We start from the raw sequence: 57,258 nt of genomic DNA, 5'->3' as shown, positions 1-57,258 counted from the left end.
CCTACCAATTCCTGACAAACTCCGAATGCTATAAAATGTTGATCAGCAGTGAGGGCATGGGTGCTAAGGTCCATGTCCGAGAGGGAAAGAACCCAGACCATCAGCTAAGGTCCCCAAATGTATGTTAAGTTGAAATAACGCGGTTGAACTGCTTTGACAGCTAGGATGTTGGCTTGGAAGCAGCCATTCATTTAAAGAGTGCGTAACAGCTCACTAGTCGAGCGGTTCGGCATGGATAATAATCGGGCATAAACATACTACCGAAGCTATGGCATCGAAAGATGGGTAGGGGAGCATTGTAGTGTCGTCGAAGGTTTGCCGTGAGGCATTCTGGAGAAGCTACAAAAGAAAATGTAGGCATAAGTAACGATAATGCGGGCGAGAAACCCGCACTCCGAAAGACCAAGGTTTCCTCAGCTATGCTAATCAGCTGAGGGTTAGTCGGGACCTAACGCGAACCCGAAAGGGGTAGTGGATGGACAACAGGTTAATATTCCTGTACCTGCTCACGCTAAAAGTGACGGAGGCGTATATTTGGTGCGTGCTGACGGAATAGCACGTTGAAGCCAGTGGCAACACGGCGATAGTACACTGAGGCCTCGGCCAAGGTGATAATCCAGAGAAGCGACTTCCAAGAAAAGCGAGTGAAGCAGCCCGTACCCCAAACCGACACAGGTGGTTGGGATGAGAATTCTAAGGAGCTCGAGAGATTCATGGCTAAGGAACTAGGCAAAATAGACTCGTAACTTCGGGAGAAGAGTCGCCCCGCTTATGCGGGGCCGCAGTGAAAAGGTCCAGGCGACTGTTTATCAAAAACACAGGGCTATGCTAAATCGAAAGATGACGTATATGGCCTGACACCTGCCCGGTGCTGGAAGGTTAAGTGGAGGGTTTAGCTTCGGCGAAGATCTCAAATGAAGCCCCAGTAAACGGCGGCCGTAACTATAACGGTCCTAAGGTAGCGAAATTCCTTGTCGGGTAAGTTCCGACCTGCACGAATGGTGCAACGATCTGGACACTGTCTCAGCCATGAGCTCGGTGAAATTGTAGTATCGGTGAAGATGCCGATTACCCGCTGTGGGACGAAAAGACCCCGTGCACCTTTACTATAGCTTAGTATTGGTTTTGGACAAGTAATGTGTAGGATAGGTGGGAGACTTCGAAGCAGCGTCGCCAGGCGTTGTGGAGTCATTGTTGAAATACCACCCTTTGCTTGTCTAGAGTCTAACTTTCATCTGAAAGGACAGTGCTTGGTGGGTAGTTTGACTGGGGTGGTCGCCTCCAAAAGAGTAACGGAGGCTTCTAAAGGTACCCTCAGCACGCTTGGTAACCGTGCGCAGAGTGCAATGGCATAAGGGTGCTTGACTGAGAGACCTACAAGTCGATCAGGTTGGAAACAAGAGCATAGTGATCCGGTGGTTCCGCATGGAAGGGCCATCGCTCAAAGGATAAAAGGTACGCCGGGGATAACAGGCTGATCTCCCCCAAGAGCTCACATCGACGGGGGGGTTTGGCACCTCGATGTCGGCTCGTCACATCCTGGGGCTGGAGAAGGTCCCAAGGGTTGGGCTGTTCGCCCATTAAAGTGGCACGCGAGCTGGGTTCAGAACGTCGTGAGACAGTTCGGTCTCTATCTACAGTGGGCGTTAGAAATTTGAGTGGATCTGACTCTAGTACGAGAGGACCGAGTTGGACAAACCTCTGGTGTATCAGTTGTTCCGCCAGGAGCATTGCTGAGTAGCTACGTTTGGAAGGGATAAGCGCTGAAAGCATATAAGCGCGAAACCCACCACAAGATGAGATTTCTTTAAAGGGTCGTGGGAGATGACCACGTTGATAGGCTACAGGTGTAAAGGCAGTAATGTCACAGCCGAGTAGTACTAATAACCCATAGGCTTATTGTACGCCTGTTTTTTTACGCTTCGACTTCGCCCAGCGAACAAAAAGCGATATGAGTAATAATGTGAATCATGTGTGTTTTTTTCAGTATGTTAAGATATTAATCTTTCTTTTAAAGAAAGAGATCCTGAAACGAGTTCAGGATAAAGACTTAAGGTGGTTATAGCGATGGGGCTCACCTCTTACCATTCCGAACAGAGAAGTTAAGCCCATTAGCGCCGATGGTACTGCATTTGTGGGAGAGTAGGTCGTTGCCTTTTTTGGAGACCCTTCATAGAAATATGAAGGGTCTTTTGTTTTTATACATACCCATAATTAATAGATCCAATACCACTTAGAGGGCTTACTAGTGACGTGGCAATCTGTTTTTCAAATAGATTTGATTAGAAAGATTTATAACGTCTAAATTATTTAAGCGTTTTTAGTGTATAACTCGTAGTTGGTTTCTTATCTTTAGTTCGTTTTTATAATCAACACAATGACAGAGAATAGAGAGCTTGATTTAGCCTGGAATTTTGTTAATAATACCGATAGAAATGTATTCTTAACAGGGAAAGCTGGTACTGGGAAAACTACTTTTTTGCGCAAGCTAAAAATGAAATCTCTAAAACGTATGGTTGTCGTGGCTCCTACAGGAGTTGCTGCTATTAATGCAAAAGGCGTAACAATACATTCTTTTTTTCAAATGCCTTTTGGCCCACTTTTACCAGATGCCGACTCAAGCACTAATTCTGGTTTTAATCGCAAGTTTAGCAAGAATAAAATAAACATTATTAAATCTCTTGATTTATTAGTCATTGATGAGATTAGTATGGTTCGTGCCGATTTACTTGATGGTATCGACAGGGTTTTAAGACGCTTTAAGAATAGAAATAAGGTGTTTGGAGGGGTACAAGTATTAATGATAGGCGATCTGCAACAATTATCCCCTATTATAAAAGAAGATGAATGGGAATTGCTGAAGTCTTTTTATAAAAACGGATTCTTTTTTAGTAGTCAGGCCTATATGCAGTGTGATGCCATTACTATCGAGTTAAATCATATTTATAGACAGGATAACCCTAAGTTTATTAAAATTCTTAATGAAATACGCACTAATGCGCTAACGCAAGCTTCGGCAGAAGAATTAAACAAACGTTTTCAGCCAGATTTTGTGCCAGATGAAAAAGAAGGCTATATCTCTTTAACAACGCATAACAATAAGGCTGAACATACCAACAACGCAGAGCTAGACAAACTTAAAACAGAGGAGCGTACATATAATGCCGTTGTAGAAGGAAAGTTTCCAGAATATGCCTATCCCAATAAAGAAGAATTGACTTTAAAAGTTGGTGCGCAGGTCATGTTTATTAAAAACGATAGCTCAACCGAAAAGCGTTATTTTAATGGGAAGATTGGTAAGGTGATTCATTTGGATAAAAGTGAAGTAATTGTACACTGCCAGGAAGATGATTTTAATATTGTAACTACACCAGAAGTTTGGGAAAATATTAATTATACTGTAGATAAGGAAACAAAAGCCATTACCGAAAATAAAATAGGATCTTACACACAGATGCCCTTGCGATTGGCATGGTCTATAACGATACATAAAAGTCAAGGATTAACTTTTGAAAAAGCTATTATTGATGCGCAAGGCGCTTTTGCTCACGGACAAACCTATGTAGCATTAAGCAGATGTAAATCTTTAGAAGGTTTGGTTCTTAAGAGTAAAATAAGCTCTAATCACATCATCAGTGATAATCAGGTGTTATCTTTTAGTAAAACTGCTGAGGAAAATCAACCGGACGAAAACATTTTAAAAGCATCGCAATCGGAGTTTCAGCTGAATTTAATAGCAGAATTATTTGATTTTTATAAATTTCTGCATCCTATAGGACGTATACTTGATATTTATTATAAGAACAGAACTAGTATTGAAGGTCAGGTGGAAGCCCCTTTAAATACCATGAAATCTTGTGTTACGGAGTTACTAAAAGTAGCTAATGCGTTTAAGGCACAGCTTAAAACGCTATCTGAAACGTTAGAAGCTCCCGAGTCGAGCCCAGAGATTCAAGATCGTTTTATAAAAGCAGTTGGTTATTTTGTGGAGCAAACAAGATTACATTTAAGTTCTGCAGCCAAAACTTTTGGTTTTACTACAGATAATAAGACGATTGAAAAAGATATCATTAAACAGTTTGATACTATAGAAGAATTATTAGCGTCTAAACTATTATATTTTGAAGGCTTAACGACAGGTTTTAACGTAACAACCTTTTTAGAATTACGAGCGAAATCTGTTTTTCTTGCTAAAGAAAAACCTAAAAAACCTCGAAAAACGGTTATTGATGGTACGACAAATTTAGAGCTATTCGAATTGTTACGTGAGTTACGAAACGAGATAGCCAAGCAAGAAGATTTGGCACATTTTCAGGTGTTTACACAAAAGGCTTTGTACGATATGTGCGAAACTTTACCAACCAATAAACAAGAGCTAATACAGGTTAATGGTATGGGGAAGGTACGTGTTGAAAAATATGGAAATGCTATTTTGGAAGTTATTCGAGGGTATTGCGACGAGCATGATATTGAAACATCTGCAGCTAGTGAGATAGATTTTTTTGAAGATCCCAAACCTAAACCAAAACGACAGAAAGGGGATACTAAAAAGATATCTCTAGACTTATTTAAAGCAGGTAAGTCTCCAGATGCAATTGCTTTAGAAAGGGATTTGAACGTAAATACTGTTATAGGGCATCTGGCCAGCTTTATTTCCTTAGGAGATGTGAAAATTACGGATTTAATGCCTGAAGCACATTATAAGGAACTAAAATCCATTATTCCTAAAACAAAATTTGAAAATCTGTCTGATTTAAAACATCAAATAGATGATAAATATACTTATGGAGAACTACGTTTGGTGCTTGATAGTTTAAACAATCAAAAATGATTAAGTAGTCTGTAGTCTATTCGTTTTTTATGTAGCTCATTTTTAATGCATATTTGGTTAATCCAGCCAAGTTTCTAACATTGAGTTTGGCGATAAGGTTTTTTCTGTAACTTTCTATGGTATGCTTGCTCAAAAATAATTTGTCTGCTATTTCCTGTGTTGTGTACTCTTGTGCTATTAGCGTAATAACATCAATTTCTCTTTGGGTAAGTTTAATCTCCTCTTGTTTCTTTTTAGAAAATTTATTTTCTATATAGATGTCTTTTATTTCTTTAGAGAAATATTTTTCTCCCTTTAGTATTGTTTTTATAGCTACTAAGAATTCATTCTTTTCAGCATTCTTGGGAACATAACCATCTGCATCGTGTTCGATAAGATTATCGATCATTTCGGCATTGTTATGCATGCTAACAATAAGGGTTCTTATATTTTTCTTTTTCTCTTTTACAATTTTGTTAAGAGCAATACCGTCCAGTTCTGGCATAGAAATATCTGTTATAATAAGATCTACCCTTTCATCAGGATTAATCTCCAAATATTTAACAATTTGCTCTCCTTTGGTGGCAGTTAGTAAGATGTTATATTCACTTTCTAAATTTAAGATGCTAAGCATACCATCTAAAAACATCTTATGGTCATCTACAATAATTAAGTTATACTTCATTTTTATTTTTGGTTAGAGTTGGAGTTTCTATATTTATTATGGTACCTCTATTAATTCTGGAATCAACATGAAGGGTACCGTGAAACTTATTTAATCTATTTTTTATGTTCTTAAATCCAATACCTTCTTTATTGTTTTTTAGGTTAAACCCAATGCCATTGTCTTCGAACATAATATTCAATTCATTTTCTATTAAATTTATTTGTAACTCAATATAGTTGGCTTTGGCGTGTTTAATGGTGTTGGTTGTTAGTTCTTGAATAATTTTGAAAATTTCTATTTGAAGGTTTTCATCCAAGAGATCTACCTTTTTTCTGGGGTATACGGTAAAAGCACTGTTAGACCCCCAAATACTATTGATATACTCTTCTAGTACATCGCAAAATTTATTTTCAATAAACTTTTTAGGAATTAAATTATGGGAAAGGCTTCGAACGAGCTCGTAGGTATCATCTATTTGATTGTTGATTGTACTTAAATAACCCGTTTCGGTATTGTTATTTATTGAATTGTTGAGTTTTAGTTTTATAGCTGCCAGGTTTCCCCCAATGCTATCATGTAATTCTTGAGCAATACGCTTTCTTTCTTTATCCTGACCCTTTATGGATGCTTTAATTACTTTTAATTCTTGATCTTTGATTAATGATGAAATTTTTTGTTCACTTATTTCTTCTTGTTTTTTGTTTAATTCACTTTGCGTCTGAAGTTTTTGATAGTAAATAATAAGTAAACCAATAATTGGAATGAGTAGTATTAGAAAGGAATACAAGATGGTGTTTTTGATACTCTTTTCTCTAATGAGTTCTGTTTCCTGAATTTCTTGATCTTTTTTTAATAGTGCAATTTCGTTGAGCTTTTTTTCTGATGCATTCTGAAAGGATAAAATTTGGTTTTCGTTTTCCTTTTTTTCCACCTCTTGTTGCAATTTAAGGTTCTTTATGGCCTCGTCTTGATTTTTAAGTTCTAATTTTCGATTATAATTTTCTACTTGCAGTACCTTTATTTCTTTTTCTTTTTGTAGGGTTTTATATTGTACCTCTAACTCATCAATTTCTTTGTCTTTTTGCAATTTGTTAATAGAATCTTTAACCCTGAAAGATTGTGTTGCACAATGAAGTGCCTTTTTATAATCGTGTTGCTCAATGTAAATATCTTTTAAGTTATCGTAAATAATCTTTTCTTCATTTAAGTAACCTAATTCTACAGCATCGTGCAAGCCAGATGAATACACCATTTCCGCATTTTTATAATTTTCTAAATCTACATAAATACTACCTATTTTAAGACGAGCAATTAAAGCAAGCTGTTTGTACTCTTTTTTTTCTGCTATTTCGATGGCTTCATTGTACAGTGTGATGGCTTTATTGAAATCGTTTTGATCTTGATAGTTTGTAGCCATGTTTATTTTAATTACCACAAGAGCACTATATCTTTCATCTTCCCTAACAAGTTTTAATGCCTTTTGGTAATATTCATTAGAAGACTTATAATCTTTTAGTTTTGAATAAATAGTACCAATATTAATAAGGCTTCCATATATAATCTCTTTATCTCCTTTATAGGTTAAACATTCCTTAAACAGCTTTAACGAACGGCTATAATTACCCATTTCTCTATAAGCATTGGCTAGTCCATGGGTGTGTGTGTAATAAAGGTTTGTTTCATTGTATTTTTGTGAAATGTCAATACCTTTTATATGCCATTTGCTGCTTTCTTCGTATAAGCCTTTCTTTTTATAGTTGATAGCAAATAAATTGTAAACTAAACCATAAAGTCTATCTTTTAATGAGTCATTTTCGACTAATGCTCCGACTTTCAACGTTTGATTGGCGTAGAATAAGGAAGAATCGATTAATTCCCTGTTGTTAAAATAATGTGCCAATAGTAGGTTAGCATTAGTTTTAGATCGCGTATCCAGTTTTCTTTTTAGTAATAGATTATGGGCAATTTCACGGGCTTCTTTTTCCTTGTTATTATTGAGAAGATTAAAAGCTTGATCGATTTTTTCTTTCTCTTTGTATTCTATATCGATGCTTTTTTTTATGTGTGGCTTCACATCTCCGTTAGCTTGAGCCAGAAGAAAAAGCGACATGGTATAGAGGTTAATTACAACAAGTTTTCGTAAAAATCGGAGCATATAAACAAATGTATTAATTTTTACAGAATACCGACATTCTTGAAATTAAGATTATCTGTATCGGTTTGTAATTAATAACTAACTCTTTATTATTTTAAAAAAAAGACATATTACCAGAACGTTCTATATTTCTTAATATCATAATGCCGTATCATTTAATTAATACGACATTATGAAATAAAGTAGGTGTGTAGTGTATTCTTTTATACATGTTAATATATTGTACACCTAAAAGACTTTAATTTATTACGGTGTTTATCTACAATAGATTTTTGCGACCGTAATTAGTTAAAGAGTGGGGGTTAAAAAGCAGGCAAGAAAGAAGCCACGATTATCCAGATCCCTACTATTAAACCTAGAATTCCAAGTTTACCCTGTTTTGGTGCTAGCTTTTCTCTTAAACGCATCCCTTTTTCGGCTCCAGCTTCACTTTTTGATAAAACGAACTTATTAATTAAACCAAAACCTAGCATGAAACCTAGAACAGCTTCAATTATATTTCCTGCTAATAATGTAATCCACCATACTGGGTAAAGTGTAAGACTTCCAATACTTAATATAGACGAAATAATACCCCAAACTCCCCAGAAAAAGAATCCGAATCCGATCCAGCCTTGGTAAGGCTCTATTTTTGCTAGAAGTTCTTTGGCGTTTGGTTTTTTAGCTAGCAATAATGATGGTACTGCTATAATACTTAATAAGATTAATGTGATTCCCCAGGTCATAGTTTTTAGATTTTAAGGGTTAATATTAGTTTATTGTTTGTGATGTTTTTTTAGTACGTGATATAAAGACCAAAAATTCACATTACAAAGATGGGGGAGATGCCTGGAGTAGAAAACACCCTTTTTAGTGAAAATCTATACCCTGAAAACAGGGGGGAGCGAAGTTGGTTTGGTTAACATTTTGCTAGGTTAATGTGAGTTTTTGTTTGAATTGTGCTTAAATGTATCCTCTTCAACCGAGTCATCTATTTTTATAACTATGAATTGAGTATTGTTTTTAAACGTTTAGAAGTGTCTTTATTTTTTGAAATTTTTCCAAATCTGAAAAAGGGAGTTTTTGCCGCGTAGTTCAAATCCAATAAGTTCGTATGTGATTCAAGTTAGTAAACGTTGTATACCCATTTTTAAGAATTTTTATAATCGAATAAAAGTTCTGATAATTCGCTAATATTATACCGTTTTCCGTTTAAACTTTACATTAAAGTCAAGGTCTGTTGCACAGCGCCATAACCATTCTAAAGGCCCGTAATAGTAATTCTTGTTCCAATATTTACTTATATACGCCTGTACAAAGAATATAACACCCCCAAGGATTAAACTCCAGGTTGAACCTAAATAACGATACATAGCTAATCCAAATCCATAAAAGAATATTACGCCAAAAAGGGCTTGCGCAACATAATTGGTAAGACTCATTTTACCATAGGCCGAAAATAGTTTAAATATAAATGCATGTTTAAATTTGTTATAGACCAAAATGGTTAAACAAATGATGGTAGAAGTAATGCATAAATTAATAAACGAAGTTAATAACGTACCCATAAATTGTTTTTGCATAGCTGAAAAATCCATGGTCAGCAATTCTTTCTTAACAAAGAATAATATGGCATACAGTATTAAACTTGTTATTAGGGTGGTTTTAATACCCTTTTTACAAGCATCGATTTGCTCAAATACCCTTTTTCGCCCCAGTATTATCCCTACTATAAAGAGCGCTATAAGTTGAAGATACCTGCCGTTGTTAAATGTCCACGCCCATGCGGTTATTCTACCTTTCCAAAAATTATAACTCATAACATCGTAAAGAGAACCTGTGGCATAAATGTCGTTGCCAATGGCAAAATGTCCTGTTAACGGTTCTACATATTCGTAATTAGGAGTAATAAATGTTTGAACTAGATGGTATAAAAATGGTATCTGAATAATCAATAAAACAATTATTAGCCATAAATATTTTGTTTTTACTTTATACAAAGGAATAACCGGTAGAGATAACAGTGCGTAAATATGAAGTATATCTCCTCTGTAAAAAAGGGAATGAATAAAACCAATTACTAGTAAAATAAGCATTCTCCAGAAGAATTTTGTACTGTAATTTATTCCTTTTGATTCTTTGTTGTTCATTTGGATGTAGAAACTTAAACCAAATAGTAGGGCAAATATAGAATAGGCTTTTCCGCTAATTAGTAGAAAAGTAGCATGCATGACTTGAGAATCAAAATTGTTTGAAAACAGAAAGTTAATCTCAGGTTGTTTAAAAAAATCGAAGTGCTCTACGTAGTGAATTAGCACGATTAGTAAAAGTGCGATGCCTCTTAAAGCATCAACAATAACTATTCTTTCTCTTTTCATGATTAGGGCTGAGCGTTTTAGTAATTTCTTATAATTAAAAAGTTATGGAAGATAATTAATTTACGTGAATTTAAAAAAGGAAAACGGGCATACTATTATAGTGGTAATTTAGTATGGTCTGCAATTTTATTGTCGTAGAATCTAGGTTAAGGGAATCGTAGTTATATCGCCTGTTATTTGCCTCTTTTTTGTAGTTCTGTGATAATTAACTTTTCCAAATCATTATGTTTTATTTTCAATGAACTGGATATTATAGAAAGGGGAGAACCGTACATTTTAGAATTGGCTTTCATGGCTCGTTTGGAAATTGCGTTTTTAGCTCGGTCAATGTATTTTTCGGGATTGTTGGTTAGAACCATTAAGGTTTTTGTTGAAGCAACTTGAACCGTTTTTACGCCTGTAATATCTCTCCACTCAATTAATCCGATACTCGTTGCATTTGTGTTATCGTTTATGCCATTTTGGTCAATGGTTAATCCTATTTTGCTGTCAAATAATTTTCTTGCACCAAAGACTAAACAGAGTCCGAAAAAGCCAGCAGAAGCTATTCCTATAATTCTTAAAACATGAGGGTTTCGAAATTGGGATAATGCAAATTTTTCAGGACTAACTATAAATAGGAGACCTATTGCAACAAAGATCATTGCGCCTATTAGTAGTAACACGATTTTGGTTTTACTTAATTCGATTTCAATTTTGTCATCCATATTTTTGTTAAAATCAGTTCAATAAATTTAAAACAATTTGTTTAATTGTTTTAAAAATCCCAGTAAATAGTTTTGGTATGAGGACTGAAATGCCATTGAACTTACTTTTCAAGCTTCTATTAAATCTATTTCTTAAAGTTTATCTATAAGTAAAAGTGTTTTAAGGAATCATAGCGGGTTCAGGAATGCCTAAAGCATTATATAAACTTGCATTAGCGTTTAAGGATTTAATTTGTAACGTATTTGCTTTTAGGTTTGCTTCAAGTAATTTTTGTTCGCGAGAGTTGATTAAAAACACAGAACTTTCTCCTAATTGAAATTTGCGTTCCTCGGCTCTTAACATTGTTTCGTAGTCTTTAACAATATTATTGATCAATACGTTTTGTTTCTGTAATGAATTTATTTCGGTATTAATAGCCGTTATTTTATTCTGAAGGGATAATGAAGTAGAAACTCTTTCGAAATTAGCATCTTGTAATTTTAAATTGGCTAATCGTACGTTACCACGCTCCTTGCGAAGAAATAAAGGAAAACTAAAGTTTAATCCAGCTTTATAATTTGCTGTGTTAAAGCTGTTAAATTGATCGACATCCGGAGTAAGAAAGTTGTATTGTAAATCGAGCTTAGGTAACAGTTTGTTTCGTTTTAAAAACCGATCTACTTTAAGACTTTCTACTTTAGCATCTAAACTTCTAAGTTTGGGATGATTTGTTAGCATTTCAAGATCGTTCATAACCTCTTCAAGATATAGAGAACTTTCTATAACCGAATTGTTTGGCGACTCTGGTAACACGGTTTCTTGTATTTCCAAAGGAATATCGTTAAGCCATAAATAATTACTCGCTTTTAAAGCTGCTTTTCTCATTTTTAAGCGGGCAGCTTCCAAATTAAGGCGCCTGTTTTGTATTGTTATCCGAGTTTCAATAGTATCAATAGCGGCCTTGTCTCCTGTTTCAACGCTTCGTATTACACCTTGAAAACGCACTTCGGCATTATTAAGAAATCTTGAGTATATGGTTTGTTCGTTATGTGCTTCTACCCATTTAAAATAGGCCTTACTAGCTTCGAAAACGAGATTGTTTACCAATAAATCCCTTTCTGCTTTTGTTTGATTTACAAAGAAACGTGCCTTTTTTAGCATAGCCATACGCTCGTTTATTAAAAAGCCTTGGGCTACAGAAAAGGATACACCGGCAGCATACAGTCCGCCATCTGGTAAGGTTTGGTTACGATTTAGAAATGCTCCCATATTTTCTTCAAAGTTTGCTTTAAATTCAATACCATACCAGGTTGGTATTTTAAAGGTTGCATTTAATTGATCGTAATATTCTGTTTTTTTAAACTTCTTTCGGTTGTAATCAATTTCAATTTTTGGGTCAAAACCACCTCTTGCACGCAATAGGTTTGCCTCGCCTATACTTAATTGTAAATTAGCTTGTTTAAGTAAGGGATGATGCTGTTTTACGTAACCCAAATATTCTTCAAAAGTTAATATGCGCTCTAATGAATTTGAGTTTTCTTGAGCAAAGCCTATTTGCACCAAAACACATAAAACGAGTGTTGCTATATAATTAGTTCGGGGACTCATTATTTTTTAGTTTTAGCTTTCGTTTGTTGTTCATTATCTGGCGTGTAGTAATTAGGGGGAAAACCATTAAACTGTCGCCATATCTCATACCATATAGGCACATTTTCAAGCAAGGCTATGGTGAAGGCTCCAGACCCTACACGTACGCCTTTAGGCCATGTTTCTTCATCTTTATCTGGTGCAATGAGCACACGAAACTTCCCGTTTTCGCTAATAAAAGTTTCAATAGCAACTATTTTTCCAGCATAGGTTCCAAAAGACGCATTTGGCCATCCTCTAAAGAAAATAGCAGGCCATCCGTCAAATTGAATACGAACGTTTTCACCTGGATGAATTAATGGTAAATCAATAGGGTTTACATAGGTTTCAACAGCTAAATCGTAGTTAGCAGGCATAATGCCAACAAGCTTTTCACCTTCTTTAAAAGTCTCTCCCAAACCTGCCCTTAAGGCTTTGTTAATGTAGCCGTTTTGTGGCGCCGTAATATAATACAGGGCATTACGTATTTCGTAGTTAGCGGAGGCATTGTCTAGCTTGCTTACTTCTGCTTCTGCTTCAAACTGACTGGATTCTGCCGTAAAACGATCGCTGCTTGCCTTGGCAATTTTATCGGCATACGAAGCTTCTATACGACTTATTTCTATTTGAGCATTGATAACACTATTACGACTGCTAAGCAATTTATTTTCTTGTGAGATCAACTTGGCCTGGGTTTCTTGTAATTTCAAACGCTTTCCTTCAACATCTGTAACAGCCTTTAAACCTTCTTTTTGCAATGTTTGTGTACGATTGAACTGGCGTTCTGCAATCATCATGTTTGTTCTTGCGGCTTGTAAATCTATGCTGTCACTTTTTACTTTTAATCGAGATACGATTAGCTTATTTTTACTTTGCTGCAATTTTAATTCTCGCTCTTGTTTGAGTGCGGAAATTTGCGTTCCAAGAGCAGTTATCTTTCCATGATAAGATTGTACGGAACGACTTTTTGCATCGCGTTGTGCCTTTGTTCGCTCTACAAGTTTAGGATCTAGGTATTCGTTTTTAATCTCGGATATAAATAGAATGGTGTCTCCCTTTTTTACATAATCGCCTTCGCGTACATACCATTTTTCAATACGCCCGGGAATAGGCGACTGAATGGTTTGCGGTCTTTGATCTGGGGTTAGTGTTGTTACAAAACCTTTGCCTGTTACATTCTGTGTCCAGGGCAAAAAAAGAATAAGAATGGCAATAATTCCAAAGATAAGCAGGAGTTTATTGAATATCCTGAAATGGCGGGATTTAAAGGCTTTTTCGAAAGCACCATATCCCTCAAGAGTTACTTTTTTATTAAGCTGATTGTGTGAGATATTAAGCATTGTTATTCGTTTTTAAGGTGCCTTTATTAAGCTTTATGGTCTTTGTACAGTATTTTCTCCAAAGTGCATTTCGAGAGGAAACAATAATGGTCCATGGGTGCTTGCTATCTGTTAAGTACTCAACTATGGTTTGTGCATCCTGAGTTTCAAAATGCTCTAAAGGGTCTTTAAGCAAGAGTAGTTGCGGTTTGTGAACTATGGCTCTTGCTAACAAAATACGTTTTGAAATTGTATATGGTATCTGTTGACCTTCGGGATAGAGCATTGTGTTTAACCCGTTAGGTTGTTCTTTAATAAAGGGTAATAACCCTATGTTTTTAAGAACTTCGTTTACGCGGTCTCTAGAAATCAAGGTATCTCCAAATGTAATATTTTCTAAAATCGTTCCTTCAAAGGGGTGTTGTTCTGGTAAAATCTGCCCTATTTTACTACGGTAGCGATTAGGCCATATGCCTTTAATGGAAGTTTCATTAACATACAACGATCCTTTAGTAGGAGGTATAAGTCCAGATAAAAGTTTTAACAAAGTTGATTTTCCAGAACCTGCTGTACCATCTAAAAGTAAACGTTCTTTTTCACCTATGGTAAGGCTAATATCTTTTAGAATATCAATATTATCTGAAGAAGTGTAATAAACATGTTCTAATTCTATTTTTAAAGGTTGTATGGTAGCGAAAGGATCTATACCTTCTTGTTGCTCTAGTTCTTTATCTACTACCTGACCTATTTTTTCTAAGGATGTTAAGACATCGTAAAACGTTTCTAACCCTGTGATTAATTTTTCAACAGAACCAATAACTAATAGAATGATGATTTCTGCTGCTACAAATTGACCAATGTTCATACGCTGATTTAAAACCAATAATCCTCCGATTATTAAAAGCCCAGCGGTTACCAGAATTTTAAACCCTACCATTTGCATGAATTGGGTAATTAATATTTTAAAGTGGCTCTCTCTGGCTTCCAGATAGGCAGTTGTGAGCTTATCGTTACGTTCCATAGCCAGATCTGTTTTCCCTGAAAGTTTAAAGCTTACCAAAGATCTTGCTATTTCTTGTATCCAGTGTGCTACTTTGTATTTGTTTTTCGATTCTTCTAAACTCGTTTCCAGCCCTTTTTTTGCGGTAAACCTGAATACGATATATATAAGGGCAAGCAATAAAATACCATAAATAATGAAGAAGGCGTGATAAAATGAAAGTAGCATAATTCCCAATAGAATTTGAAGTACTGCCGCCGGAAAATCTATTAATAGTTTAGACAGCCCTTTTTGTACTGTAAGCGTATCGAAAAAACGATTGGCTATTTCTGGCGGATAGTAGTTGCTTAGTTCGCTTACTTTAATTTTGGGAAAACGGTAAACAAATTCAAATGAAGAGCGTGTAAATATTTTTTGCTGAATGCTTTCCAGAATCCGTATTTGCATTAATTGCAAACCACCTTGAAAGGCTACGCCTAATGTAACAAGAACCACCAAAACAACCCATGACGAAGAGATTTGTGCACCTTGAATAAGGTTGATAATTGCTTGTATCCCTAAAGGCAGGGAAAGCGCCACTACTCCTGCAAAAATAGCGTAGTAAAATATTTGTCTAATGTCTCGTTTGTCTAGTTGTAACAAGCCAATAAAACGTTGCCAGGGTGACATAGGTTCTTTCATTAATGTATAGTGTTAAGTAAATTGGATACAAAAATTTCTAATAGGATAGTTAGCTAACCTAGGTTATGAATTTTTGTAAAGTAAAAAGTAAATAAGGGTTAATAATTTTAAATGTGTATTGAAAACTCAGGGTGTTTTAATTTTCGAGCGTCATGTGTATCGTGCTATTAATTTTTAGTTTCTTTCCTAGGTTGCCAACGTTTTTAAAGAAAGCTTTGGCTGTTTGCTGTTCATTTATTAATTCGTCTATACGACTGTTGTCATACTCACATTTGTTTTTTTCGTTACCCTCTGTTTTAGATAGACGCTGTAGTTTGTGAAAATTGATCTTTACTGTTAAGATACTATTGATAATATCTGCGGCTTCGCTGATTGTAAAATATCCGTCAATTAAATTTATTTTTTGCTCTGTTTTTGTTGCTGTTGTGCTTTTCATAATAAAAAATTTAATATGTTTTTATTTCTTTCTGCAAATATCTATCGAATTATTTATATATTTTTATTTATATTTATTATGTTGTATATAAACATTATTTATGAACTACACATTGCATCAACTAGAGATTTTTAGTAAAGTAGCTGAGTTAAAAAGTGTTACAAAGGCTTCGGAAGCGTTGTATTTAACCCAACCAGCGGTTTCTATTCAACTAAAAAAGTTTCAAGAGCAGTTTAATATGCCTCTTTTTGAAATTGTAGGCAGAAAATTGTACATCACAGAGTTTGGTGACGAAATAGCTCAAGCTGCTAAAAGAATTTTGGACGAGGTTCAGGCAATGAACTATAAATCTAAAAGTTATCATGGACAACTTGCTGGGAAGCTCAAAATAGCAATTGTTTCTACGGCAAAATATGCCATGCCATATCTGCTTTCAGATTTTATTCACCAACACAAGGACGTAGATTTAATTATGGATGTAACCAATAAGGCAACAGTGGTGAAAAGTCTGGAAAATAATGAAGTTGATTTTGCAATGGTATCTACAAGACCCAAAAATCTTTCGATTGAACGTATTGAGCTTATGAAAAATAAACTTTTTCTGGTAGGAGGGGATGAATATACAGGTAAGCCTCATAATATACCTAGATATGGTTTTGAACGATTACCGCTTATATTTAGAGAACATGGTTCTGCTACACGATTGGCGATGGAACAATATATAGCAAAACATGAACTGTCTGTTTATAAAAAAATGGAACTTACTTCTAATGAAGCCATTAAACAAGCTGTTATAGCTGGGTTGGGCGTATCTATCATGCCACTTATTGGTATTAAGAATTCTCTAAATATGTTTGAGTTACAGATTATAAAAGCTAAGGGGTTACCCATTGAAACAACATGGAATTTAATTTGGCTTAAATCGAAAAACCTTTCTTTGGTGGCCAAAGCTTTTATAAATCATATTCAAGAAAACAAAGAAGCTATTATAAAGGAACATTTTGGTTGGCTTGAAGATTATTAATTGTACGTGATAAGGTTATTTAGACCTGTCAGGTTTTTAAAACCTGACAGGTCTGGAGAGAATTTATTATCGGTCAAGCCTAAAAGTTATGCAAAAGAATAAACCATTTCGATAACCGTTAAGTTATCAGAGGTATAATAAGTAGGCGATATAGAAAAAACCTAATTCTAATGATAAATACACTAATAATGTTACCTGCCACTTTACACTTCGTTTATGCTTAATAAACTAAAGCCAAGGCAAGTGAGGAGCCTCACTATCTTTACATTATTTTTAAACCTCTATAATGTTTGCCGTAACTTAAAAAATCAATTTTTGCTGCTCTTTGTATATAAGTTTAAAATAGGGATATCCACGACTATAGATAGACTAAATCTGGAATAGCTTTTTCCAAAGGTGTTCTCATCAAGATTAACTTTTCTTAATAACGGCCCTACTTGCCAACCTGCATTAATTGAAATGGGGCTTTTGGGTATGCCTAATGAATAAAATACTCCGGGAGAAACAATATCCTTTAATTCAATATCTGGGACACGTTCGGCTTTATCATCTGTAAACCTGAATGCCGCAATGGCACCTAGATCGACTACGGAAAAGAACAATGATGAAGACCAGCCTTTTTTAGGCGTGTTAAAAAACAAAACGGAATGCCCTTTACTAATGGAGAAACCTATTGGAGCGGTTACGCCATAACTATTCCATTCTCCGTCGTCAACACCTTTAATGTTTTCAATCCCGGTAAATAGTCCGCAATATGCATTTAAAGATACATTAAAAGCTGTCTGTCTTTTAATTCTAGACGAACCAGCAGGAAGGGCAAAGGCTTCAATGGCTTTTTCTACTTCATCAGATGAATCGGCTTGTGCAATTGTCGCCATAAAAGAACCATATTTAAAAAGTGCTTTTCGGGTATCTTCGTTTGCTTGATCTTTAAAAATGGTATCAAATAAATATGTTGTGTTTACAATCGCAGAGGCATAATTTCTTCGACTTACGTCAACAACGATATCGGATGCTGTTTGTGCTACATCTAGGTATTCTTTTGACTTTTCTTGGATGTCTAAGTCTGATGGAAAGTGAGGCAGCGACTCAATTTTAACAATGGTCTTCATTAAGTCGATTGAGGAATTAACTATGCTGTAGTAGTTTTCAAAGGACAACGAATCATTGGTAATCTCCTTTGAATGTCTAATTTTAGCGTCTAAAACCTGTGTTTTAAGAGATATATCTTTTACTAAAGTTCTATACTTGGAAATGTTGGATACTTGGGAGAATGATTTGTCAATTAAATCGGAAACTTTAATGGGGTTGTTTGAGCTATAAAATGTGATGTCTCCTTTTTTTGCATTTTGTTGTAATAACCCAAGATAAATTTTAAACAAGCTATCATTTTTGTATAATTCTTCAAGTGTTGGTTTGGTTGTCCAGTAATTATCACTATCGTTATTAGCCTTTAACGAAGTTGATAACAGTATTAATGTTTGAAATGCTGCTTTATAGTTAGGGTTTTTTGTATCGTCCCATAATTCGTGCTTATAGTTTTCGATAATAACACCTGGATGCTGTTTCTCTTGAAAAGATTCAGCAATATAAAAACTTGTTAATAAGCCTGCTTTCAATTCTGGTCTCTCATTAAAGAATGTCGCATGATTGTCTATTATATGAGGAAGGTTGGCTGGTAAGGTTTTTAGGTCTTTTTCAAAGGCTTGCCTTAGGGTTTGAATGTAGGCTTCAAACATATAAATTTCTTCTCCTATGGCGCTTAAAGACCTGTATGTTTGCGGGAAGACGGATTGTAGATCTTCACTTTCATCTAATTTTTCTTGGAACCTACTAAAAAACTCGATGGTTAGCTCTTGTTTTGTTCTTTTTACAATGAATTTGGCGAAACCGTCTGCTATGGTCGTTACATTAGCTCCACCTATGGTTGATATTAAACCGTCTACGCCCGATTCGTCAGCCCCTTGAACGCTTCCATCTACTTGAAATACGTCTTTTAATTGTTCGTTTAGGTACTTATTATCTGAAATATTTGTTTTATCGATGTCGTAGTACTTTAATATTTTAGCAATAGTATTGTTAGGTTGTCCTGGTTTTAAATTTTCGTTTATATAAATGGCATCGTGTAATAAATAACCCGGTTTGTGTTCTTCTTTATTTTTAGCTACTTGGTTTATGTCTTGACTGTTGGTATTACTTATTTTAATTTCGAATTTGTTTGCCCTGTTATTGCCTAAGTTGACCGTAAAGCTTGAGGCATCTTCATTTATGTTTTTTGTTCCGGGATCGACCACAGCTACGATATCGCGATTTTTGTTTATAACTACGTTATAGTTTGTACTTTCACCAATGGTTTTAATGTCGGTACCAAATGTTCCTTTGTAAATAACACGATTGTCCTTATATCGAAGCTCTATTGTTTTTCCTTTAAAAATTTTCGGAAATACCATTTTAATGGGCAGCGCCAATTCGTTTTCTGGTAGATTCTGAGTACTTAACTTGGCATTTTTTATAGCAAAGTTAATAGTGTGGTCTTGTGCGAATGAAGCTAGAGAACATAAGGCTATGAGTCCAATTAAAATAAAATATTTTTTCATCTTTATAGATTTATATAAGGGTTAATTCAAAATAGTTGAATGTGTCTTTTAAAGGAAGTACCCAGGTGAACTTATTGTTGCCTCCTAGGATCATTCCAATTAATTTCTGTGAATTTTTATGAAAAACAAGCCCACCGGAATCACCTCCTTGCGAAAGTGTTTTACTGTTATTTCTATGGGGCGTTGAGCCAACTAAAATAATGTTGCCTTTATATTGTTTTTCGTTACTGTATGCCACAACCCATGTGGTATTATGATCTAACAAATACCCATCCCTTCGTCCCGATTTACTTGAAATTAGGGTAACTTCTTCTTTTTTAATGGATATATCGGAAATGTTGTAGAAACCATTGCTCCCAAATGTTATAAGATCATGGTTCGCATTGGTGTCGTTCAATTCTATTAATCCAATATCCTGAACGTAGGTTATTTGCTGGAAAATCCATTTCCCGATTGTTTTTTCACCGTTTAATTCTACCCACTTAGCTTGGGCATTGCTTAACCAGCCTCCGTGGTTTAATAGTCTAAGTCCGGTATATATGTGCCCCGATGTAACCAATACTTTTTCTTGGTTTGAGGTTTCTGCCATACAACAAACAGAACCTGTAATGTTTTCGGTTTTATAATCGTCGTATTGGCTACATTGTATACCGCCTTCGCCAACATCTTCGATTATTTCTGTGGAAATTGTTTTTCTAGTTCCATCGGGCATATTTACTTCTAACATTTCGGGGATGCCGCTGGTGTTATTATCTTTAAGATATATAGAAATAACGTGTGTTCGTTCTTGGTTCATGTCGTGAACAGCATCGCTTATAGATTCAATATTTGGAAACTTATGCATTAAGATGTTCTGGTTTTGTTCAAGAGCCAGTTTTGCAATATCTGCTTGAGAATATGTTAGTGCCGCTATGCCAACCTTTTGCGGTGCTTCTTTTGGAACAGCCATTTTACTTTCAAAATAGGCTTGTGTAGCTTTTGCTCCAAAAACAAACGCTATAATACCTACCCAATATTGATCAACACCAAGTTCGGTTAAGCTAGTTACATTCCAGCCGATTTTTAATAGTAGTAAGCAAATAACGTTAGTTATCATAAATACGACTATTCGCATGGTGCTTAATCCCTTGTTCTGGTCTTGTAACAGGGAAGGGAAAGCAAAAGAAACGCCTAGCATAACTATAAAAAAGGCAATAGCAATTCTTTCGCCACTAATAGCGCTAGTGGCATCTGCACTGGCGCTAAAAATTTTGAAAAGAATATATATAACCCCTATTACTATTAGAGCAAAGCCTATAAACTGAAATAAAGAAATTTTACCTTCTTTGCTAGCTATTAATTTACGTTCGGCAAAGTGTCTTTTAATCCAGGGATAATCATCTAGTTTCATTGGTTAAGCGTGTTTTGATAATTTAAAGTTCATAATTAACTGAGATTTAAATTGTAGCAATCAAATTATTTTGATGAAGCATGTCTCAATTATGTTAACCGTATGTTTTCAAATAAATACGTTGTGGAATTCAGCTTGGTTTGCTGTTGAGCGATCGATAGGGATTTGGTTATTTTAAATTTTAGTACCCAGATCCATAGGGGAGTAATAGGCAATTTTGTAAATCCGAATTTCTGTTCCATATAGATTTGGTTTTAAACTTCGTTTACTTAAAAGTAATCACATCATAAAATTGATGTGAGATACGTCTTCAAATTGCTATTAAAAGTTATTGGTAGAGAGAACCAATGATGCGTTAGGTAAATAACATTTTAAAAATACATAAAAAAAGCACACACTGTAAGAATTGTTGTTTTTTTTATGAAAGATTTGCCCTTTTCGAGGTAAGTGCTTACGCTGAACAATTGTGTGGTTTTCTAATCGATAATTTCGGTTGGTTTTAAAAGCTAAATATTAATGAATGTAGTATTAATATACCGGGATAGGTTAAGGGAAATGTAAACAGGAAATCGTTTAAACCTACCAACACCGCCGTAGAAAAATGAAAAACTAGTATGCATCCCAAAGCTACAAGTAAGGGGTATTGGTAGGGGATAAAAAAACATATAGGTATGGCTAACATGGCAGCCGTTGTTAAATGGGATAATAATTTTTCTAGTAAAGGAGACTTTTTAAGAAAACTTAGGGTGTTAGGCGTACCGTATGAATATGTGCCTAAAGACCCGATTAAAATATCTTCTTTTTTCCAATGTTTAGAAAATACTTTGGTTAGTCCAGATGTAGTGTATGCAATTAAACCCTGTACTCCTAAAGATCCAATGGTTATTACTTTACCAATTTCATTATCTAATAGCAGACATAAAATAAAAGAAAAGTATGCTAAAACCCGTATTTGATCCGAGCCATCTTTGCTGGTTTTTTTTACAGAGTATGAATAAATTAATCCAATTGCGGTTAGGTAAAAGAAGAATTTAAAGAGTATATGTTCGTTGCAAAAAAATAACAGGCCCGAAAAAAATGAGCATATCAAGATAACATAATTAAAAACCTTCCATTTTAATACGTTTTGATTTAGTTCCCTTTTTGAAGTATTAGAGTCAACATAAAGTGATGAAATAATAACGAGTTCTAGTCTTGATACAATAGTTGATATTGTTAGGATGGCAAAACTAATAATATAAGCAGTATCTAAAGTTAATGATCCCATGTAGCTTAGTTTTTATAGGTGATGTAAATGCTATCAGCCTAATAGGGGCTTCTATACTCTTTTCTGTTTTTTACGATTTGTTTTTTCAGAGTTTCTCCAATAATCTTATTTGGAGATTACATGTAAAGTTGAGGTGAAAAAGCATGCTAATAATTAAAAAGTAGATAAGCGTAAGGGGCTATGTTGTAAATGATCGCTTTTTTAAGATAAGCGTACCTACATTTTTATAAAGAAAAGATAATTTGTAATAACCTGATTTTCATCAATAAAGATAACTTGTAAGCGCCCGTAACTATTATTTAAGGATAGAATGGTTTTGTAGGAATTTCTTTTTATAACGTTCGCTTATAGTAACTTGCGCGCCAGAGTTTAAATAAACGGTGTTTTCGGATAAGTTAAGCGTTTTAATTTCGTTTAAATTTACCAGGATTTTTCTATGTATTTGGATAAACTTTTTTTGAAGAAGGATGTCTTTTATTTTTGTTAGTGAGAGCCTGACCAGATATTTTTCTTTTTCGCTATATAGCATACAGTAGATTTCTTCAACTTCTACATATTCAATATCGTCGATGATGACTTTAAGTATTTTTCCTTGATTCTTTATAAAAATATAATCTGGGGTTAAAATGTCTTCTTTGTTTAATCCCTGCTTGTTTTCTTGCTGGAAATGTTTCTCAATAGCAAGCTCTATAGAATACTGTAACTCTATAGCGTTAAATGGTTTTAAAAGATATGTAAATGGTAAGGTAAGTTTGGCTTGCTCAAAAATAGTCCTGCTTTGTGTTGCTGTAAGAAATAAAAATGGAATAGGCGATTTTAACGATTGTATATGCTTGGCAAGTTCAATGCCTTCGGGTTTACCATTTATACTTATATCTAGAATTGCAAAATCGAAATTTGAAGATTCTAAAACATTTTTAGCCTTTTGCAGGCTATTAACCGTTGTAATACTGTAATTTTCAGATAAATGATTAATAATCTGTTGCATGTCATTAATACTATCTTCCAATAGGAGTATATGTAGGGGTTTCATTTTAGATTTTTTTAATAGGTACTCCTAAGGTAATTATTATTCCTTTATCATCGCTATTTTTTATCTGAAATGTACCGTTATTCTTTAGGGTTAATACTTTGCTTAGGAGTAATCCGAGACCAAGACCTTTGGAGCGATCAATCTTTTCTATGGTTAATGTTTCATAGTTGTTAATGGTTTTCAAAATTTCGGGAGGCATACCAGCGCCAGTGTCTTTAATTATGATAAAACATGCTTTATCGGAGGTTGAGGTCTCTATGGTTATTTTGCCATCTTCTGGTGTGAACTTAATAGCGTTGTCTATTAAATTTCTGAAAGTAATTTTAAACAGCTCCTGATCTAAAAATACTTGGGTGCCGGAATCTTTATTAAGGAATGTTAATTCAATATTCTTATTTAAGGCCAGGGGTTTGTAGTCAAACAAAACAGATTCGATCAAGATATCTATGGCATGAAATTGAGGAGAAAACAATAGCTGATCGTTCTGTTCTAATGCCCAATTGAGAATATTGTTTAATAGATGAGAGGTGTTTTTCGAAATGGTTATGTTTGCGCTGTTAAGCTTTAATGCTTCTTGAATATTGTTGTTACTTAAGGCGCGATTTAGGGTTTCGTTATTGTAATTAATTGAATTAACGGGCGATCTTAAATCGTGAGAAACCACAGAAAATAAATAGTTTTTTGTGTTATTTAATTTTTCTAATTGTTGTTTTTGTGTTGTTATTATTTCATTCTGTCGTGTTTTAATTCTATAGAAATAGAGTAGTAGACCCAATAAAGAAAGCAGTACGATACTGCCGCCTAAAAACCAGTTGTTCTGCTTTTTTTGGAATTTAACGTGCTCTTTTTGTATTTGTACTTCTTTTTCTTTTAAGGTTACAATTTGTTGCTTGTCTTTTTCAAGCAATAGTGAAATCTTATTTTTATTCCATATAGAATCCTTCCAAGCCATGCTTTGTTCTAAATATTCAAGGCTTTTTTTGTAATTGTTTCTGTGTTTTTCAACTATAGCCATATTTTCGGAGGCAGCTTGTTTAGCCTCTAAATCAGTATGGATTTGGCTTAAATTGTACGCTTCTTCAAATAAGGCTATAGCTTGATTGTCTTTATGCTGTTCATAATATGCGTTTCCAAGGTCTAGTTTTGCATGTAGCAAACCTAATGTGTCATTATCGAGTTTGGCTATTTCTACCTCCTTTTTTAAATAATCTTCTGCTTTTTTAAAATTATTCAAATGTAGGTAGCATATCCCTATATTATGATAAATTATTTTTAGTTTAGCATTGCTCTTAATTTTATGGTAATTAAGCGCCTTTCTGTAATAATTTAATGATTTTTCAAATTTATTAGATCTTAATGCAGTAATACCTAAGTTATAGTAGACCAGATGCTGAAAAGGAAATTCAGAGCTAATATTATTAAGCTTGTCTTCTGCTATAGAATAGAATCCCTTTTTAGAGGCACTTACTCCATATATAAAATTTGAAAAATCATTAATCTCAGTTTCTTTATCGAAGAAAGATGCTTTGCTGCTATAGATATAAGCTGAGTCTGTTTTTTTGTTAAAATAAAATTCATGGGCTTTATGAAAGGTTGCAAATTTTCCTTTACAAATACGTTCAATAGAGCTTTTTAATTCTATATCATCAATATTACTCTGCGAAAACAGGTTTATTGGAATCAACAAAAAAACGAGCCATTTCATTTTTCTTGTCTGATGGTAGTAACTGTTCCTCTGGACGTTCTTGGGTCTAAATCGTTATTTCTTACAAAAATAGCTTCGGCTTCAACACCAGATTCGGGAGTCGTTATCGAATAATCAAACGATATTTTATACAAAATAAAAACACTTGGATTAGGTTCTTGCGCTTCGTAAACTACTTCAAAACTTCTGCAAGGTATGCCAGGAGGGTGAGAGGTAATAGGGGTTGAGATATTTAATAGCCCGTCATATCTTACCCATATATTTTCATTGACTTTAAAAGCGCTGTTCATGCTTTGGATCACTTTTAACGTTGCTGGCAAATGAGTAAAAATGTTTACGTTGAATTCGTTGTTGCTTTTTTCTATAACACTAGCTGTGGGTTCGGAAATAGCGTTTAAAGTATCAACATCTAATTTTAACTGTTCGAAAGAAATGGAGTTGATTTCTATTCCCCCAATTTGTTGTGGTAAACTCATGATTAATTTTGTTTTTAGATTTTAGGGTTTATGTATACTTTTCTTTAAAAGTACGGAAAGTTAATACTTATAAGCAAAATAGCCTTAAATCTTGTCAGGATTTTCATGGACACAGTGTTTTTAAAGGGTTAATCTAGAATTTAAAATAGATAATGCTAATAAAATATTTGAAAATAGGGTAGCTAAAGTAAGTATGATAAGACCAATAATTAAAAATAAAAGGCTAGCTCTGGCTTTGTCCGTAGCATTCTATTTTATAATTCTTTAGACATTGCAATAAATTCAAAATGTTCTTTTCCGATTTGAAAATCGTGATTGCCAATTTCTACAAATTCATTTTTTTTATAAAAATTTATTGCGTGCTCATTACTGTTAAGCACAGACAACCAAATTTTTTCAAATTGCAAATCCTTTGCTTTTTTCAGAAGTATATTTTGTAATCTAAATCCGATTTTCATCGATAAAAAGTCTTTTAAGACATATATTTTTTGAAGCTGGCAGCTATGTTCTGAATTCATGAAATCTGATTTCGAATTCAGCTTTAGCTTCGCATATCCAACTGGTAATCGATTAACAAAGGCAATCCAAAAAATGTTATTTGGTTTTGTAAAACTGTTTTCTATTTTTTCAACGGAAAATGTTGAGTTATGGTAATTCAATAGGTCTTGCTTGTCTCGAAACAAATGTCCGAAAGTCTCGGTAAAAGTAATTCTGCCAAGAAGAGCGATAAATTTGGCATCTTTTTTATTCGCTAATCTGATTTCTATTTTATCCATCAATGGTTTTCAATATTGTGGACACATTTGTGTATGGTTGGTTATCGAATTTTTTAATCAATCTCTAAAGTAACAACATCATAATGAATTCTGTTAAAGGGTTCTGCCGCAATATGTCATACAACATGTTGGCAGTGGTTTTTAATTCAAATATTTTATTATTATTCCCAATTGTCCTAAGTGGTAAATGTCATGGTGGAGCATTCCGTTTAATAAAAAGCGGTATTTATAAATTCCTTTAAAATCCGTGTCGTAATATGTTTCGTTAAGAAACTCGTCATTTTTTTCCTTTAACAAGTCTATTAATTCAGACAGACTATTGTCGTATTCCGATTTTATTTTAGTCCAGCCCTTTACTTTTAATTTTTCATTTGTTAACCAATTTTCTTCGCAGTCGTCTGTTTTGCTTCCTTTTCCAGTTTTGATTTTTAAGATGGCTTCGTTTCTCCATAGAGTTAGATGCGAAATGATTTCAGCAATGCTGTGTAAATCTTTAATGGGACTTATAAAAACTAAATGATCGTCAATGCTATTTAATTTGCTTTTGTACGAACTGCCTATCCATATTTTTCCGCTCTGAATTTCGGTTAGTTGTTCAATGATGTGATTGATTAAGGTGTTCATCGAATAAGAGTAAACGTTCCTGCAATAAGCTATTGTAAGTATTATTTCGATTTACAAGATACAAAAAGCGAAACGTTTGTATTTGCTGTTACTCAAAGCAGTCTATGTGTATCTCTTAATTCTGTGTAAAAAGAAGCTTGCCAAAACTTTGAGGGTCATGTACGTCTCTATTTTCTAATAGAGGGAATAAAGTGTAGGTTGTATGTTGTTCGCTCTTCATTTTGTTCCGATCCTGACGTAATAATTGCATGCGCCAAGTCTGGGCGGGATTAAAAGTATTGGTTAAACCATTGGTATGAAAAGCGGAAATTGGAATGGCAATTTCCATCGTCCATCCAGAATCAATATCAGAATTATTATTAATGGTACCATTTACCTTAATTTCAACTTCAATTTCCGGATTATATGCTTTTACCGAAACAAACCCAGCTTTACCCATGCCATTAATGAATATAAAATCGTTAGCCGCTTTGTATAGGTTTACCTCAAATCCGAAGTGCATGTTCAATGGGTTTGGATCTGGGATAAGAAATACTTCAGCACAATCATCCAGAAAGGGCATCCCATCTCTATTGACTTCACGAGCTGTAAGATATTTATCTTGACATTCAAAAAAAATAAATAGTTTACTATCATCCCAGCTTATTTTAGCTTTTGTTTGTTGTCCTTCTTCCTTGGTGTCATTATCATAAAAGTTAGATAATATGAGCGGTGCTGCATCATTCCAGACAGGTTCATTTGCATACCCATCAACAGTTATACTCGATTTTGCTTTATAAGCTTTATGGTGTTTATTGGTCTGTGAATGAACACAGGCAAACATAATTAAGGAAAGAAGTAGTGAAGGATATTTCATGAGTTTATTTATTACTTCAAAAATACCTAAAAATAAAAAATCCCGTAAACAAAATGTTTCGGGATTTTTGTGTGGTACCTCCAGGAATCGAACCAGGGACACAAGGATTTTCAGTCCTTTGCTCTACCAACTGAGCTAAGGTACCTCGCCAAAGCGGTTGCAAATATATATCCATTTTTGCTATTCCCCAAACGAAATTTATAAAAAATCAGTCAGATTTATTTATTTTTATAAGGAATGGCTTTAACTAGTTTATAATTAACATTATAGATTTATAAAGGATAATATTAAAACTCGTTTTGTAAATTTAAGCTTTTTTTGAAAAATATGAACTTAATAATAGACGTAGGCAATTCTTTTGTAAAACTTGCAGTTTTTGAGAAAAGTAAGCTTAAGCATAAAGAGGTAGTAGAATTAAAACTTATTTTAGAAACTACAAATGTTTTAAAAGAGAAGTATCCGGCTATAAAAAGGGCTATTATTTCTTCGGTAGGGAATTTAAGCGAATCGGTAGTTAATACCATTGGCAAATCTTTCGATGTTATGATTTTAGATAGCGAGGTGAAATTACCGTTTAAAAACCTTTATGCTACACCTAACACTTTGGGAGTAGATAGAATAGCATTGGTTTGTGCTTCGGTTGAACAGTTTCCTAATAACAATGTCCTTATAATAGATGCAGGAACTTGTATTACTTACGATTTCGTAACATTAAAAAACGAATATAAAGGAGGGGCTATTTCTCCCGGTATTCGTATGCGTTATAAATCATTAAGTAATTTAACCGCTAATTTACCGTTATTAGATTCAGAAATCCCGAAAAGTATTACAGGAGATTCTACGAATGAATCTATACACTCTGGAGTAGTAAATGGCATTTTAAAAGAAATAGATGGCGTTATTGAGGAATATAATCGATTATATTCAGATTTAACAGTAATTTTAACAGGAGGCGACGCTAATTTTTTGTCAAAACAATTAAAAAGTAGCATATTTGCGAATTCTAATTTTCTTTTAGAGGGATTGAATTTTATTTTACAATTTAACTCAAACGAATGATAAAAAAGCTTGTATTAGTTTTCGTTGCAGTCTTTGCAATTCACAGTTACGGTCAAGAAGGAACGGCTTCGCCATATTCATTTTACGGAATAGGAAGTCTTAAGTTTAAAGGAACCGTAGAGAATAGGAGCATGGGGGGGATAAGTGTTTTTAACGACAGTATTCACATTAATTTACGAAACCCCGCTTCTTTTGCAGGAAAAAACATGGAAGTTTTTAATAATGAAGCCAGGCCGGTAAAATTTACAGTAGGAGGAAGCCATTCTAGTATAAGTTTAAAAAGTGATTCAGGAACAGATCAAACATCATCAACCACTTTCGATTATTTAGCTTTATCTATACCCATGGGTAAGTTTGGCTTTGGCTTTGGGTTATTGCCTTACACATCGGTAGGGTATAAATTAGAGGCATCAAACGATAACGGAGAAGTTGAAAGTAGATTTCGTGGAGAAGGAGGTCTTAATAAGGCGTTTCTTGGATTAGGTTATCAAATAACGGATGGATTAAGCATAGGGGTTGACGCCCATTATAATTTTGGGAATATTCAAAACAGCGCCATCTTATTTTCGTTCGACAGTGATGGACAACCTCTTCAAAATTATTCGCAAGAAAATAACAGATCCGATTTAAGTGGTTTAAATTTCAACTTAGGGTTAACTTATAGAAGAATGTTAACCGATAAACTACAATTGTCTTCTGCCGTAACATATACTCCAGAGAGTAAAATAGTATCTAAAAACCAAAGATCTATATCGACTATTAACTCTGGTACAAATAGAGGCTCGACTATAAATGTAGATTTAGAAGCTGATGGACTATTGGAAACCGATTTAACATTGCCATCAAAATTTTCAATAGGTGCGGGAATAGGAAAACCAAGAAGTTGGTTTGTTGGAGCAGAATATACTTCTCAAAAAATGAGCAATTTTTCAAATGAACTATATACTAATAGTGCAGTTTCCCAAGTATACGAAGATGCTTCAACTTTTTCTTTAGGAGGATTTTATATTCCACAATACGATTCTTATACGAGCTACCTTAAAAGAACTGTTTTTAGAGCAGGATTACGCTATGAAAAAACAGGATTAAATATTGAAAATGAATCAATAAATGAGTTTGGCATATCTTTTGGAGTAGGTTTACCAGTTGGGAATTTTTTATCAAATGCTAATTTAGGTGTTGAGGTAGGTAGGAGAGGGACTACGAACAATGGCTTGATTCAAGAAAATTTTGTTAATTTCCAGATAAGTTTATCTCTGAACGACAGATGGTTTCAGAAAAGAAAATATGACTAACAAGCATAAAATTATTATTATGAGAACGAAAATTACATTTTTATTTACGTTATTATTAGTTGGCTTAAATGTTGGTTATGCGCAACAAGATGAAGAGTGCATGACTAAGCTTTCTATTTTTCACGAATATGTGAAAGCTAAAAATTATGACGCGGCTTATGAGCCATGGATGTTGGTGAGAAATAAATGTCCTAAATTCAATAATGCTATTTACATTGATGGTGAGAAGATTTTAAATCATAAAATTAAAAACGCCACAGACGTAAAGAAAATAAATTACATTAATGATTTATTGAAGCTTTGGGAACAAAGAGGAATGTACTTTGCCAGTAAAACCAAAAAAGGAGAGTACGCTGCAAAAGCTTGTCAATTAATGTACGACAACAGAAAAATATTAAATAAATCAAAAGAAGAGCTTTACGAGTGTTTTGACAATGCTTATAAATTAGATAAGGTTACTTTTACAAACCCTAAAAGTTTATATACGTATTTCTCTTTAATGGTTGATTTGTATGATGCAAAAAAGAAACCAGCTAAAGATTTATTTAATAAATACGATGATGTAGTAGAGAAAGTAGAAGAAGAAGTTAAAAACTATTCTGAAAAACTTAATAAGCTTATCGAGAAAGAAGATACTGGTACTGCGTTAACTAAAAAAGAAGGTAAGTATAAGAAATTTTATGAAAGCTACTTAAAAGCTTACGATCAAATTTCTGGAAGTATCGACCAAAAATTGGGTGATAGAGCGAATTGTGAAAACTTAATTCCTTTATACAATAAAGATTTCGAAGAGTATAAAAACGACGCGCTTTGGTTAAAACGTGCGGTAAGCAGAATGTATCACAAAGAGTGTACAGACGATCCTTTGTATGAGAAGTTAGTAAAGTCTTATGACCAAACGGCACCATCTGCAGATACTAAATACTTCGTAGGAACTATTTTATTTAAAAATCACAAAGAAAATGAGGCTATAAAGTATTTTCAACAAGCTTTCGATTTAGAAACAGAACGCTTTAAAAAGGCGAAATTGGCTAACAGAATCGGACTTATTCTTAAAAAGAAGAGAAGGTATGGTAAAGCTAGAAATTACTTTAGACAAGCATTGAGGTTAAACCCTTCAAATGGACGTCCTTATTTATCTATTGCGGCTATGTACGCAGCTAGTGCTAACAACTGTGGATCTACTAACTTCGACAAAAGAGCTGTATATTGGTTAGCAGCAGAAGAGGCAAGAAAAGCTGCCCGTGTAGATCCTACACAAAAGAAAAACTCTTCTAAATCTGTTGCTAATTATTTAGCTAAAGCACCAAATAAAGCAGAGATATTTAGTTCAGGTAGATCAGGACAAGTTATTAAAATAGCTTGTTGGATTGGAGCTTCGGTTACAGTGCCAAAAATCTAATGAACAAAACACATATATATAATAGTTTATTAAGCATAGTCATAGTATTATTTACTATGACTATGTTTTTTTCATGTGCCGATAACTTTAAACGAGTTCAAAAAATTGGTGTTTCGGAAAATGAACCGATAGGAGTTGCCGAAAACATAAATTTAAAACATACAGACTCGGGTAGGGTTGATTTGAATCTATTAGGGACTAAGATGTTCGATTTTTCGAATAGAGATTTTCCTTTTTACGAGTTTACAGACGGTGTTACGCTGTATGTATATGATGAGGAAAACAGAAAAAGTATCATTGTTTCTGATTATGCGATTGTATATGACAAAACAGGGCTTATAGATTTGCAAGACAGTGTTGTTATTACGACTCATGACGGCAATATTTTAAAAACGGAACAGTTATATTTTGATCGAAATAAAGAATGGGTATTTACGAATGTGCCTGTTACGTTTAAAACAGAGCAAGATATCATTAATGGCAATGGTTTCGACTCTAATAAAAATTTCACAAATGCCGAAGTACTTGAGGTAACTGGCATTATTTCACTTGACGATTAACACTTTCTCTTTTTCGATTTTACTATCTTTGTTTTAAATAATCAACGATTCATAATTTATGAAGTATTCTAAGATTTTTCAATATGCCTATTTGGTTTTTGCCGTACTATTTATTTACGATGCTATTGCAAAGTATATGAGTTTAGGTGAAATTGCATACCCTTCAATATTACTTGCGGCCTTGGCGGTTTTTATGTTTTTCTTTAGAAGTAGGTTTAGAAAAAAGTTTGAAAATAAAGATAATTCAAACTAATGAGCCTTTATGCCATTATTATAATTGCATCATTAATTCTTTCGGCCTTTTTCTCGGGCATGGAGATTGCTTATGTGTCTTCAAATAAAATTCATATTGAAATTGAAAAAAAACAAGACGGTATATTTGCCACAGTTTTAAGAAGACTTACGGCTAAACCTTCAAAGTTTATAGCTACAATGCTTATAGGAAACAACATTGCATTGGTTATTTATGGGTTTTTTATGGGCGATCTATTGGTTAATTGGTTTAAAACAATCTTACCAACATCATATAGCTTTTTAAACTATATGTTAACCGATTTAAGCTTGCTCTCACAAACATTAATATCGACATTTATTATTTTAATTACAGCAGAGTTTTTGCCTAAGGTGTTTTTTCAGATTTACTCAAACACATTAATTAAAATTCTGGCTATTCCGGCGTATGTATTTTATGTCCTGTTTTCTTTGATTTCAGACTTCGTTATTTGGATTTCGGACTTTGTACTTAAACACTTTTTTAAAACTGAAGGCGACCAGATACAGTTAGCATTTACAAAAGTAGAATTGGGTAATTATATAAGTGAACAGATGGAATCTGTAGAAGAGCATGATGAGGTTGATACAGAAATTCAGATTTTTCAAAATGCATTAGAATTCTCCGAAGTTAAAGCCAGAGAGGTTATGGTGCCACGTACAGAAATTATAGCTGTAGAAATTAACGACTCTATTAAATCGCTTAATACGATGTTTACAGAAACAGGGTGTACCAAAATACTAGTCTACAAAGAGACGATGGATGATATTTTAGGCTATGTGCATTCTTTTGAATTGTTTAAAAAGCCCAAAAGTATTAAATCTATGATGCTGCCTGTGGAGTTTGTGCCGGAAACTGTACTTATAAAAGATGTATTGGGCGTGCTTACAAAAAAACGAAGAAGTATAGCTGTTGTTTTAGATGAATATGGGGGCACATCAGGTATAATGACGGTAGAGGATATTGTAGAGGAACTGTTTGGTGAAATAGAAGACGAACATGATACAGTAGACTTAATTGAAGAAGTTATAGACGATAATACATATAAATTCTCAGCACGTTTAGAAGTTGACTACATTAATGAAAACTACAAGATAAACCTGCCCGAAAGCGAGAACTACGAAACACTTGGAGGGCTTATTGTTAACCATACCGAAGAGATTCCAGCTCAAAATGATGTAGTAAAGATCGGTACCTTTCAATTTGAAATTTTAGAAGTCTCCAATACTAAAATTGATATGGTAAAGCTTAAACAGTTGGAAGAAGATTGATTTTTAAAATAATGGCTCAATTGCATTTAATTATAAGTGTCGTTCAAATTGTCGCTTTTAAGCTCTTAATTAGCATCTTATCGAAGTATATTTTACCAAAAAAAGGAATCTAAAACTAAATAACGAATAAGTTTAAATGGCTTATTTCAATCTGTAATTGATATAATACAATTAATGCGCCTTTACGCTTTTATTATTAAATAGAAAATGGTATTTTCGCGCACGATATTTTGTCAATTATCACTAAATTGACAACCAAGATGAAAAGCTAAATCCCAACAGGGGTTTTAAAAATTTAAATTACAGATGGCAGTTTTAAATAAGATTAGACAACGTTCACTATTTTTAATATTAATAATAGCATTAGCGTTATTTTCTTTTGTATTAGCAGATTTATTTAAAAACAGTGATGCGCTTACTTCGAAATCACAAAATATAGTTGCTACTATAAATGGTAAAGACATTACACGAGAAGACTTTATGCAAAAGGTAGAGGTGGCACAAAGACAAGCAGGTCCCAATGCAACGAATACCCAAGTAATGAACAGAGTGTGGGAGCAGGAGGTTAGACGAATTGTAATGCAAACGCAATACGATGAACTAGGCATTTCTGTAGAAAAAGATCAAATGAGAGATTTGTTAAAAACGTCTTTGGCTTCAAGCCCAGAGTTTTTAAACGAAGCAGGTCTTTTCGATGAGAATAAATTAAACGAGTACATTGCTAATTTAAAAGAAACTTCAGCACAGGCCTATGCTAGCTGGATTGATTATGAGAAATCGGTTGCATCTCGTGGGTTACAGCAAAACTATTTCAACTTGGTTAAAGCTGGATTAACCGGTACTTTGGCAGAAGGAGAGTTGGAGCATAAATTAGAAGGAAATAAAGTAGATATTAAATATGTACAAGTAGCTTATGCCTCTATTAATGATAGTTTGGTAGAAGTTTCTAAATCAGATATCTCAGGCTATATCAATAAAAATAAGAAAGCATACAAAGTTGATGCTTCTAGAGATATTAAATTTGTACAGTTTAATGAAGTAGCATCTGTAGAAGATGAAAATGCTATTAAAGCTGATCTTAATGTTTATTTAAATGGTCGTTTTGTTGATGAAAACGGAAGAACAGATACAATTTTACCTTTTTCGAAAGTTAAGAATGACGAAGATTATATTAACTCGTATTCAGATATAAAATTCGACAAGCGTTTTGTATTTAAATCAAGTTTGCCAGCTGCAGTTGCAGATACAATTTACAAGCTCGATGCAGGTGGTGTTTATGGACCTTATAAAGATAACGGTAGCTTTAAAATCACTAAGGTTGTAGCTGTAAAACAAATACCAGATTCTGTAAAAGTAAGACACATTTTAATACCTTTTACAGGAGCACGAAGTGCTGCTCCAGAAGTTACTCAAACAGAAGCAGAGGCTAAAACAACAGCTGATAGTTTATTAACTGTTATTAAAGCAAACCGTTCTAAGTTCCCAGAATTAGTAAAAGAATTTTCTTCAGATAAAGGAAGTATCGAAAAAGAAGGACGTTACGATTGGCATCCTTATAATACAATGGTTCCAGAATTTAATGATTTTGAATTTGAAGGAAAAACAGGAGACTTAGGTATTGTTAAAACAATCTTCGGATTTCATATTATAGAAATTGAAGGACAAAAAGATAAAAGCAAAGCCATACAAGTTGGTACAATTGCAAGAAAGATAGAACCATCTGAAGATACTACAGCAGAAATATTTAGAAATGCATCTAATTTTGAAATTAATGCGGGCAAAGGAGATTTTGAAGCTTTAGCAAAAGAAGGTAAACTTAATGTACGTCCAGTAAATGGAATTAAAGTTTTAGATGAAAACATACCTGGCGTTGGAAACCAAAGACCAATAGTACGTTGGGCTTTTGAAGAAGATGCTGAAATAGGTGATGTAAAACGTTTCAACGTTCCTAACGGTTATGTAGTCGCGCAATTGGTTGCAAAACACAAAGAAGGATTAATGTCTGTTGATGATGCTTCAGCTAAGGTATTACCTATTATCAGAAAAGAGAAAAAGGCTAAAATGATTAGAGATAGAGTGTCTGCTAAAACTCTTGAAGACTTAGCAGCAGCAGAAAGCACAACGGTAAGAACTGCTTCTGCTATAAACATGAAAAGTCCAACTATTTCTGGAGCAGGTAGAGAGCCTTTAGTAGTAGGTGCTGCTTTCGGATTAAAGGAAGGAAATACTTCAAAATTAATTGATGGAGAAAATGGTGTTTACATGATTCAAGTAACAAAAATAACACCAGCTGTAAAATTAGATAGTTATCAGGCTGCGGCCAATAGAGTAGAGCAACAAAAAGCAACAGTTGTTAATTCTAAACTATACAATGCCTTGAAAGAAACGGCCGAAATAGAGGATAATAGAGCTAAAACACAAGTTCAATAAGAACTTAGAAATAATAATAACATTAAAAAAGGTTTCGTTTTACGAAACCTTTTTTGTTTTTTAAAACTCTTTCGCCTTTTAGCCAATTATAAAGGTTTAAATTAGTTTAATACCATATCTGTATAACGAATTACAGTTTCAAACCCTTTTTGGTTGAAGTAAGAAGTTGGGTTTTCTTTAGAACTCGCCAAGATAAAGTCACCGCCCCAGGCTCCAAGACTTTTAATACTGCCTTTAAAATCGTTAAAGAAAACCTCTTTAACAGTTTTTTGTTTTGTAAGCTTGGATATAATAGTTTCGTGTTGCGTAATTAAAGCCTCAAAGACTTCTAAAGAACTCGAAGCAATTAGTTGGGAAGTAATATTGTTTATATCCTCAATAACAGGTTTTAAATTTCCTTTGTGTGCATTGTAGTGTTTAATACCATCTCTGCTATTTTGTTTTTTGTTTAAATAAACAAAATATAAATTATCTTTAAAAGACGGGTTAAAATCAATAGGAGTAACCCTAGGATTCCCATTTTCTAATTGATAAGTAATAGGCGTATTGTGTTGCGCACAAGCGATGTCGTACCCACTACCACCAAAAGTGTTTTCTAGCAGTTTATAGGCGTCAATATTAATCCATTGCGCTATGTTATTTATTAACGTAGAGGACGTGCCTAAGCCCCAATGCCTAGGAAAGTCTAATGTCGTAGTAATTTTGAATCCGTTATTGGTATTTAAAAAATTAGGATTAAGTTGTTTCACTGCATTAAAGATTTGAATAAGTCTTTCCGAAACATTATTGTCATTTCGAACAGCGTCAGAAATCTTATTATTTGCGATTTCAAAAATGGTTTCAAACCAAATTGCCTTGTTTTCATCTAAACTTTTCCAAATAAGTTTAGGTTCAGAAATAGCTTCGATTTCTAAAGATTGTCCATATTTTGTGGGAATAGCTAATGATACTGCGCCATCGAGAACGACATATTCTCCGGTTAGTAAAAGCTTTCCGTTGCTATGGTAACTTCGGCTACGCTCAGTTACCGGTTGGATAGTTTCCTCTTTATTATTGTTTTTGGCGGCTGAGTGCATTGAATTTTTTTCATTATCGTGATTTCGGCTACGCTCAGTTACCGGTTGTTGATTAGCTTCATTTTTATTACCTTGTTCGGTGGCTGAGCGTAGTCGAAGCCACTCTTTATAATGACTATCATTCATACATTCCGAATACTTTTTTAAATTGTCGAAATTGTTTTCAATAAGAGCTTGTTTTTTCTTTCTGCTCCAACCTTGAATTTGTTTTTCTCTATAGAAGGCATCATCAATTCTTGAAAATTCTTGCACATAGACCAATTTTACAGGAAGCCTCTTTTTTGTGTGATTTGCACCTCTACCATTTTGGTGTTCATGTAATCTTTTGTCCAAATCTATTGTGCTTCCTGTATAAAAAGTACCATCGAAACACTCTAGTATGTATAAAAAACCTTTAGGCATATTTTATTTATTAATGTGACTTCGACTACACTCAGTCACCCGAGAGGCAATATACTTATTTTACAGTATCCAGTCGCTTGAGGTTAAACCAAAAAAATTAACTTTTTACTCTAAGCTTATTAATAGCCTCTACCACGGCACTATGCGTTACGGTATTTGTTTTAAAATACTCTGTTATAGTTTCCTTTTCTTCATTATTAGCTTCGAACTGATTAAGAATATTCATTAAATGCATTTTCATATGTCCTTGCTGGATACCAGTTGTTATAAGTGAACGAAGTGCGGCGAAATTTTGTGCCAGACCAGCAACAGCAACAATTTGCATAAGTTCTTTAGCAGACGGTTTATGCAATAACTCCAATGCCAATTTAACCAATGGATGTAAGCCAGTAAGCCCACCTACGGTTCCTAAAGCTAGAGGGATTTCAATCCAAAAAGTAAATACACCATTTTCAATTTTAGCATGCGTTAAACTACTATATTTTCCATGTCTTGAAGCATATGCATGTACACCAGCTTCAACCGCTCTAAAATCATTTCCAGTAGCTAAAACCACGGCATCTATACCATTCATAACACCTTTATTGTGCGTAACCGCACGATATGGTTCAACTTCAGCAATATTAACAGCTTGTATAAATTTATTAGCAAAAGCTTCCCCAGAAATGGTGTCATTTTCACTTAAATCATCAACCTTACAACTTACTTCAGCACGTACCAAACAATCTGGAACGTAATTGGATAATATGCTCATAACAATCTCTATCTGCTTTTCTTCTTCAGAAAAAGCATCAAATAGCAAGGCCTCGCTTTTAAAAGTTTTAGCAAACTGCTCTAAGCAGGAGTTTATAAAATTAGCACCCATAGCATCAAGAGTTTCAAAAGATGCATGGAGCTGATAGTAATTGTTTATATCATCGGTTTTATCACGTAACTCTATATCTATAATACCTCCACCACGCTTTTCCATGTTTGCGGTAATAGATTTGGAATCTTGTATAAGCTTGGATTTTATCTTACTAAAAAACAATTTTAAAGTTGAAAACTCACCTTTGTAAATAAAGTGAACCTGGCCAATTTTAGTTGTAGAAATCACAGATGTTTTAAAACCACCTCGTTCTAACCAAAACTTGGCAGCTTTACTAGCGGCAGCTACTACCGAGCTTTCTTCAATAGCCATAGGTATGGTGTACAGCTTGTCGTTTATTAAAAAATTAGGTGCTACACCAAGAGGTAAATAATAGTTGGTTATAGTGTTTTCAATAAATTCGTCGTGAAGCTGCTGTAGTCTTTCATCGGTATTCCAATATTGCTTTAAAACGCGCTTGGCATCATCTGCATTAGAAAAATAAGTGTCAACAATCCAATCGATTTTTTTAGATTTTGATAGTTTAGAAAAACCGCTAATAGATTTACTCATAAAATGTTAGTTTATCGTGCAAAGATACTACTCTTGGTATGAATATTGATAATCTCGATTTATTCAGAAGTATTTAAGTGTTAATAAAGGTGGTTTTTTGCGTAATTTTTAGTAAACTTGACATCATTTTGTGAAATAAATATTTTTTTTGATGAAATCCTTAAAATTATCTTTTTTTGTTTGCTTTTTTACTACAGTTTTTTTATCAGCACAAACGAAAGATATTACCCTCGAATCTATTTGGAATGGCACCTTTAGAACAGAAAGAATGGACGTTTTACATTCTTTGGCAAACGGACAGCAATATTCGGTTTTAAATTTCGATAGAAATACAAGAACAACGGCTATAGATATTTACGATTATAAAACCTTAAAAAAGGTTAAAACCTTGGTGAATTCTGCGTCGTTGGATGCATTGCAATATTTTACTAATTATACCTTCAGTAAAGACGAAAATAAAGTGATTTTAGCAACTAACGAAACAGCGATTTATCGTCGTTCTGTTTTAGGGCACTATTATGTTTATAATGTTAATGACGGATCATTAACATTAATCGACAAGGATAAAATTCAAGAACCAACATTTTCGCCAGATGCTAACAAAGTCGCTTTTGCAAAGGATAATAACTTATATATAAAAGATTTGCTATCTGGAGAAACGACTCAAATAACCCAAGATGGCAAGAAGAACACTATAATTAATGGTATTACAGATTGGGTTTACGAAGAAGAGTTTGCTTTTGTTCGTGCTTTCGAGTGGAATGCGGCAAGTAATAAAATAGCATTTATACGATTTGATGAGACGAACGTACCAGAGTTTTCAATGGATGTTTACGGTGAAGGACTTTACCAAACACAACATGTATTTAAATATCCGAAAGCTGGAGAAGCAAATTCTAACGTATCATTACACATTCATGATCTGGAAACTAACGAAACTAAAAAAGTTAAGGTAGATAAAGTTTACAACGATTTTTATATTCCTCGCATAAAATGGACTAACGATTCAGATATATTAAGCGCACATTATATGAACAGGCACCAAAATGAATTGGACTTGTGGATGATAAACGCTAAAAGAGATACATCTAATTTAGTGTTAGCCGAAAAAGATGATGCTTATATCGATGTAACAGATAATCTAACTTTTTTAAAAGACAATAGCTTTATCTGGACTAGTGATAAAGATGGGTTTAATCACATTTACCATTACGATAAAAACGGGAAACTTATCAATCAAATAACCAAAGGGAACTGGGAAGTCACTAATTATTATGGTTATGATGAAAATACAAATAAGATTTTCTATCAATCCGTTGAAAATGGCTCCATCAATCGAGATGTATATTCCATTAAGTTAAACGGTCGTAATAAAACCAGATTAACAAAAAGCGAAGGAACCAATAGGGCTTCGTTTAGTGCAGATTTCTCTTATTTTATTAATACATTTTCAAGTGCTTCCACACCACCAGAGTACACTTTAAATAGTGCCGCTTCAGGAAATTTAATAAAGAGCATAAAAGATAATGATGTATTATCTCAAAATCTTTCAAACTATAAAACATCAAAAAAAGAGTTTAGTACCATTCATATAAATGGCAACGATCTTAATATGTGGATGATTAAACCGGCCGATTTTGACGATTCAAAGCAGTACCCATTATTCATGGCGCAGTATTCCGGACCAGGATCTCAGTCTGTAGCAAATAGATGGAATGGTGCAAACGATTATTGGTATCAGCACTTGGCACAACAAGGTTATGTTGTTGTATGTGTTGATGGTCGAGGTACAGGATTAAAAGGTGCTGCGTTTAAAAAAGTAACTCAAAATGAACTTGGAAAATACGAGGTAGAGGATCAAATAGCGGCTGCGAAACAATTAGGTGAGTTACCATATATTGACGCGACAAGAATAGGCATTTGGGGATGGAGTTATGGCGGTTTTATGAGTAGTAATTGTTTGTTTAAAGGAAATGACGTATTTAAAATGGCAATTGCTGTGGCACCAGTAAGTAGCTGGCGTTTTTATGATACCATTTACACAGAAAGATACATGACGACACCTCAGGAAAATGCCAGTGGCTATGATGATAATTCACCGATAAATCATGTAGATAAATTAAAGGGTGATTTTCTGTTAGTTCACGGATCTGGAGACGATAACGTGCACTTGCAAAATACCATGCGTTTAGCTGAAGCTTTAATTCAAGCCGATAAGCAATTTGATTGGGCTGTATATCCAGATAAGAACCATGGGATTTATGGTGGTAATACTAGACTTCACTTATATAAAAAAATGACGCATTTTATTAACAAAACACTTGGTGATAAAATCGAAAAGCAAAAAGAAGAGAAAGTAAAAGAACAAACGATAAAAGGATAAATAATTAAATAATATATATATGGCAGCTACTGCATTAAAAAAACCTCATGAAAAAGAATTTTTAGGACATCCAGTTGGGTTATATGTTCTGTTTTTTACTGAAATGTGGGAACGCTTCTCTTATTATGGGATGAGAGCGCTTCTGGTTCTTTATTTAACTTCAAAAACTACAGACTTAAATCCAGGTGTTGGTTGGACTCAAGGAGAAGCATTGTCACTATATGGATGGTATACAGCATTGGTATACATAATGTCTATTCCCGGAGGTATTTTGGCAGATAAACTTCTTGGTCAAAAGAAATCTGTAATTCTTGGGGCAATACTATTGGTTATAGGGCATAGTGTTCTTGCAATAGAAGCGATGTGGGCATTTTATACAGGGCTTATTTTTATAATCCTTGGCGTTGGGTGTTTAAAGCCTAATATTTCTACCATGGTAGGTGGGCTTTACCAAAAAGGAGATGTGCGAAGAGATAAAGGGTTTACCATATTTTATATTGGTATTAACATAGGTGCTTTCCTGTCCGGATTAATTGTTGGTTATGTTGGTGAAGTGCATGGTTGGCATTATGGTTTTGGATTAGCAGGAATATTGATGGTTATTGGCCTAGTTCAATTTTTAGCTGGTCAAAAATATTTGGTTCATGTTGGGAATTATTTAGGTAAATCGAAAAAAGCAGAAGATCAAGAAGCTTATAAAAGACCTCTTACTAAAATTGAAAAAGATAGAGTTATTGTTTTACTTATTTCTTTTTTATTAATTATAGCATTTTTTTCTGCATTTGAACAAGCAGGAGGGTTAATGAATATTTATGCTAAAGAGAAAACAAATAGGATGCTAATGGGGTGGGAAGTGCCTGCAACTTGGTTTCAATCTTTGAATTCTTTTTTCATAATAACTCTAGGGGTTGCAGTAGCTGCTTTTTGGGCTAAAAGACAATTGAAAGGAACTGAAGCATCTTCTTTGTTTAAAATGATTGTTGGTTTAGGCATCACGGGAATTGGGTTTTTGTTTATGTCTGCAGCAGCTACAGAGTATGATACTGCAGGAAGCTCGATGATGATTTGGCTTGTTTTAGCTTATTTGTTCCACACAGTGGGTGAATTATGTTTATCGCCAGTATCACTTTCATTCGTTACAAAATTAGCTCCTGCAAAATATGCCTCTATAATGATGGGGATTTATTTTGCAACAACAGGGTTAGGAAATAAAGCCGCTGGTTTACTTGGAGAATCTTCTACTATTTTCGGAGAATTTAAGGTATTTACAGGCATAGCTATTTTCTGTATGATATTTGCCCTTTTAGTGTTTGTGTTCTTTAAAAAGTTAAAAGCACTTACTCATGGAGCAGAAGATAATGAAACCGATTTAAGTACTAAAGAAGCAGAAGGCTTTGAATTAGCAGATAGTTAAAAATAATATAGAAACCCTCTTTTTGAGGGTTTTCTTCTTTTGTTTACTAGCCGTTTTTATAAATATAAATAAGTGTGGTAAATAAAATAATAAACGATAAAACATATTGAATAGTTAAATTTAAATGAATTAAGTATGAATGGAAATTCAACCGACCAATTTTTTAAAAGTACCGTATTAGGGCATCCGTCAGGTTTATTTGTATTGTTTTTTACCGAAATGTGGGAGCGTTTTTCCTATTATGGTATGCGAGCGCTATTGGTGCTTTTTTTAACAGCTTCATTATTAGACGAAGGTTGGGGCTGGCCTCGTGAACACGCTATGGCCTTATTTGGGTCGTATGTAGGATTGGTATATCTCTCTACAATGATGGGAGGTTACTTTGCCGATAAAATTATTGGTTTTAGATATGCGGTTCTGGTAGGGGCTTTACTAATGACTTTAGGGCATGCGTCTATGGCTATAGAAACACAATGGTCTATATATTTAGGGCTCGGACTCTTGGTTATAGGTAATGGTTTTTTTAAACCTAATATGACCTCAATTATTTCGGAAATGTACAAAGATAGACCCGAGAAAAAAGATGGTGCATATACTATTTTTTATATGGGGGTTAATGCCGGAGCGTTTTTAGGCATTCTACTATGTGGATATTTGGGTGAAAAAGTAGGATGGAGCTTAGGGTTTGGATTAGCTGGGATTTTTATGTTTTTTGGGTTGGTTCAGTTTTGGTTGGCGCAAAATATTTTTGGAGCTATTGGTTTAAAACCCAAAAAGGATGATACTAACTCTATTGAAGCACAAGATAATGATAAACGAGTGCCTTTTACATCTTGGCAACTAGGTTTAATTTTATTAATGGTGGTTTTAGGGTTGTTATGGATTATTAACGCTCCTGCAACCACGATAACAGGTGGTGAATTTAATATCTTTTCTTTCCTTGGAGAAAATGGTAATAACATGGCCATTTTAACGGCTCTGGGGTTATTTTTGGTGTTGTTAATCTACAGATTTACGCAATATTCTAAAATAACCAGAGATAAATTAATAGCTGTTACCTTTTTTGCATTGTTATCGGTCTTCTTTTGGGCCATTTTCGAACAATCACCAGGAACACTTACTATTTTTGCTAAAGATTATACCGATAGAACATTAGATGGTACTTCGGCGAATATATTTAGAATTGTAAATGCTGCGATAACGCTTATCCCTCTAGCAATTATTACTTGGGTGCTGTTTTTACTTTTTAAACAGACTTTTGCAAAATATAAATGGTCTAATTTGTTTTTAAGTTTAAGTTTTCTAATTGTTTGGGCTATTGCAATATGGATGCTTTTAGATCAATTAAAAGATGACAAATTAGAAGTTCCTGCATCATGGTTTAGTGTTTTAAATTCGTTGTTTATTATTACACTTGCACCTTTATTTTCTAAATGGTGGGAAAGTAAATATAACCCTTCAGCCAACATGAAATATGGAATAGGAATGTTCCTGTTAGGTTTAGGAATGGCATGTGTTGCTTTTGGAGCTATGGGAATAGAACCTGGAGCTAAAACGGCGTCTGTGAGTATGATATGGTTGATTTTGGTTTATTTATTTCATACTATGGGAGAGCTTTGTATTTCACCAGTAGGATTGTCTTATGTTAGTAAGTTAGTACCAAGAAGAATGATAGCCTTTATGTTTGGTGTTTGGTATTTAGCTATAGCTATTGGTATGAAAGGAGCTGGAGTATTTGGTGAAAATGTAGATAAAGTAGCAGATGAAAGTGGTATTAGTTACTTTTTCTGGATATTAACGATCATTTCTTTAATAGCGGCATTCTTTTCAGTTGTTATGACTCCAATCATAAAAAAGCTAATGCACGGTGTTCGTTAATCGAAAAACTAGTTAAATAATATTCAAAATGCTCCAAATTTGGAGCATTTTTTGTAAGTTCGGTACACGTTTTGTAACAAATAGGGGTATGAAGAGAACAATTTATATAGTATTAATAAGCATTTTTACAACAGCGTTTACCTATGCTCAGGAACTAACTTGGCATACAGATATGGGGAAAGCATCAGAATTTGCAATAAAAGAAAAAAAGCCGTTGCTAATGTTTTTTACAGGATCAGACTGGTGTGGCTGGTGTATACGTTTGCAAAAGGAAGTGTTTCATACTAAAGAGTTTAAGAAATGGGCTAGCGAGAATGTAGTACTTGTAGAACTGGATTTTCCAAAAAGAGCGCCTCAAGATGATACTGTTAGAACTCAAAACCGTCAGTTACAAAGTATGTTTCAGGTGAGAGGCTATCCTACTATTTGGTTTGTTAACCCAGAAATGAATTCTGAAAAACGAATAAACTTAACCAAATTAGGAAAATTAGGTTACGTAGCTGGTGGACCAACTAAATGGATTGGTAATGCGGCAATGATGCTGTAGTGAATAGTAAAAAATAGAATCATGAAAAAGATATTGTTATTATTGGCTGTTTTTGCAACAGTTTTAACAAATGCGCAAGAGATTAATTGGGTGACTTTAGAAGAGGCTGTGGCACTTCAACAGAAAACACCTAAGAAAATTATGATGGACGTTTACACCAGTTGGTGTGGACCATGTAAAATGCTAGATAAGAATACATTTCAGAATAAAGATGTTGCTAATTATGTGAATAAACATTATTATGCCGTAAAGTTTAATGCAGAGGGCAATGACAAGGTAAAGTATAAGGGAAAAACTTATTCTAATCCCAATTATAATCCGGCATTAGCTAACAGAAGAAATTCTGTACATGAATTGTCTCGTTATCTTAGAGTTAGTGCCTATCCAACAATTGTGTTTTTAGATGAAAAGGGCGATTTAATCGCACCTATTACAGGGTATAAAAAACCCAAGGAAATAGAATTATTTTTAAAGATGTTTAAAAACGACGATCATAAAGCAATGGATACTCAAGAAAAGTTTTATACCTATTCTAAAGCTTTTAAACCCGAATTTGAGGGATAAAGTATAAGTCGTTGAGCCTTCAACTACGTTCAAGATAGACAAAGTTGAAACCTAAGCATAACTTAATATCTAATAATAAAAGCTCCCTTTTTACTGGTTTGGTGAAAAGGGAGCTTTCTTTTTTTACAAATAATTTTCCATGTATTCATATAGGATTTGTAATTACTACCATCGGCAATAATGTATTTTGGTTTTATAGAATCAATCAACCTGTTTAAATTTATTTTTGGTGATTGTCTTAATAGTAGATAATCTGGTTCGAACGATTTTATATTGTAAACCTCTAAGCTGTCAATAATAAAAAGCTTTTTGTTGTTAAGAAGGTAAACAGATTCTAGTGAATCTTTTTCAATAATACCAATATGATTACCAACAGTATAATCTCTTATAATACTGGTTTTTACACTCGAAAAACCACCAAGATCATCTGCTACTATCATTTTGTTGTGTATAACATTACCAATTAGGCTATGTTTGTTTTTATGAAAAATGACAAACGCATTCGTAGGCTTGTTATAGTTGGTATAAATAATGACGCCCTGAAACATGATGATGCTAATTAATAAATATTTCAGATTAGAATAATGCCAATTTTTTAGAAGTTTAGCAACATGAATAATAATCAAATAAGAAACGAAGACATATAAAAGACTAAAAGCTATATCACTTAATAAAAAGGATTCTTGTTTTGAAATCCAACCCACGAAATCATTCATGAGTCCAATAATACGTCCGTAAAAATTGGCTAAAAATTGAGGAAGTGCATTTAGAACGGCTAAAACTATAACAAGTATTCCAAGACCTAAAATAAGACCTAAAAAAGGAATGATTATCAAATTGGATATAAAGAATAAACCAGGAAATTGATGAAAATAATATAAGCTTATTGGAATAACACCCAATTGAGCCGAAAGTGTAACGGTTAATGTATGCCAATATAAATCGATAATTTTAGATTTGGGTTTCCACCATTTGTACATAATAGGATCTATAGTAATTATAGCAAAAACAGCTAGGTGGCTTAATTGAAAACCAACATCAAACAAAAACATAGGTTTAGAAAGCAATAGTATAAACATAGAAATTGCTAACGTGTTGTATATATTCGTTGGTCGTTTTAGATTTATGGCTATTGTTATAATACTAAACATGGTAACAGCTCTGGTAACCGAAGCCGATAGCCCAGCAATAAGAGCAAAGCACCATAAAAGCACTACCAATAAAATGGTTTTTATAAGCTTTCCATGTTTAAAGCGTTCAATAGGTTTTAAGACCAAACCCAAAATGATTAAAACAATCCCTACATGTAACCCAGACACAGCTAAGATGTGTATAGCACCGGCATTGGTATAATTGGAATAAATTTCTTTGTTAATGTCTTGCCGTTGCCCCAGTAACAAAGCATTAATTATGGCAAATTCGTCAAGACTAAAGTTGTAACCTTTTAATTTATAATTGATGTAGTTGCGAATATTATCCGCAAATCCAAATACAGTGTGAGCTTTTGAACTTACTTTTAAAAGTGAATGATTAGAAACAAATAATTGATGATAAATATATTTTTTCTCTAAATACGACTTGTAATTAAATTGATGAGGGTTTAATGGTTGCCTTATATTCTTAAAGACGGTTTTACTAATAAATATCTCGTCAACTTTTAAAGTGTGATACAGAGTATCCTTTTGGATGTTTAAAAGCGATTTACCTGTAGTTTTGTATCCATCAATTTCTAAAAGATCAATAACATATTTGTCATGAAAGTTTCCAGATTTTAGAACCTCTTTAACCCTAAATGTTATGGTTCTTAAAGAAGCGTTTTCTGTTGAAATTTGATTGGTATAATGATTGTTAAAGTTTTTTTCATTATGAAGATTTATCGTTAAAACACCGATACAAATCATCGTAGAAAAAGACAAAATACCAAACCAATTAGTTTTAATGAATTGCTCTTTCGCGATAAAATAAAACGGTAATAAAACAGCAACAAGTATAGCCGTTATATATACAGATGTATCTAAAGGAATGTTAAGTAAAAAGCCAAGAAGAATTCCAGAAATTAGGCAAACAGTTAGCTTAATAATTGTAAAATTCAGCAATTGCATACGAATGCAATATATGAAATATCTTACAAAATTTTACGAGCTTCAACAAATGCCGATTTCCAATAGTTTTCAGAAAGTTTAGAAACAAGAACACCTCTGCTGGTGGTAGCATGAATAAAGGTAATATCGCCAGCTTTTGATTTTACAACCAAACCGACATGATTAATACGATGCCTTCCTCTTTTTCCGGTTTTAAAGAAAAGTAAATCACCTTCCTGAGCTTTTTTTAATGAAATTTTATCACCTTTTTTTGCCATATCCCGAGATATTCTAGGTAAATATACATCATGGGCTTTAAAAGACTGAAAAACTAATCCGGAGCAATCCATTCCAGATTTGGTGGTGCCTCCCCACTTATAGCGCACACCCTTAAATTGCATGGCATAGTCTACTATATGATCTGCTTTGGTAACATGTTTGGTTTTGTAGGTGGCGGTTTCTTTTTTGTTTTTTCTGGAGATGACAACTTTAGTAGGCGTTTCTTTTTTACTTCTGGCCTTTTTGGAGGATTTACAGCTAGTAAAGCTTATAATTACTAAAAGAATAATAATAGTTCTTTGCATGTATAATAAAGTAGGTTTGGGTTACTAATTGTAAATTTATAATAAAATAAGATACAAAAGTTTTTTATTTTTAGTAGACGATAGTATCAGCTTGAGTTTTGCTGCTGTTTTTATTTGATCTAAAGGGAGATAATTGCTTTCATTTTAATCGAAAATAATTTCTTGAAAACGTAACTTTAAGTTTCCTTTTAAATATTAAAAGAAAGGCATCATAAAATTTACAAATGTATTTAACCAAGGGTAGGTTGCTATAAACTAATTATGTGATAAACTGTTGTAGATTAGTTTGGCCGTTTTTTCACTAGCTCCTTTTCCGCCTAAAGTATTTTCCAGTTCATAATAATCTATAAATAGTTTGTTGCGCGTATCGGTATTTAAAATGTTATCCAATTCCTTGTGGAGTCTTTTTTTATTAAAATCGCCTTGAATGAGTTCGGTAACCACCTCTTTATCCATTACAAGGTTAACCAACGAAATGAATTTTAAAGTGATAATTCTTTTAGCAATTTGATACGAAATCTCACTTCCTTTATAGCAAACTACTTGAGGTATTTTAAACAAAGCCGTTTCTAATGTGGCAGTACCGGAAGTTACTAATGCAGCAGTTGAAACACTTAATAAATCGTATGTTTTATTGGAAATAAATGCAACATCGTAAGATTTTATAAAAGTTTCGTAAAAACTATAATCTTGACTTGGAGCACCGGCAATTACAAATTGGTAATTGGGGAAATCGTCAACCAGACTTAACATAACCGATAGCATTTTCGTTATCTCTTGCTTTCTGCTTCCAGGTAACAGTGCAATAATTGGTTTGTCATTTAAATTGTAAGTTTTCCTAAATTCGAACTCATCCACCTGTTCACGATTAGAAATAGCATCAATCAAAGGATGCCCAACAAACGTTACATCGTAATCGTATTTTTTGTAAAAAGGTTTTACAAAAGGTAGAATAACATACATAGCATCAATATCTCGCTTTATAGCTTTTACTCTACTGGCCCTCGATGCCCAAACTTGTGGAGAAATATAATAGTTGGTTCTAAAATTATGTTGTTTTGCCCATTTAGCTATACGTAAGTTAAAACCTGAGTTATCAATAAAAACAATAACATCCGGATTGAAAGCTTTAATGTCGCTTTTACAAAACGAAATGAGTTTAAAAATTTTAGAAAGGTTCATAATAACTTCGGTAAACCCCATGAATGCACGCTCTTTGTAGTGTTTTATCAAAGTACCGCCGACAGCTTGCATAAGATCACCACCCCAAAACCTGATGTCTGCATTAACATCTTCTTTTAGTAACGCCTTCATTAAGTTAGAGCCGTGTAAATCGCCCGAAGCTTCTCCTGCTAAAATATAATATTTCATTTTTCAATTACTAGATCAAGCTTTTCGACTGTTTGTTCGCTAAGTAAGCGGATTCTCAAAACAGACTAAAGCCGAGACCTATTTATATATGATTTAAAAAAGTTTAAAAACGAATGTAAAAACAGCTATAAAAACTGTAATTAATAAAACGCCTCTAGCTCTATAATCTTGTTTTTTTCTTATAAAAATAAAAAAGGCTATTAAATTTAAAATAGCTCCTAAGCTTATTAGCTTCCCTAAAAAACCTTCACTTGCAGCAGCTTTAACAACGGTTACAAAATTATCCCCATGCCCTAAAAGGGTTGCAGCAAAAAATAATCCAATAGCATTGGCTATTAGACCAACAAATATTCCTATAAAAATATCTTTTTTAATCATTCAAATTCCAAGTATTTAAATTTTTAATGAATTGATGTGCCGTTAAATCAAATTGAGTAGGTACAACAGAAATGTAATCCTGTTCCAGCGCCCATTCATCGGTGTCTTCGCCTCCATCCAAATTAACGAATTTGCCCGTAAGCCAATAGTAGTCTTTACCTTGAGGGCTTTTGCGTTTGTCAAATTCCTCCACCCAATTAGCCTTAGCTTGCCTACAAATTTTAATACCTTTTATGGCTTTCTTTAAAATATTAGGAATGTTTACATTAAGTATAATGCCGTTGGGTAAGCCGTTATTCAAAACTTGTTCGGTAATCTTTTTTACATAAGTTTCCGAAGGTTCAAAGTTGGCATTCCATGTGTAATCAAGCAAAGAAAATCCAATAGCAGGTATGCCTTCAATCCCAGCTTCAATAGCCGCACTCATAGTGCCAGAATAAATAACATTTATAGATGAATTTGATCCATGGTTAATACCAGAAACGCAAATATCTGGTTTTCGATCTAACAATTCCCTAATAGCCAATTTTACACAATCGGCAGGAGTACCGGAACAGCTGTACTCAATTTGTGGGCCATCATCTATGTAAACGCGTTCTGAATAAAGAGTAGAATCTAACGTAATAGCATGACCCATTCCACTTTGTGGACTATCCGGGGCGACAACCACCACATTACCAATGGTATTCATAATAGAAATTAATGTTCGAATACCGGGGGCACTAATTCCGTCGTCGTTAGTAACTAAAATAAGAGGTTTTTCTGTCATTTAATACTGTAATGTCATCGCTAAAATACACAATTTAGTCAGTAAACGGTTAAATTCTTTGGTTTAACAAAAAATTAGTTATAATTAACTATATTGGCATAGTTTTTTCTTTATTTTAGTGAAAAATAAATTTTGCTTTAGAGGGTAATTAAATTAATAATACATGAGAAATACTATGAAAAGGAATTATAAAATTTTGTCGCTTCTGTTATTATTGGCTTTCGGATCATGCAGTTTTACTACAAAAAAATTCAGTAATCCAGATAAAGATAAATTGCTAATACAAATAATAACATTTGTTTTAGAAAAGGGGCATTTTGATCCTATAGCGATGAATGATGTTTTTTCTGCCGAATTATTTTCAGATTATATAGAAGTTCTTGATCCAGTTAAACGCTATTTCTATGAGTCTGATTATAAAGATTTTGAAAAGTATAAGTTTTTTATCGATAATCAGCTTAAAGCTGAAGAACCAGAAATTACATTCTTCAATGTAGTACATGAACGTATGTTGAAGCGTATAGAAGAAGCTAAGTCAATATATAAAGAAGTGTTGTCGAAACCTTTCGATTATACTATTAATGAAATATATGATACAAGTCACGAAGATAGTGAGTTTGTAACAACCCGAGAGGAAATGAAAGAGCGTTGGAGAAAACAACTTAAATTCTCAACACTTTCTAATTACGACGATATTGTTAATGAAGAACAATTAGCAAAAGAAAAAGATCCATCTTATGTGATGAAGCCAGAGGCTCAAATAGAAAAAGAAGCTCGTGAGGCCACGTTAAAATCTATTGATATTTATTTTAATGATAATATAGATGACTTACAAAGGGAAGATTGGTTTGCTATTTATGTAAACACTATAGTTGAAGAGTTCGATCCACATACATATTATTTAGCACCCAGAGGTAAAGAAGATTTTGACCAACGTATGTCTGGTAAGCTGGAAGGAATTGGAGCTAGGTTACAAAAGAGAATGGACTACATAAAAGTAGTTGAGCTTATTTCTGGTGGACCAGCTTGGAGAAATAAAGAGTTGGAAGTGGAAGATATTATTTTAAAAGTGAAGCAGGAAGACGAAAAGGATCCTGTAAACATAGTAGGTATGCGTATAAACGACGCCATAAAATATATAAAAGGACCAAAGGGAACTAAAGTAACCCTAACTGTAAAAAAAGTCGATGGTACGGTTAAAGATATAGAAATCATCAGGGATATTGTAGAATTGGTTGAAACCTATGCAAAATCTTCGGTAGTAAACAAGGGAGGTAAAGCATTCGGAGTAATTAATTTACCAGCTTTTTATGTTGACTTTAAAGATTACGAAAATGTAAATGCAGCTATAGATGTAAAAAAAGAAATCGAGCGTTTAAAACAAGAAGGTATTGAAGGTTTGGTCTTAGATTTACGTAACAATGGTGGTGGGTCTTTGCCAGCAGTTGTAGATATGGCTGGTTTATTTATAAAAGAAGGACCCGTGGTACAGGTACGTTCAACTGGTGAAGCCAAAGAGGTTTTAAAAGATGTAGATAAATCTATTTCATGGGATGGGCCTTTAGTTGTACTGGTTAATGAGATTTCAGCGTCAGCTTCCGAAATTATGGCAGCCGCGATGCAAGATTATAAACGTGCTATCATTATAGGTAGTAAACAAACTTATGGTAAGGGAACCGTTCAGAATGTTGTTAACTTAAACAAGATGTTAAGAAATAATACTAGTGGCGATCTTGGCGCTTTAGCATTAACAACCCAAAAGTATTATAGAATTAATGGAGGGTCTGTTCAATTAGAAGGAGTTAAAAGTGATGTAAATGTACCTGGACGTTTTAGTTTTATTGATGTAGGTGAAAAGGATAAAGAAAACCCATTACCATGGGATGAAATTGATGCAGCCGATTACACCCCATGGGAGTATTATTTCGATTACGATGAAACAATAAGAAAGAGTAAAGAGCGTATGGCTAATAATGAGCAGTTAAAGCTTATTGAAGAAAATGCTAAATGGGTAAAGCAAAAAATAGATGAGACTATTTTTTCTTTAAACTATAAGACTTATAGAGCTCAATTAGATATAAATAAGGAAGAGTCTGAGCGATTTGAAGCCATATCAAATTATCAAACAAACTTAACGTTCGATTCGCATAGTTACGAGAAATCACTTTTCAATAAAGATACGACAGACTTAAAACAAAAGCGTGAATATTGGCATAAAAGCTTAAGTCAGGATGTTTATATTGAAGAAGCAATTAACGTATTAGAAGATTTAAAAGTATCATATCCAATTAAAAAAGCAGTAGCTAAGGTTAGAAAATAAACTTATTTATGAGTCATACATCAAGCTCATTAAAACAATTGGCGCTCCAAAAGTTTAAAAAGAACTTTTGGGGCGTTTTTAGTTTTTGCTTTATTATTTTGGTGGGTTTAGTATCCGTGTTTGCTTATGTTTTTGCTCCCGATAATTCGCAGGTAGCCAACCAGATGCATTTGTCAATTCATTCCAAGAAGCCTGGCTTTAAAGTAGACATGTTAACCATTCCATCACAATTGGTTACTGATCAAAGTTGGGTAAATAAAGTTTTTTTTGGGAAGAAAAATACCGATACAGAAATTCCAATTTCGGAATATGAAGTACAGGAAGACGCTTTAATGTATAAGGAATATGCATCCGATGGTTTAGAAGGTGTGGAGAAGTCAATTTCATTAAATGCCTTTCCCGATAGCAGAATAGATGGCTATATAAAAAAGAAGACGTTTCTTTTTGGTACAGATAAATACGGAAGAGATTTATTGAGTCGTGTATTAGTGGGTGCTAGAATCTCTTTTTTTATAGGATTTGTAGCGGTTTTTATTTCCCTGTTTATAGGAATTTTTATGGGGAGTTTAGCAGGCTATTTTGGTGGGAAAGTAGATGCTGTAATCATGTGGATTATTAATGTAACCTGGTCTATTCCTACGTTATTACTTGTAATAGCAATTACTTTAGCGTTAGGGAAAGGGTTTTGGCAAGTATTTATAGCTGTGGGACTAACCATGTGGGTTGAGGTGGCCAGAGTTGTGCGCGGACAAATAATAAGTGCCAAAGAGATGCAATATGTAACTGCGGCACGAGCTTTAGGATTCAATGATTTTAGAATTATTGTTAAACATATTTTACCCAATATTATGGCGCCGGTAATAGTGATTTCAGCCGCTAATTTTGCAGGTGCTATTTTAATAGAAAGCGGTCTTAGCTTTTTAGGTATTGGAGCACAGCCGCCCATGGCAAGTTGGGGTGCTATGATTAAAGATCACTACAATTACATTATACTTGGTAAGCCTTATTTAGCTATGATACCTGGGCTTTGTATTATGAGTTTGGTAATGGCGTTTATGCTTATTGGTAATGCGCTTAGGGATGCTTTAGATGTTAAAAGCTAATAAGGTGTTTGTGCAGTAAAAACCATATTTCTATACTCAGTTTTACCTTAGCTTTAATGGTAAGTATATAAAAGACTCAAATATTTTTGATTATAATCACCAATAGTCTGGGTAGCTGCAGAGTCTTTTGTAGTTCGGTATTTTGGTAAGCAAAATCATAAAAATGAACAGTAACCTTGCTTGGTTGACCAAATCCAGACGCTTCTTTTTCCATAATTATCTGTTCCGCATAAAATCATAGAGGCTGAATTTGCCGCCTACATTTTGTGACATATCAAATCTTATCTTAAGTCAAGAGATTTTTGTTTTACTCGTAAGACCTTTGCATTGTTAATTAAAATCATCAAAAAAATGGAAAAATCAAAATTAGTTAAAGCATTATTAATTGCTTCTGGAATTATAGGGATCTTTATAGGAGGAAGCCTATTGTTTGTGCCTGTAGCTTTTCAGGCTTCAGCCGGAATTGATCTTGAAGGAAACATTAATCTTTTAAGCGAGGTAAGAGCTCCAGGAGGTACATTGCTTATTGCTGGTATATTAATTTTATCCGGGGCGTTTATGGCTAGGTTGACATATGGTTCGGTTCTGTTGACCTGTTTGTTTTATCTTTCTTATGGAGTTTCTCGTGTTTTTAGTGTAATCATAGATGGGATGCCTTCAAGCTCCTTAATAGGGGCAACGATTATTGAATTGGTTATAGGAGGGGCTAGTCTTTATGTGTTGGTTTATTATCGCAAAAAACACAAATCAGTTTAAAATAACATATATATCAACTGTCCTTTGTTTTATCATTTAGTAAAACCCTTTTCCTGATCCTGCTAAAAGATTCTGGTGTTACTCCAATGTAACTGGCAATATAATGTAAAGGCACTCTTCTAAAAAGTTCAGGTTGGGTTTTCATTATTATAATATATCGTTCTTCCGGACTATGGTTGTTTAGTAATGAAATCCGTTCTTGAGCAACAGTATAGTCCTGGGGCATCAAGCTGTGAACCAGATATTCCAATTTTGGGTATTGCTTATGTAGTAATTCTTCTTGTTCTCTAGTGCCCGTAGTAAGAACACTATCCTCAATACAGGAAAGGTAATATTTCGAGGGGCTTTTATTTAAATAACTAGAGTATAAAACAGCAGCCTGTCCTTCCATGAAAAAACCAGTGGTTTTTTCCTCGCCATTTACTAGTTGATACTGTCTAATACATCCTTTTAAAACAAAATAGCATTTATTGCAAATTTTGCCTTCTTCTAAAATTAATGTTCCTTTTTTGAAAGATTCTATTTGAGTATTTTCTACAATAGCAGTTATTTCGTTCTCGTCGAATGTATTAAGTTTTGAAATAAATTGTGCTAGTAAATCTTTCATTTAGAATTAAAAGGAATTTGGTTTGCTAAAAATTCTTGAGTATGGGTTAGCCCTAATTAGTTTCCATATTAGCGTTTAAAGTATCTATATACTCCAAAACATCATCCTTGCCAATAGCTTTTGAAGATGAGGTGATAAAATAATTTGGCATGTCCTCCCAGGTTTCTAAAAGAATGGCTTTGTAAGCCTCAACATAGTTTTCGATAGCCTTAGGTTTTAGCTTGTCGGCTTTTGTGAAAATAATGGAGAACGGAATGCTATTTTCGCCTAACCATTGCATAAATTCTAGATCTATGGGTTGGGGCTTATGCCTAATATCTATTAAAACAAAAGCTGTAACGAGTTGTTCTCGTAAGGCAAAATATTGTGTTATAAATTTTTGGAATACTTTTTTTGCGCTTTTAGAAACACGTGCATAACCATAACCAGGCAAATCTACCAAATGCCAGTTTTTATTAATTAAAAAATGATTTATTAACTGTGTTTTTCCTGGTCTGCCCGAGGTTTTAGCCAAGCTTTTTCGGCTAGTGAGCATATTAATAAGCGACGATTTGCCAACATTACTTCTGCCAATAAAGGCGTATTCCGGCAACATGCTTTTTGGACATTTAGCAACATCAGAATTGCTCATTACAAATTCGGCAGACTTAATCTTCATTATCTTATCGTTCCTGAGACCTGTGCTGAACTTCCTGAACTAAATTCAGGATAGATGTTTCAGTAAAACAGGAATCTTTTAATTGTTTTTATAGCCCTAAATCCCTCGTTTATTAAGCCACTCGTGCAGAATTTTATTGAATTCATCAGGATGCTCCATCATAGCAGCATGACCGCATTTGTCAATCCAGTATAAATCAGAATCCGGAAGAAGCTCGTTAAACTCTTCTGCAACTTCTGGAGGCGTAACATTATCGTTTTTACCCCAAATAATGCAAGTTGGTGTGTTCATATTGGGTAAATCCTTTGCCATGTTATGTCTTATAGCACTTTTAGCAATAGCCAAAGTCTTAATAAGTTTATTGCGATCGTTTACTGTTTGGTAAACTTCATCGACAATTTCTTTAGTGGCTACTTCAGGATCGTAAAAAACCTCTTGGGCTTTTTTCTTTATAACTTCATAGTCACTACGTTTGGTGTAACCACCTCCCATAGCGCTTTCGTAAAGCCCCGAACTACCGGTAATAATTAAAGCTTTTACTTTTTCCGGGTACAATTTAGTGTGATACAGGCCAATGTGTCCTCCAAGAGAATTTCCCAGTAAAATAACTTCGTCAAAGCCTTTAAACTCAATAAAATCATGTAAATACTTTGCAAAGCTTTTTACATTGGTTTTTAGTAAAGACATTGTGTATATGGGTAATTCCGGAATGATGATTTTATAACCTTTAATGCTAAAAAAATCCGAAACGGCATTAAAATTACTTAATCCACCCATAAGACCATGTAACACCACTATTGGCGTGCCTTCTCCGGCTTCAATGTAATTGTATTCTTTTTCCTTTTTTAAACGATAAGTCATTATTTGTTGGTCACTGCATTAAAAACAAATATAGTTAATTCATTCATATTTCAACCATTTAAATTTTTTGGTAAAAATAAAACTTTTCGAGAAGAATGTTGATAAAAACTGTATGACCAAGTTTTTGTTTTTAAGGCATTGATAGTAAGTGTTAAACGTCGTTGTAAGGAGCAGAAAACGTGTTTAGTCCCCATTTGATCGAAAATTTATCAACAAAGTGGTATAAAGTGGTAAAATGTGGTATTTTTTTCAATATATTTGAATCTTAAACGTTAGAATTTTTAAAAGCCGCTTTGGACTTAATAACAGGAA

At 33.8% G+C, this 57,258-nt stretch carries 46 protein-coding genes, 1 tRNA gene and 2 rRNA genes (2 of these 49 only partly in view); 20 read left to right on the top strand and 29 right to left on the bottom strand.

Annotated elements, in window-relative coordinates; translation table 11 throughout:
- From C1H87_RS07765 to C1H87_RS07755, 3 genes are all read left to right on the top strand, one after another.
- Positions 1 to 1,904 (top strand): 23S ribosomal RNA (locus C1H87_RS07765); it begins 917 nt to the left of the window's first position.
- A 147-nt stretch (positions 1,905 to 2,051) separates the two neighbouring features.
- A 5S ribosomal RNA gene (rrf, locus tag C1H87_RS07760) occupies positions 2,052 to 2,159 on the top strand.
- Between the two features lie 218 nt (positions 2,160 to 2,377).
- On the top strand, positions 2,378 to 4,831 hold the full coding sequence (locus C1H87_RS07755) for a helix-turn-helix domain-containing protein (RefSeq protein ID WP_102755267.1): 2,454 nt from the start codon (positions 2,378 to 2,380) through the stop codon (positions 4,829 to 4,831).
- A 16-nt stretch (positions 4,832 to 4,847) separates the two neighbouring features.
- Here C1H87_RS07755 and C1H87_RS07750 read toward each other — a convergent pair whose 3' ends face one another.
- The 9 genes from C1H87_RS07750 to C1H87_RS07710 form a co-directional block, all read right to left on the bottom strand.
- Positions 4,848 to 5,495 (bottom strand): response regulator transcription factor, encoded by a 648-nt coding sequence (locus C1H87_RS07750; RefSeq protein ID WP_102755266.1) that lies wholly within the window; start codon positions 5,493 to 5,495, stop codon positions 4,848 to 4,850.
- Complete coding sequence (locus C1H87_RS07745) at positions 5,485 to 7,587, bottom strand: tetratricopeptide repeat-containing sensor histidine kinase (RefSeq protein WP_158655154.1); 2,103 nt, start codon at positions 7,585 to 7,587, stop codon at positions 5,485 to 5,487. The genes C1H87_RS07750 and C1H87_RS07745 overlap by 11 nt, the downstream gene beginning before the upstream one ends.
- Before the next feature lie 347 nt (positions 7,588 to 7,934).
- A complete protein-coding gene (locus C1H87_RS07740) occupies positions 7,935 to 8,357 on the bottom strand; it encodes a hypothetical protein (RefSeq protein WP_102755264.1) in 423 nt (140 codons plus the stop codon).
- 450 nt (positions 8,358 to 8,807) lie between these two features.
- Complete coding sequence (locus C1H87_RS07735; RefSeq protein WP_102755263.1) at positions 8,808 to 9,989, bottom strand: DUF418 domain-containing protein; 1,182 nt, start codon at positions 9,987 to 9,989, stop codon at positions 8,808 to 8,810.
- A gap of 173 nt (positions 9,990 to 10,162) precedes the next feature.
- Positions 10,163 to 10,696, bottom strand: coding sequence for an STM3941 family protein (locus C1H87_RS07730; RefSeq protein ID WP_102755262.1), 534 nt, complete (start codon positions 10,694 to 10,696; stop codon positions 10,163 to 10,165).
- A gap of 160 nt (positions 10,697 to 10,856) precedes the next feature.
- Positions 10,857 to 12,284 (bottom strand): TolC family protein, encoded by a 1,428-nt coding sequence (locus tag C1H87_RS07725; RefSeq protein WP_102755261.1) that lies wholly within the window; start codon positions 12,282 to 12,284, stop codon positions 10,857 to 10,859.
- Complete coding sequence (locus C1H87_RS07720; RefSeq protein ID WP_102755260.1) at positions 12,284 to 13,642, bottom strand: HlyD family secretion protein; 1,359 nt, start codon at positions 13,640 to 13,642, stop codon at positions 12,284 to 12,286. Before C1H87_RS07720 ends, C1H87_RS07725 begins: the two co-directional genes overlap by 1 nt.
- Positions 13,635 to 15,302, bottom strand: a complete 1,668-nt coding sequence (locus C1H87_RS07715) for a peptidase domain-containing ABC transporter (RefSeq protein WP_102755259.1) — start codon at positions 15,300 to 15,302, stop codon at positions 13,635 to 13,637. Before C1H87_RS07715 ends, C1H87_RS07720 begins: the two co-directional genes overlap by 8 nt.
- Before the next feature lie 136 nt (positions 15,303 to 15,438).
- Positions 15,439 to 15,738: a hypothetical protein gene (locus C1H87_RS07710; protein ID WP_102755258.1), complete on the bottom strand. Its 300-nt coding sequence runs from the start codon at positions 15,736 to 15,738 to the stop codon at positions 15,439 to 15,441.
- Between the two features lie 100 nt (positions 15,739 to 15,838).
- Between C1H87_RS07710 and C1H87_RS07705 the strand changes: the two genes are divergently transcribed.
- The gene (locus C1H87_RS07705) at positions 15,839 to 16,762 is read left to right on the top strand and encodes a LysR family transcriptional regulator (RefSeq protein ID WP_102755257.1); all 924 of its coding nucleotides are present in this window, start codon (positions 15,839 to 15,841) and stop codon (positions 16,760 to 16,762) included.
- A gap of 308 nt (positions 16,763 to 17,070) precedes the next feature.
- Here the strand turns inward: C1H87_RS07705 and C1H87_RS07700 are convergent, their stop codons facing one another.
- From C1H87_RS07700 to C1H87_RS07655, 10 genes are all read right to left on the bottom strand, one after another.
- Entirely contained in the window at positions 17,071 to 19,359 is a 2,289-nt protein-coding gene (locus C1H87_RS07700; RefSeq protein ID WP_102755256.1) for a hypothetical protein, read from the bottom strand.
- A 10-nt stretch (positions 19,360 to 19,369) separates the two neighbouring features.
- Positions 19,370 to 20,749: a hypothetical protein gene (locus tag C1H87_RS07695; protein WP_102755255.1), complete on the bottom strand. Its 1,380-nt coding sequence runs from the start codon at positions 20,747 to 20,749 to the stop codon at positions 19,370 to 19,372.
- Between the two features lie 499 nt (positions 20,750 to 21,248).
- On the bottom strand, positions 21,249 to 22,016 hold the full coding sequence (locus C1H87_RS07690) for a Rossmann-fold NAD(P)-binding domain-containing protein (protein WP_102755254.1): 768 nt from the start codon (positions 22,014 to 22,016) through the stop codon (positions 21,249 to 21,251).
- 295 nt (positions 22,017 to 22,311) lie between these two features.
- Positions 22,312 to 23,049 (bottom strand): LytR/AlgR family response regulator transcription factor, encoded by a 738-nt coding sequence (locus tag C1H87_RS07685; protein WP_102755253.1) that lies wholly within the window; start codon positions 23,047 to 23,049, stop codon positions 22,312 to 22,314.
- A 1-nt stretch (position 23,050) separates the two neighbouring features.
- The gene (locus C1H87_RS07680) at positions 23,051 to 24,754 is read right to left on the bottom strand and encodes a tetratricopeptide repeat-containing sensor histidine kinase (RefSeq protein WP_102755252.1); all 1,704 of its coding nucleotides are present in this window, start codon (positions 24,752 to 24,754) and stop codon (positions 23,051 to 23,053) included.
- Positions 24,751 to 25,230, bottom strand: coding sequence for a hypothetical protein (locus tag C1H87_RS07675; protein WP_102755251.1), 480 nt, complete (start codon positions 25,228 to 25,230; stop codon positions 24,751 to 24,753). The genes C1H87_RS07680 and C1H87_RS07675 overlap by 4 nt, the downstream gene beginning before the upstream one ends.
- 254 nt (positions 25,231 to 25,484) lie before the next feature.
- Positions 25,485 to 26,006 (bottom strand): GNAT family N-acetyltransferase, encoded by a 522-nt coding sequence (locus C1H87_RS07670; protein ID WP_102755250.1) that lies wholly within the window; start codon positions 26,004 to 26,006, stop codon positions 25,485 to 25,487.
- A 141-nt stretch (positions 26,007 to 26,147) separates the two neighbouring features.
- Positions 26,148 to 26,630 (bottom strand): DinB family protein, encoded by a 483-nt coding sequence (locus tag C1H87_RS07665; protein ID WP_102755249.1) that lies wholly within the window; start codon positions 26,628 to 26,630, stop codon positions 26,148 to 26,150.
- A gap of 115 nt (positions 26,631 to 26,745) precedes the next feature.
- On the bottom strand, positions 26,746 to 27,486 hold the full coding sequence (locus C1H87_RS07660; protein ID WP_102755248.1) for a carbohydrate-binding family 9-like protein: 741 nt from the start codon (positions 27,484 to 27,486) through the stop codon (positions 26,746 to 26,748).
- 72 nt (positions 27,487 to 27,558) lie between these two features.
- Positions 27,559 to 27,631, bottom strand: a tRNA-Phe gene (locus tag C1H87_RS07655).
- A gap of 182 nt (positions 27,632 to 27,813) precedes the next feature.
- Between C1H87_RS07655 and C1H87_RS07650 the strand changes: the two genes are divergently transcribed.
- The 7 genes from C1H87_RS07650 (at position 27,814) to C1H87_RS07620 (ending at position 35,774) form a co-directional block, all read left to right on the top strand.
- On the top strand, positions 27,814 to 28,545 hold the full coding sequence (locus tag C1H87_RS07650; protein ID WP_102755247.1) for a type III pantothenate kinase: 732 nt from the start codon (positions 27,814 to 27,816) through the stop codon (positions 28,543 to 28,545).
- Entirely contained in the window at positions 28,542 to 29,840 is a 1,299-nt protein-coding gene (locus tag C1H87_RS07645) for an outer membrane protein transport protein (protein WP_102755246.1), read from the top strand. The genes C1H87_RS07650 and C1H87_RS07645 overlap by 4 nt, the downstream gene beginning before the upstream one ends.
- Before the next feature lie 19 nt (positions 29,841 to 29,859).
- Positions 29,860 to 31,242 (top strand): tetratricopeptide repeat protein, encoded by a 1,383-nt coding sequence (locus C1H87_RS07640; protein ID WP_233783387.1) that lies wholly within the window; start codon positions 29,860 to 29,862, stop codon positions 31,240 to 31,242.
- A complete protein-coding gene (gene lptC, locus C1H87_RS07635) occupies positions 31,242 to 31,802 on the top strand; it encodes an LPS export ABC transporter periplasmic protein LptC (protein WP_102755244.1) in 561 nt (186 codons plus the stop codon). Before C1H87_RS07640 ends, lptC begins: the two co-directional genes overlap by 1 nt.
- 58 nt (positions 31,803 to 31,860) lie before the next feature.
- Positions 31,861 to 32,055 (top strand): hypothetical protein, encoded by a 195-nt coding sequence (locus C1H87_RS07630; protein WP_102755243.1) that lies wholly within the window; start codon positions 31,861 to 31,863, stop codon positions 32,053 to 32,055.
- Positions 32,055 to 33,344: a hemolysin family protein gene (locus C1H87_RS07625; protein WP_102755242.1), complete on the top strand. Its 1,290-nt coding sequence runs from the start codon at positions 32,055 to 32,057 to the stop codon at positions 33,342 to 33,344. The genes C1H87_RS07630 and C1H87_RS07625 overlap by 1 nt, the downstream gene beginning before the upstream one ends.
- A 306-nt stretch (positions 33,345 to 33,650) precedes the next feature.
- Entirely contained in the window at positions 33,651 to 35,774 is a 2,124-nt protein-coding gene (locus C1H87_RS07620) for a peptidylprolyl isomerase (RefSeq protein WP_102755241.1), read from the top strand.
- Between the two features lie 101 nt (positions 35,775 to 35,875).
- Here C1H87_RS07620 and C1H87_RS07615 read toward each other — a convergent pair whose 3' ends face one another.
- Positions 35,876 to 37,252: a GYDIA family GHMP kinase gene (locus tag C1H87_RS07615; RefSeq protein ID WP_102755240.1), complete on the bottom strand. Its 1,377-nt coding sequence runs from the start codon at positions 37,250 to 37,252 to the stop codon at positions 35,876 to 35,878.
- Positions 37,253 to 37,349: 97 nt separating this feature from the next.
- Positions 37,350 to 38,672: a hydroxymethylglutaryl-CoA reductase, degradative gene (locus tag C1H87_RS07610; RefSeq protein ID WP_102755239.1), complete on the bottom strand. Its 1,323-nt coding sequence runs from the start codon at positions 38,670 to 38,672 to the stop codon at positions 37,350 to 37,352.
- Between the two features lie 151 nt (positions 38,673 to 38,823).
- On the opposite strand from C1H87_RS07610, the gene C1H87_RS07605 reads away from it, so the two are divergent.
- The 5 genes from C1H87_RS07605 (at position 38,824) to C1H87_RS07585 (ending at position 45,458) form a co-directional block, all read left to right on the top strand.
- Positions 38,824 to 41,055, top strand: a complete 2,232-nt coding sequence (locus C1H87_RS07605) for a S9 family peptidase (protein WP_102755238.1) — start codon at positions 38,824 to 38,826, stop codon at positions 41,053 to 41,055.
- A gap of 19 nt (positions 41,056 to 41,074) precedes the next feature.
- Positions 41,075 to 42,469 carry a peptide MFS transporter gene (locus C1H87_RS07600; protein ID WP_102755237.1) on the top strand — a complete coding sequence of 465 codons (1,395 nt, stop codon included), beginning with the start codon at positions 41,075 to 41,077 and terminating at the stop codon, positions 42,467 to 42,469.
- A 135-nt stretch (positions 42,470 to 42,604) separates the two neighbouring features.
- Entirely contained in the window at positions 42,605 to 44,347 is a 1,743-nt protein-coding gene (locus tag C1H87_RS07595) for a peptide MFS transporter (protein ID WP_102755236.1), read from the top strand.
- A gap of 88 nt (positions 44,348 to 44,435) precedes the next feature.
- A complete protein-coding gene (locus C1H87_RS07590; RefSeq protein WP_102755235.1) occupies positions 44,436 to 44,894 on the top strand; it encodes a thioredoxin family protein in 459 nt (152 codons plus the stop codon).
- A gap of 21 nt (positions 44,895 to 44,915) precedes the next feature.
- Entirely contained in the window at positions 44,916 to 45,458 is a 543-nt protein-coding gene (locus C1H87_RS07585) for a thioredoxin family protein (protein ID WP_199769341.1), read from the top strand.
- Positions 45,459 to 45,520: 62 nt separating this feature from the next.
- On the opposite strand, the gene C1H87_RS07580 is transcribed toward C1H87_RS07585, so the two are convergent.
- The 5 genes from C1H87_RS07580 to surE all read right to left on the bottom strand — a co-directional run bounded on the left by C1H87_RS07580 (position 45,521) and on the right by surE (position 50,641).
- Positions 45,521 to 47,560, bottom strand: a complete 2,040-nt coding sequence (locus C1H87_RS07580) for a ComEC/Rec2 family competence protein (RefSeq protein ID WP_102755233.1) — start codon at positions 47,558 to 47,560, stop codon at positions 45,521 to 45,523.
- Positions 47,561 to 47,583: 23 nt separating this feature from the next.
- Entirely contained in the window at positions 47,584 to 48,123 is a 540-nt protein-coding gene (locus C1H87_RS07575) for a C40 family peptidase (protein WP_102755232.1), read from the bottom strand.
- Positions 48,124 to 48,378: 255 nt separating this feature from the next.
- Positions 48,379 to 49,494, bottom strand: coding sequence for a lipid-A-disaccharide synthase (lpxB, locus tag C1H87_RS07570; protein ID WP_102755231.1), 1,116 nt, complete (start codon positions 49,492 to 49,494; stop codon positions 48,379 to 48,381).
- A 93-nt stretch (positions 49,495 to 49,587) separates the two neighbouring features.
- A complete protein-coding gene (locus C1H87_RS07565; protein ID WP_233783385.1) occupies positions 49,588 to 49,872 on the bottom strand; it encodes a hypothetical protein in 285 nt (94 codons plus the stop codon).
- On the bottom strand, positions 49,865 to 50,641 hold the full coding sequence (gene surE / locus C1H87_RS07560) for a 5'/3'-nucleotidase SurE (protein WP_102755230.1): 777 nt from the start codon (positions 50,639 to 50,641) through the stop codon (positions 49,865 to 49,867). Before surE ends, C1H87_RS07565 begins: the two co-directional genes overlap by 8 nt.
- A gap of 175 nt (positions 50,642 to 50,816) precedes the next feature.
- Here surE and C1H87_RS07555 point away from each other — a divergent pair, with 175 nt between their 5' ends.
- From C1H87_RS07555 to C1H87_RS07545, 3 genes are all read left to right on the top strand, one after another.
- Positions 50,817 to 52,961 (top strand): carboxy terminal-processing peptidase, encoded by a 2,145-nt coding sequence (locus C1H87_RS07555; RefSeq protein ID WP_102758204.1) that lies wholly within the window; start codon positions 50,817 to 50,819, stop codon positions 52,959 to 52,961.
- A gap of 8 nt (positions 52,962 to 52,969) precedes the next feature.
- The gene (locus C1H87_RS07550) at positions 52,970 to 54,064 is read left to right on the top strand and encodes an ABC transporter permease (protein ID WP_102755229.1); all 1,095 of its coding nucleotides are present in this window, start codon (positions 52,970 to 52,972) and stop codon (positions 54,062 to 54,064) included.
- Positions 54,065 to 54,415: 351 nt separating this feature from the next.
- A complete protein-coding gene (locus C1H87_RS07545) occupies positions 54,416 to 54,820 on the top strand; it encodes a DUF4345 domain-containing protein (protein ID WP_102755228.1) in 405 nt (134 codons plus the stop codon).
- Between the two features lie 13 nt (positions 54,821 to 54,833).
- Here C1H87_RS07545 and C1H87_RS07540 read toward each other — a convergent pair whose 3' ends face one another.
- From C1H87_RS07540 to C1H87_RS07530, 3 genes are all read right to left on the bottom strand, one after another.
- On the bottom strand, positions 54,834 to 55,427 hold the full coding sequence (locus C1H87_RS07540) for a Crp/Fnr family transcriptional regulator (RefSeq protein WP_102755227.1): 594 nt from the start codon (positions 55,425 to 55,427) through the stop codon (positions 54,834 to 54,836).
- Positions 55,428 to 55,479: 52 nt separating this feature from the next.
- Positions 55,480 to 56,085, bottom strand: a complete 606-nt coding sequence (gene yihA / locus C1H87_RS07535) for a ribosome biogenesis GTP-binding protein YihA/YsxC (RefSeq protein ID WP_102755226.1) — start codon at positions 56,083 to 56,085, stop codon at positions 55,480 to 55,482.
- Positions 56,086 to 56,181: 96 nt separating this feature from the next.
- Entirely contained in the window at positions 56,182 to 56,946 is a 765-nt protein-coding gene (locus C1H87_RS07530) for an alpha/beta fold hydrolase (RefSeq protein WP_102755225.1), read from the bottom strand.
- A gap of 293 nt (positions 56,947 to 57,239) precedes the next feature.
- Here C1H87_RS07530 and mraZ point away from each other — a divergent pair, with 293 nt between their 5' ends.
- Positions 57,240 to 57,258: the beginning of a division/cell wall cluster transcriptional repressor MraZ gene (mraZ, locus tag C1H87_RS07525; RefSeq protein WP_102755224.1), read on the top strand. It continues 452 nt past the right edge of the window; 19 of the gene's 471 nt are visible here — the first part of the coding sequence; it begins with the start codon at positions 57,240 to 57,242; the stop codon falls past the right edge of the window.

The sequence above is a fragment of the Flavivirga eckloniae genome (genome assembly GCF_002886045.1).
GTDB classification, from domain to species: domain Bacteria; phylum Bacteroidota; class Bacteroidia; order Flavobacteriales; family Flavobacteriaceae; genus Flavivirga; species Flavivirga eckloniae.
This window is presented reverse-complemented; position numbering and strand designations above follow the sequence as displayed.

Excerpts from the sequence above, each read along its gene's own strand:
- C1H87_RS07755 (WP_102755267.1), top strand. The coding sequence starts at position 2,378 with ATGACAGAGAATAGAGAGCTTGATTTAGCCTGGAATTTTGTTAATAAT.
- C1H87_RS07750 (WP_102755266.1), bottom strand. The coding sequence starts at position 5,495 with ATGAAGTATAACTTAATTATTGTAGATGACCATAAGATGTTTTTAGAT.
- C1H87_RS07745 (WP_158655154.1), bottom strand. The coding sequence starts at position 7,587 with ATGTCGCTTTTTCTTCTGGCTCAAGCTAACGGAGATGTGAAGCCACAC.
- C1H87_RS07740 (WP_102755264.1), bottom strand. The coding sequence starts at position 8,357 with ATGACCTGGGGAATCACATTAATCTTATTAAGTATTATAGCAGTACCA.
- C1H87_RS07735 (WP_102755263.1), bottom strand. The coding sequence starts at position 9,989 with ATGAAAAGAGAAAGAATAGTTATTGTTGATGCTTTAAGAGGCATCGCA.
- C1H87_RS07730 (WP_102755262.1), bottom strand. The coding sequence starts at position 10,696 with ATGGATGACAAAATTGAAATCGAATTAAGTAAAACCAAAATCGTGTTA.
- C1H87_RS07725 (WP_102755261.1), bottom strand. The coding sequence starts at position 12,284 with ATGAGTCCCCGAACTAATTATATAGCAACACTCGTTTTATGTGTTTTG.
- C1H87_RS07720 (WP_102755260.1), bottom strand. The coding sequence starts at position 13,642 with ATGCTTAATATCTCACACAATCAGCTTAATAAAAAAGTAACTCTTGAG.
- C1H87_RS07715 (WP_102755259.1), bottom strand. The coding sequence starts at position 15,302 with ATGAAAGAACCTATGTCACCCTGGCAACGTTTTATTGGCTTGTTACAA.
- C1H87_RS07710 (WP_102755258.1), bottom strand. The coding sequence starts at position 15,738 with ATGAAAAGCACAACAGCAACAAAAACAGAGCAAAAAATAAATTTAATT.
- C1H87_RS07705 (WP_102755257.1), top strand. The coding sequence starts at position 15,839 with ATGAACTACACATTGCATCAACTAGAGATTTTTAGTAAAGTAGCTGAG.
- C1H87_RS07700 (WP_102755256.1), bottom strand. The coding sequence starts at position 19,359 with ATGAAAAAATATTTTATTTTAATTGGACTCATAGCCTTATGTTCTCTA.
- C1H87_RS07695 (WP_102755255.1), bottom strand. The coding sequence starts at position 20,749 with ATGAAACTAGATGATTATCCCTGGATTAAAAGACACTTTGCCGAACGT.
- C1H87_RS07690 (WP_102755254.1), bottom strand. The coding sequence starts at position 22,016 with ATGGGATCATTAACTTTAGATACTGCTTATATTATTAGTTTTGCCATC.
- C1H87_RS07685 (WP_102755253.1), bottom strand. The coding sequence starts at position 23,049 with ATGAAACCCCTACATATACTCCTATTGGAAGATAGTATTAATGACATG.
- C1H87_RS07680 (WP_102755252.1), bottom strand. The coding sequence starts at position 24,754 with ATGAAATGGCTCGTTTTTTTGTTGATTCCAATAAACCTGTTTTCGCAG.
- C1H87_RS07675 (WP_102755251.1), bottom strand. The coding sequence starts at position 25,230 with ATGAGTTTACCACAACAAATTGGGGGAATAGAAATCAACTCCATTTCT.
- C1H87_RS07670 (WP_102755250.1), bottom strand. The coding sequence starts at position 26,006 with ATGGATAAAATAGAAATCAGATTAGCGAATAAAAAAGATGCCAAATTT.
- C1H87_RS07665 (WP_102755249.1), bottom strand. The coding sequence starts at position 26,630 with ATGAACACCTTAATCAATCACATCATTGAACAACTAACCGAAATTCAG.
- C1H87_RS07660 (WP_102755248.1), bottom strand. The coding sequence starts at position 27,486 with ATGAAATATCCTTCACTACTTCTTTCCTTAATTATGTTTGCCTGTGTT.
- C1H87_RS07650 (WP_102755247.1), top strand. The coding sequence starts at position 27,814 with ATGAACTTAATAATAGACGTAGGCAATTCTTTTGTAAAACTTGCAGTT.
- C1H87_RS07645 (WP_102755246.1), top strand. The coding sequence starts at position 28,542 with ATGATAAAAAAGCTTGTATTAGTTTTCGTTGCAGTCTTTGCAATTCAC.
- C1H87_RS07640 (WP_233783387.1), top strand. The coding sequence starts at position 29,860 with ATGAGAACGAAAATTACATTTTTATTTACGTTATTATTAGTTGGCTTA.
- lptC (WP_102755244.1), top strand. The coding sequence starts at position 31,242 with ATGAACAAAACACATATATATAATAGTTTATTAAGCATAGTCATAGTA.
- C1H87_RS07630 (WP_102755243.1), top strand. The coding sequence starts at position 31,861 with ATGAAGTATTCTAAGATTTTTCAATATGCCTATTTGGTTTTTGCCGTA.
- C1H87_RS07625 (WP_102755242.1), top strand. The coding sequence starts at position 32,055 with ATGAGCCTTTATGCCATTATTATAATTGCATCATTAATTCTTTCGGCC.
- C1H87_RS07620 (WP_102755241.1), top strand. The coding sequence starts at position 33,651 with ATGGCAGTTTTAAATAAGATTAGACAACGTTCACTATTTTTAATATTA.
- C1H87_RS07615 (WP_102755240.1), bottom strand. The coding sequence starts at position 37,252 with ATGCCTAAAGGTTTTTTATACATACTAGAGTGTTTCGATGGTACTTTT.
- C1H87_RS07610 (WP_102755239.1), bottom strand. The coding sequence starts at position 38,672 with ATGAGTAAATCTATTAGCGGTTTTTCTAAACTATCAAAATCTAAAAAA.
- C1H87_RS07605 (WP_102755238.1), top strand. The coding sequence starts at position 38,824 with ATGAAATCCTTAAAATTATCTTTTTTTGTTTGCTTTTTTACTACAGTT.
- C1H87_RS07600 (WP_102755237.1), top strand. The coding sequence starts at position 41,075 with ATGGCAGCTACTGCATTAAAAAAACCTCATGAAAAAGAATTTTTAGGA.
- C1H87_RS07595 (WP_102755236.1), top strand. The coding sequence starts at position 42,605 with ATGAATGGAAATTCAACCGACCAATTTTTTAAAAGTACCGTATTAGGG.
- C1H87_RS07590 (WP_102755235.1), top strand. The coding sequence starts at position 44,436 with ATGAAGAGAACAATTTATATAGTATTAATAAGCATTTTTACAACAGCG.
- C1H87_RS07585 (WP_199769341.1), top strand. The coding sequence starts at position 44,916 with ATGAAAAAGATATTGTTATTATTGGCTGTTTTTGCAACAGTTTTAACA.
- C1H87_RS07580 (WP_102755233.1), bottom strand. The coding sequence starts at position 47,560 with ATGCAATTGCTGAATTTTACAATTATTAAGCTAACTGTTTGCCTAATT.
- C1H87_RS07575 (WP_102755232.1), bottom strand. The coding sequence starts at position 48,123 with ATGCAAAGAACTATTATTATTCTTTTAGTAATTATAAGCTTTACTAGC.
- lpxB (WP_102755231.1), bottom strand. The coding sequence starts at position 49,494 with ATGAAATATTATATTTTAGCAGGAGAAGCTTCGGGCGATTTACACGGC.
- C1H87_RS07565 (WP_233783385.1), bottom strand. The coding sequence starts at position 49,872 with ATGATTAAAAAAGATATTTTTATAGGAATATTTGTTGGTCTAATAGCC.
- surE (WP_102755230.1), bottom strand. The coding sequence starts at position 50,641 with ATGACAGAAAAACCTCTTATTTTAGTTACTAACGACGACGGAATTAGT.
- C1H87_RS07555 (WP_102758204.1), top strand. The coding sequence starts at position 50,817 with ATGAAAAGGAATTATAAAATTTTGTCGCTTCTGTTATTATTGGCTTTC.
- C1H87_RS07550 (WP_102755229.1), top strand. The coding sequence starts at position 52,970 with ATGAGTCATACATCAAGCTCATTAAAACAATTGGCGCTCCAAAAGTTT.
- C1H87_RS07545 (WP_102755228.1), top strand. The coding sequence starts at position 54,416 with ATGGAAAAATCAAAATTAGTTAAAGCATTATTAATTGCTTCTGGAATT.
- C1H87_RS07540 (WP_102755227.1), bottom strand. The coding sequence starts at position 55,427 with ATGAAAGATTTACTAGCACAATTTATTTCAAAACTTAATACATTCGAC.
- yihA (WP_102755226.1), bottom strand. The coding sequence starts at position 56,085 with ATGAAGATTAAGTCTGCCGAATTTGTAATGAGCAATTCTGATGTTGCT.
- C1H87_RS07530 (WP_102755225.1), bottom strand. The coding sequence starts at position 56,946 with ATGACTTATCGTTTAAAAAAGGAAAAAGAATACAATTACATTGAAGCC.